At 68.1% G+C, this 56,335-nt stretch carries 49 protein-coding genes and 1 pseudogene (2 of these 50 only partly in view); 34 read left to right on the forward strand and 16 right to left on the reverse strand.

Features of this window, described 5'->3' with window-relative positions; translation table 11 throughout:
* Positions 1-233 carry the beginning of an L-threonate dehydrogenase gene (ltnD, locus tag WT60_RS24995; RefSeq protein ID WP_038753249.1) on the reverse strand. It extends 658 nt beyond the left edge of the window, so only the first 233 of its 891 coding nucleotides appear in the window; its start codon is at positions 231-233; the stop codon falls past the left edge of the window.
* Positions 234-312: 79 nt separating this feature from the next.
* Positions 313-1,017 carry an FCD domain-containing protein gene (locus WT60_RS25000; protein ID WP_059670684.1) on the reverse strand — a complete coding sequence of 235 codons (705 nt, stop codon included), beginning with the start codon at positions 1,015-1,017 and terminating at the stop codon, positions 313-315.
* A gap of 190 nt (positions 1,018-1,207) precedes the next feature.
* On the opposite strand from WT60_RS25000, the gene WT60_RS25005 reads away from it, so the two are divergent.
* The 8 genes and pseudogenes from WT60_RS25005 (at position 1,208) to WT60_RS25040 (ending at position 7,179) form a co-directional block, all read left to right on the forward strand.
* Entirely contained in the window at positions 1,208-1,822 is a 615-nt protein-coding gene (locus WT60_RS25005) for an HAD family phosphatase (RefSeq protein ID WP_060355962.1), read from the forward strand.
* Positions 1,823-2,012: 190 nt separating this feature from the next.
* A complete protein-coding gene (locus tag WT60_RS25010; protein WP_038753253.1) occupies positions 2,013-2,483 on the forward strand; it encodes a cupin domain-containing protein in 471 nt (156 codons plus the stop codon).
* Between the two features lie 335 nt (positions 2,484-2,818).
* Positions 2,819-3,388 carry a TetR/AcrR family transcriptional regulator gene (locus WT60_RS25015; RefSeq protein WP_038753255.1) on the forward strand — a complete coding sequence of 190 codons (570 nt, stop codon included), beginning with the start codon at positions 2,819-2,821 and terminating at the stop codon, positions 3,386-3,388.
* 56 nt (positions 3,389-3,444) lie between these two features.
* Entirely contained in the window at positions 3,445-4,290 is an 846-nt protein-coding gene (locus WT60_RS25020) for an SDR family NAD(P)-dependent oxidoreductase (RefSeq protein WP_038753257.1), read from the forward strand.
* Positions 4,291-4,451: 161 nt separating this feature from the next.
* A complete protein-coding gene (locus WT60_RS25025; protein WP_060355961.1) occupies positions 4,452-5,309 on the forward strand; it encodes an SDR family NAD(P)-dependent oxidoreductase in 858 nt (285 codons plus the stop codon).
* 125 nt (positions 5,310-5,434) lie between these two features.
* Positions 5,435-5,992, forward strand: coding sequence for a semialdehyde dehydrogenase (locus tag WT60_RS25030; protein WP_236860922.1), 558 nt, complete (start codon positions 5,435-5,437; stop codon positions 5,990-5,992).
* 105 nt (positions 5,993-6,097) lie between these two features.
* Positions 6,098-6,247, forward strand: a pseudogene (locus WT60_RS25035) (MFS transporter); the annotation flags it as partial.
* A 203-nt stretch (positions 6,248-6,450) separates the two neighbouring features.
* On the forward strand, positions 6,451-7,179 hold the full coding sequence (locus WT60_RS25040) for a glutathione S-transferase (RefSeq protein ID WP_059670670.1): 729 nt from the start codon (positions 6,451-6,453) through the stop codon (positions 7,177-7,179).
* Positions 7,180-7,412: 233 nt separating this feature from the next.
* Here WT60_RS25040 and WT60_RS25045 read toward each other — a convergent pair whose 3' ends face one another.
* Together WT60_RS25045 and WT60_RS33955 are read right to left on the reverse strand one after the other, a co-directional pair.
* Positions 7,413-8,600 carry a hypothetical protein gene (locus tag WT60_RS25045; protein ID WP_082759391.1) on the reverse strand — a complete coding sequence of 396 codons (1,188 nt, stop codon included), beginning with the start codon at positions 8,598-8,600 and terminating at the stop codon, positions 7,413-7,415.
* The gene (locus WT60_RS33955) at positions 8,597-9,028 is read right to left on the reverse strand and encodes a hypothetical protein (protein WP_145986869.1); all 432 of its coding nucleotides are present in this window, start codon (positions 9,026-9,028) and stop codon (positions 8,597-8,599) included. The genes WT60_RS25045 and WT60_RS33955 overlap by 4 nt, the downstream gene beginning before the upstream one ends.
* Between WT60_RS33955 and WT60_RS25050 the strand changes: the two genes are divergently transcribed.
* Both WT60_RS25050 and WT60_RS25055 read left to right on the forward strand, forming a co-directional pair.
* A complete protein-coding gene (locus WT60_RS25050; RefSeq protein WP_038752892.1) occupies positions 9,018-9,722 on the forward strand; it encodes a YceH family protein in 705 nt (234 codons plus the stop codon). The genes WT60_RS33955 and WT60_RS25050 overlap by 11 nt on opposite strands.
* Before the next feature lie 251 nt (positions 9,723-9,973).
* Positions 9,974-10,237, forward strand: coding sequence for a hypothetical protein (locus WT60_RS25055; RefSeq protein WP_038752890.1), 264 nt, complete (start codon positions 9,974-9,976; stop codon positions 10,235-10,237).
* Between the two features lie 91 nt (positions 10,238-10,328).
* On the opposite strand, the gene WT60_RS25065 is transcribed toward WT60_RS25055, so the two are convergent.
* Positions 10,329-11,438, reverse strand: coding sequence for a GlxA family transcriptional regulator (locus WT60_RS25065; protein ID WP_060355959.1), 1,110 nt, complete (start codon positions 11,436-11,438; stop codon positions 10,329-10,331).
* Positions 11,439-11,727: 289 nt separating this feature from the next.
* On the opposite strand from WT60_RS25065, the gene WT60_RS25070 reads away from it, so the two are divergent.
* From WT60_RS25070 to WT60_RS25095, 6 genes are all read left to right on the forward strand, one after another.
* On the forward strand, positions 11,728-13,113 hold the full coding sequence (locus WT60_RS25070) for an L-serine ammonia-lyase (RefSeq protein WP_038752888.1): 1,386 nt from the start codon (positions 11,728-11,730) through the stop codon (positions 13,111-13,113).
* 16 nt (positions 13,114-13,129) lie between these two features.
* A complete protein-coding gene (locus WT60_RS25075; protein ID WP_038752886.1) occupies positions 13,130-14,374 on the forward strand; it encodes a sarcosine oxidase subunit beta family protein in 1,245 nt (414 codons plus the stop codon).
* Between the two features lie 177 nt (positions 14,375-14,551).
* Complete coding sequence (locus WT60_RS25080; RefSeq protein WP_038752884.1) at positions 14,552-14,845, forward strand: sarcosine oxidase subunit delta; 294 nt, start codon at positions 14,552-14,554, stop codon at positions 14,843-14,845.
* Entirely contained in the window at positions 14,842-17,850 is a 3,009-nt protein-coding gene (locus WT60_RS25085; protein WP_060355958.1) for a sarcosine oxidase subunit alpha family protein, read from the forward strand. The genes WT60_RS25080 and WT60_RS25085 overlap by 4 nt, the downstream gene beginning before the upstream one ends.
* Positions 17,840-18,475: a sarcosine oxidase subunit gamma gene (locus WT60_RS25090; RefSeq protein WP_038752880.1), complete on the forward strand. Its 636-nt coding sequence runs from the start codon at positions 17,840-17,842 to the stop codon at positions 18,473-18,475. Before WT60_RS25085 ends, WT60_RS25090 begins: the two co-directional genes overlap by 11 nt.
* Positions 18,475-18,933, forward strand: coding sequence for a dihydroneopterin aldolase (locus tag WT60_RS25095; RefSeq protein ID WP_060355957.1), 459 nt, complete (start codon positions 18,475-18,477; stop codon positions 18,931-18,933). Before WT60_RS25090 ends, WT60_RS25095 begins: the two co-directional genes overlap by 1 nt.
* 290 nt (positions 18,934-19,223) lie before the next feature.
* Here the strand turns inward: WT60_RS25095 and WT60_RS25105 are convergent, their stop codons facing one another.
* Positions 19,224-19,691: a DUF3761 domain-containing protein gene (locus WT60_RS25105; RefSeq protein ID WP_060355955.1), complete on the reverse strand. Its 468-nt coding sequence runs from the start codon at positions 19,689-19,691 to the stop codon at positions 19,224-19,226.
* Between the two features lie 283 nt (positions 19,692-19,974).
* Between WT60_RS25105 and WT60_RS25115 the strand changes: the two genes are divergently transcribed.
* Positions 19,975-20,235, forward strand: a complete 261-nt coding sequence (locus WT60_RS25115; RefSeq protein WP_038752873.1) for a hypothetical protein — start codon at positions 19,975-19,977, stop codon at positions 20,233-20,235.
* 28 nt (positions 20,236-20,263) lie between these two features.
* On the opposite strand, the gene WT60_RS25120 is transcribed toward WT60_RS25115, so the two are convergent.
* Positions 20,264-20,614 (reverse strand): cupin domain-containing protein, encoded by a 351-nt coding sequence (locus tag WT60_RS25120; protein WP_038752871.1) that lies wholly within the window; start codon positions 20,612-20,614, stop codon positions 20,264-20,266.
* A gap of 63 nt (positions 20,615-20,677) precedes the next feature.
* The gene (locus WT60_RS25125; protein ID WP_038752869.1) at positions 20,678-21,376 is read right to left on the reverse strand and encodes an HAD-IA family hydrolase; all 699 of its coding nucleotides are present in this window, start codon (positions 21,374-21,376) and stop codon (positions 20,678-20,680) included.
* A gap of 628 nt (positions 21,377-22,004) precedes the next feature.
* Between WT60_RS25125 and WT60_RS25135 the strand changes: the two genes are divergently transcribed.
* Both WT60_RS25135 and WT60_RS25140 read left to right on the forward strand, forming a co-directional pair.
* Positions 22,005-22,937 carry a 2-hydroxyacid dehydrogenase gene (locus WT60_RS25135; RefSeq protein ID WP_038752867.1) on the forward strand — a complete coding sequence of 311 codons (933 nt, stop codon included), beginning with the start codon at positions 22,005-22,007 and terminating at the stop codon, positions 22,935-22,937.
* 38 nt (positions 22,938-22,975) lie between these two features.
* Positions 22,976-23,461 (forward strand): OsmC family protein, encoded by a 486-nt coding sequence (locus WT60_RS25140; protein WP_059583874.1) that lies wholly within the window; start codon positions 22,976-22,978, stop codon positions 23,459-23,461.
* Between the two features lie 154 nt (positions 23,462-23,615).
* On the opposite strand, the gene WT60_RS34725 is transcribed toward WT60_RS25140, so the two are convergent.
* Positions 23,616-23,987 (reverse strand): hypothetical protein, encoded by a 372-nt coding sequence (locus WT60_RS34725; RefSeq protein ID WP_162483271.1) that lies wholly within the window; start codon positions 23,985-23,987, stop codon positions 23,616-23,618.
* Between WT60_RS34725 and WT60_RS25150 the strand changes: the two genes are divergently transcribed.
* Genes WT60_RS25150 through WT60_RS25160 form a run of 3 tightly spaced genes read left to right on the forward strand, consistent with a single transcriptional unit; the run spans position 23,890 to position 28,010 of the window.
* On the forward strand, positions 23,890-26,046 hold the full coding sequence (locus tag WT60_RS25150) for a PAS domain S-box protein (RefSeq protein WP_038752861.1): 2,157 nt from the start codon (positions 23,890-23,892) through the stop codon (positions 26,044-26,046). The two genes, WT60_RS34725 and WT60_RS25150, sit on opposite strands and share 98 nt — an antisense overlap.
* Before the next feature lie 36 nt (positions 26,047-26,082).
* Positions 26,083-26,535 carry a response regulator gene (locus WT60_RS25155; protein ID WP_038752859.1) on the forward strand — a complete coding sequence of 151 codons (453 nt, stop codon included), beginning with the start codon at positions 26,083-26,085 and terminating at the stop codon, positions 26,533-26,535.
* Complete coding sequence (locus WT60_RS25160; protein WP_060355954.1) at positions 26,532-28,010, forward strand: PAS domain-containing protein; 1,479 nt, start codon at positions 26,532-26,534, stop codon at positions 28,008-28,010. The genes WT60_RS25155 and WT60_RS25160 overlap by 4 nt, the downstream gene beginning before the upstream one ends.
* A 375-nt stretch (positions 28,011-28,385) precedes the next feature.
* On the opposite strand, the gene WT60_RS25165 is transcribed toward WT60_RS25160, so the two are convergent.
* From WT60_RS25165 to betI, 5 genes are all read right to left on the reverse strand, one after another.
* A complete protein-coding gene (locus WT60_RS25165) occupies positions 28,386-29,822 on the reverse strand; it encodes an MFS transporter (RefSeq protein ID WP_060355953.1) in 1,437 nt (478 codons plus the stop codon).
* Positions 29,823-29,977: 155 nt separating this feature from the next.
* Positions 29,978-33,355, reverse strand: coding sequence for a 3-keto-5-aminohexanoate cleavage protein (locus WT60_RS25170; protein WP_060355952.1), 3,378 nt, complete (start codon positions 33,353-33,355; stop codon positions 29,978-29,980).
* Positions 33,356-34,590: 1,235 nt separating this feature from the next.
* The gene (betA, locus tag WT60_RS25175) at positions 34,591-36,288 is read right to left on the reverse strand and encodes a choline dehydrogenase (RefSeq protein ID WP_059646972.1); all 1,698 of its coding nucleotides are present in this window, start codon (positions 36,286-36,288) and stop codon (positions 34,591-34,593) included.
* 20 nt (positions 36,289-36,308) lie between these two features.
* On the reverse strand, positions 36,309-37,778 hold the full coding sequence (gene betB / locus WT60_RS25180; protein WP_038752850.1) for a betaine-aldehyde dehydrogenase: 1,470 nt from the start codon (positions 37,776-37,778) through the stop codon (positions 36,309-36,311).
* Positions 37,779-37,814: 36 nt separating this feature from the next.
* Entirely contained in the window at positions 37,815-38,405 is a 591-nt protein-coding gene (betI, locus tag WT60_RS25185; protein WP_038752849.1) for a transcriptional regulator BetI, read from the reverse strand.
* A 981-nt stretch (positions 38,406-39,386) separates the two neighbouring features.
* Here betI and WT60_RS25190 point away from each other — a divergent pair.
* The 7 genes from WT60_RS25190 (at position 39,387) to WT60_RS25220 (ending at position 48,485) form a co-directional block, all read left to right on the forward strand.
* Complete coding sequence (locus WT60_RS25190; protein WP_038744245.1) at positions 39,387-40,286, forward strand: alpha/beta hydrolase; 900 nt, start codon at positions 39,387-39,389, stop codon at positions 40,284-40,286.
* 249 nt (positions 40,287-40,535) lie between these two features.
* The gene (locus tag WT60_RS25195; RefSeq protein WP_038744242.1) at positions 40,536-41,855 is read left to right on the forward strand and encodes a nucleotide disphospho-sugar-binding domain-containing protein; all 1,320 of its coding nucleotides are present in this window, start codon (positions 40,536-40,538) and stop codon (positions 41,853-41,855) included.
* A complete protein-coding gene (locus tag WT60_RS25200; protein ID WP_038744240.1) occupies positions 41,852-43,429 on the forward strand; it encodes a DHA2 family efflux MFS transporter permease subunit in 1,578 nt (525 codons plus the stop codon). Before WT60_RS25195 ends, WT60_RS25200 begins: the two co-directional genes overlap by 4 nt.
* Before the next feature lie 107 nt (positions 43,430-43,536).
* Positions 43,537-44,496: a glycosyltransferase family 2 protein gene (locus WT60_RS25205; RefSeq protein ID WP_059648296.1), complete on the forward strand. Its 960-nt coding sequence runs from the start codon at positions 43,537-43,539 to the stop codon at positions 44,494-44,496.
* A gap of 352 nt (positions 44,497-44,848) precedes the next feature.
* Positions 44,849-46,411: an efflux transporter outer membrane subunit gene (locus WT60_RS25210; protein ID WP_060822979.1), complete on the forward strand. Its 1,563-nt coding sequence runs from the start codon at positions 44,849-44,851 to the stop codon at positions 46,409-46,411.
* Between the two features lie 352 nt (positions 46,412-46,763).
* Positions 46,764-48,017 carry an HlyD family efflux transporter periplasmic adaptor subunit gene (locus WT60_RS25215; protein WP_059582761.1) on the forward strand — a complete coding sequence of 418 codons (1,254 nt, stop codon included), beginning with the start codon at positions 46,764-46,766 and terminating at the stop codon, positions 48,015-48,017.
* A 120-nt stretch (positions 48,018-48,137) separates the two neighbouring features.
* Positions 48,138-48,485 (forward strand): hypothetical protein, encoded by a 348-nt coding sequence (locus WT60_RS25220; RefSeq protein ID WP_145986871.1) that lies wholly within the window; start codon positions 48,138-48,140, stop codon positions 48,483-48,485.
* Positions 48,486-48,574: 89 nt separating this feature from the next.
* Here the strand turns inward: WT60_RS25220 and WT60_RS25225 are convergent, their stop codons facing one another.
* Entirely contained in the window at positions 48,575-50,671 is a 2,097-nt protein-coding gene (locus WT60_RS25225) for a prolyl oligopeptidase family serine peptidase (RefSeq protein ID WP_060356084.1), read from the reverse strand.
* A 384-nt stretch (positions 50,672-51,055) separates the two neighbouring features.
* Here WT60_RS25225 and WT60_RS25230 point away from each other — a divergent pair, with 384 nt between their 5' ends.
* The 5 genes from WT60_RS25230 to WT60_RS25250 all read left to right on the forward strand — a co-directional run bounded on the left by WT60_RS25230 (position 51,056) and on the right by WT60_RS25250 (position 55,978).
* On the forward strand, positions 51,056-51,523 hold the full coding sequence (locus WT60_RS25230) for a rhodanese-like domain-containing protein (protein ID WP_059579115.1): 468 nt from the start codon (positions 51,056-51,058) through the stop codon (positions 51,521-51,523).
* Positions 51,524-51,630: 107 nt separating this feature from the next.
* Positions 51,631-52,638 carry a serine O-acetyltransferase EpsC gene (gene epsC, locus WT60_RS25235; protein ID WP_059579111.1) on the forward strand — a complete coding sequence of 336 codons (1,008 nt, stop codon included), beginning with the start codon at positions 51,631-51,633 and terminating at the stop codon, positions 52,636-52,638.
* Positions 52,638-52,925, forward strand: a complete 288-nt coding sequence (locus WT60_RS25240) for a helix-turn-helix transcriptional regulator (RefSeq protein ID WP_038755520.1) — start codon at positions 52,638-52,640, stop codon at positions 52,923-52,925. The genes epsC and WT60_RS25240 overlap by 1 nt, the downstream gene beginning before the upstream one ends.
* A gap of 121 nt (positions 52,926-53,046) precedes the next feature.
* Positions 53,047-53,979, forward strand: a complete 933-nt coding sequence (locus WT60_RS25245) for a family 2A encapsulin nanocompartment shell protein (protein ID WP_038755522.1) — start codon at positions 53,047-53,049, stop codon at positions 53,977-53,979.
* Positions 53,954-55,978, forward strand: a complete 2,025-nt coding sequence (locus tag WT60_RS25250; protein ID WP_052145230.1) for a family 2A encapsulin nanocompartment cargo protein cysteine desulfurase — start codon at positions 53,954-53,956, stop codon at positions 55,976-55,978. Before WT60_RS25245 ends, WT60_RS25250 begins: the two co-directional genes overlap by 26 nt.
* A gap of 278 nt (positions 55,979-56,256) precedes the next feature.
* On the opposite strand, the gene WT60_RS25255 is transcribed toward WT60_RS25250, so the two are convergent.
* On the reverse strand, positions 56,257-56,335 hold the end of the coding sequence (locus WT60_RS25255) for a cytochrome b/b6 domain-containing protein (protein ID WP_038755526.1). It continues 455 nt past the right edge of the window; only the last 79 of its 534 coding nucleotides appear in the window; the start codon falls outside the window, past its right edge — the gene reads right to left on this strand; it ends in the stop codon at positions 56,257-56,259.

Consider the following 56,335-nt stretch of genomic DNA (forward strand, 5'->3'; position numbering starts at 1 on the left):
CCGAACAGCACGGCGTCGGTTTGCTCCGCGTTGACGACGAGGGTGATCACGACGTCGCACCGCGCGCCGAGCTCGGCGGGCGTCGCGCAGCGCAAGCCGCCTTCGGCGGCGAACGCGGCGAGCACGTTCTCGCGCACGTCGCACGCATGCACCCGAAAGCCCGCGCGCAACAGCGAGCGCGCGACACCCAGGCCCATCGCGCCCAATCCGATGACTCCAACATTCCGTGACATGGTCAAACTTCTTCCTGATTCGATTAGATTCGTTCGTGGGCGCTCCGCGCGCGCCGTGCGGCCGCTCGCGAAGCGCGGCTCAGCAAATGCCGGCTTGCTCGAGACGGCGAGCCGCGTTGTACATGTGCGCGCGGGCCGCGTTGCGGGCCGCGGACGGATCGCGCGCGCGGATCGCGTCGGCGATCGCCGCGTGCTCCTCGCGCACCTGCCGCGAGAAGTCCTCGCGGGTGGCCTCGTTGCCGCGCGTGACCTTCACGCCCGCTTCGAGGTACTGATTCAGGAAGCTCAGCGTCTTCAGGAAGTACGGATTGCCGGTGACGCTCGCGATCGTCCGGTGGAACGCGACGTCCTCCGCGACGCCGTCGCGGCCTTCGGCGACCGCATCGTCGATCTTCGCGAGCGCGGCGTCGATGTCGTCCATGTCCTCGTCGGTGCGGCAGAGCGCGGCTTCGGCGGCGACCTCGGCCTCGATCGCGCGACGCACCGCGAGCAGATGCGGCAGCGAGCTCGCCTCGACCGCCTCCGCGTAATCGATCCGCAGCGGGCGGATCGCCGCGTGCCGCGCGATGTAGACGCCGCTGCCCTGACGCGGCTCGACGACGCCCTCGTTCTTCAGGCGCGAGATCGCCTCGCGAATCACCGTGCGGCTCACGCCGAATTCCTGCGCGAGCACGGCTTCGGTCGGCAGCTTGCCGGTGCCGGCGAAGCTGCCGATCTCGATCTGCTTCAGAAGCTGCTGGGCGACCGTGTCGCTCATCGCCCGGGTCGGAATTTTCTCGAACATGGCGTTCATTTTGTAAGGTGATGTGGTCATCATACAACTTTGATTTGACGTGGGCATTCGGGATAACCCTTGGGAGATGGGTTTTGGCGAAACCGCGCCGGGGCGACCAGAATAGAAGTTTTCCGCTGCCCGGAACCCGCCGCCCGCCGGCGGCGCGGCGCTTCCGGGCGCTCCACGCGAGGCCGACCGCATGACGCCGCCGATCAAGCTGGTCCTGTTCGATATGGAGGGCGTATTGTCGGACTACGACCGCGCCGCACGCACCGCGCGCCTGGCCGACCTGACGGGGCGGCCGCCCGACGCGGTGCGCCATGCGATCTGGGAGTCGGGGCTCGAAGCGCGCGCCGACGCGGGGCTCATCGGCGTCGACCGATACCTGAGCGAGCTGGCCGAGCTGCTCGGCGCGCCGGTGAGTCGCGACGACTGGCTGATCGCGCGCAAGGCGTCGATCACGCCGAACCTGGAGGTCGTCGCGCTCGCCGAGCGCGTCGCGCAGCGCAGCCGGATCGCGGTGCTGACGAACAACTGCCGGCTCGTGACCGATTACATCGATTATCTGAATCCGCCCGTTGCGCGCGTGTTCGGCGCGGACGTCTATCCGTCGGCGACGTTCGGCGCGGCGAAGCCGGATGCGCAGGCTTACCTGGGATGCGTCGGATGGCTCGGCGCGACGGCGCAAGAGACGCTGTTCATCGACGATGCGGATTCGAACGTCGAGGGCGCGGTGAAGGCGGGGTTGCTGGGATGCAAGTTCGTGAGCGCCCAGGCGCTGGCGGACGAACTGGAGCGGCGGCGGTTGATCTAGGTGCGGCGCGGCCGGCGGGCGCGGTTTGGGCGAGTCGAATCGAATCGTGCTTTCGCTTGCGTTCGAGATCGCGCCCGTGCTTGGCTTGGCTTGGCTTGGCGCTCGCGCTTCATTGCGTTGCGTCGCGCGGTGCCCTGGTTGCGATTGTTTTACTCACATCAAACTTGTCCCCATTGGAGCGAGCTCAATCATGCCGAACACCCCTCCGGAATTGCTGAAAGCCGCCGATATCGAAGCGATGGACGTAGTGCGTTCGGTCCATACGCTGAACGAGAACGCGGTGCGCTTGAAGAAGCCGCTGAGCGACAAGACCGGGATCACGCAGTTCGGGTTTCTGATCATCACGATCATGCCGGGGCACGAATCGTCCGAGTACCACCGGCATCTTTACGAAGAGGAGTGCGTGTACATCCTGTCCGGGTACGGCGAGGCGACGATCGGCGAACGGACGTTTCCGGTCGGGCCGGGCGATTTTCTGGGGTTCGCGCAGCGCGGGCCGGCGCATGTGCTGAAGAACTCGGGGGATGTACCCCTCGTATTCATCGCGGCGGGGCAGCGGTTGGAGCAGGATGTCTGTGATTATCCGCGGTTGGGGAAGCGGTTGTTTGTGGCGGGGGAGGTGGAGGGGTATGTGGAGTTGGAGGGCGACGGTGCGGTGTGAATTCGACGGAGGCTACGTACGGCAACGGCGGATTTTGGGCGCTTTGGGAATTGGCATGCCGTTGTCGCGTCGATTGATTGGCGGTTGCGATTGATTCCTTGGCATCTGGCTGTCATGGGGGGCTATCCGCCATTTTCCGGCTCCGGCGGCATTCGGCCGGCAGCGGAGGTAGTGTCCCCAGTTCCCAGTTCCCAGTTCCCAGTCCCCAGTCCCCAGTCCCCGGTGCGCGGCGCGGGCGTCTAAAGCCTTCGCCACGGCAATCTGGGCAGTTTGCCTCGATCTCGAATGTCGTCTATAATTGAGCGCGTACTCACTCTTGTTCGATTCGAACCACGATGGCGCGCCCTCTGAGCCCGGAAAAACGCAATGCCCTTTTGTTGTCGGCGACGCAGGCCGTTGCCGACCAAGGCGTGCTGGCGAGCACGGCGAGCATCGCCCGCGGCGCGGGAGTCGCGGAAGGAACGCTGTTCACCTACTTCGAGAACAAGGAAGTCCTGTTCCAGGAACTGTACCTGCACCTCAAAAACGAGCTGGCCGATTATGTCATGCCAGACTATCCGGATAACGCGAGCTACCGGCTTCGCATGGAACACATCTTCCAGCGTTACGTGGGCTGGGGGCTGGCCAATGCGGCCGGGCGCCTTGCGCTTTCGAAGCTGTCGGCTTCGGGAGTGCTGCAGGAAGGAACGCGGGCACGAGGCATGGAGCCGTTCCTGGCCGTGTCCCGGATGATGGAGGACGCGGTGCAGAACGGCGTGCTTGCCGATGCGCCGATTGCGTTTCTTTACGCCGTGATCGAGCGCATTGCCGACATCACGATCGAGTACGTCGACAGGGAACCCGAGGGTGCCGAACGTCATCGGCAACTGGGGTTTCGTGCCGCGTGGCGAGCTGTCACGGAGTAATTTTTTTGCATTTTAAGTGAGCGCGTACGCGCTCAATATTGGAGGGAGCAATCATCATGCGCAGTCAGAAGTGGTTCATTACCGGAGCATCCGGCGGGCTCGGTTTGGCCCTCACCGAAAAAGTGCTCGCCGACGGGCATCGTGTGGTTGCCGCGGTGCGACGAGTCGCAGCGCTGCAGGCGCTGAAGGAAGCCTGGCCCGATGCGCTCGAAGTGGAGTCGGTCGACGTGACCCGTCCTGAGCAGGTGCAGGCCGTCGCGGCGCGCCATCCCGATGTCGATGTGGTCGTCAACAACGCGGGTGGCGCCGTCATCGGCGCAATGGAGGAAATGACCGAAGCCGACATCGAGCAGCAGATCGCGCTCAATCTGCTCGCGCCCATCCACATCACGCGCGCCTTCCTCGGCGCGATGCGCGCGCGAAAGCACGGCACGTTCGTCCATGTCACCAGTGTCGGAGGACGCGCCGCCTTCCCGAGCGGCTCGCTCTATCACGCTGCGAAATACGGCCTCGAGGGTTTTGCGGAAGCGGTGAGCCAGGAAGTGGCCGAATTCGGCATCAAGACCCTCATCGTCGAACCGGGCTCCATCAAGACGGGCTTCGTGGCCAACATTCGCTGGACCGACGAACTCGCCTGCTACAAGGACGGCGTGGTCGGCAAGCTGCGCCAGCAGATCAAGGCGGTCGGCGATGAATACGCATCGGGCGATCCCGTGAAAATGGCCGGCGCCATCTATGCGATCAGCCAGTTGCCGGAGCCGCCGCTGCGCACCGTCCTCGGCGGGGACGCCTACGCGGTGCTCGAAGCCGCTTATAGCCGGAGCCTCGCCGCGCTGCAGGCCCAAAAGGACCTCGCCGGTTCGGTGATGTTCGAAGGCAAGGCGGGATTCAATCCCCAGTAACCATTGCCGCGGCCCGCCCGAAAGATCGCCGCACGCCACGAGCGCGGCAGCGGTCGGGCCCGGCAGACGCCTGATTGCATGGGCGAGGCACGGCGCTTCTCCATTCATGCCATTTCATTTTCATCGCGCGGATGTCGGCGCATAACGGAGGTTCTACGATCATGTCAAAAGTCTGGTTGATTACCGGCGCGTCCCGAGGGCTCGGCCGCGCCATTCTCGAGGCCGCCTTGCAGGACGACGGCATGGTTCTGGCCACCGCGCGCGACACTTCGCGGTTCGCCGATTTGCAGGCGCGTCACGGCGAGCGTCTGGCGACGTTCGAGCTGGACGTGACCAACGAGGAGCGGGCAAAGCGCGCCGTAGCCGAAGCGGTGCGCCGGTTCGGGCGTCTGGACGCACTCGTCAACAACGCCGGTTACGGCCATATCCAGCCGTTCGAGTACACGTCTTCGGACGATTTCCGCGCACAGTTCGAAACCAATCTTTTTGGAGTGGTCAACCTCACGCGCGCAGTCATTCCGGTGATGCGCTCGCAGGGCAGCGGCCACATCTTTCAGATTTCATCGGCGGGCGGCCGCATCAGCAGCCCGGGACTCTCCGCTTACCAGTCGGCGAAATGGGCCGTCGGCGGATTCAGCGATGTCGTCGGCAAGGAACTCGCACCGTTCGGCATCCGCGTCTGCACGCTGGAACCAGGCGGCATGCGCACCGAATGGGGATACGAGGCGCGTTCGACACTGCAAGACCTTCCCCGGGACTATCAGCAATCGATGGCCGGGTTCAAGGCGCTGATCGACGCGTACGTGGGCCATGAAGTGGGAGATCCCGAGCGCGTCGCTAAACTGATCGTCATGCTGGCTTCGCGTGAATTCGTGCCGGCGCGGCTGGTGCTTGGCTCGGATGCCTGGCAGGTCGTCGAAGCCGAGGAGGACGTCCGCCGCGAGACCGGGCAAAACTGGAAGGCCGTGACGCTTGCAGCCGATTTCGGCGCGGCACCGCTCGAATGGCCCGCGGAGTGAACGCATGCGCGTCGTACTGATCGGCGCGACCGGCATGGTCGGCCAGGGTGTATTGCGTGCCTGCCTCGCAGCGGAGGACATCGCCGAAATCATCGTCATCGGCCGGCGCGCGCTGGAGGGGGGGCGTGGACCCGCGGGTCAAGGTATTCACCTTGCCCGACCTCGCAAGTTTTCGGGCCATGGACGACACGTTCGCCGGTGTCGACGCCTGCTTTTTCTGCGCAGGGGTGTCGTCTTTCGGCTTGTCCGAGGCCGCCTATCGCGCGGTAACCTACGACCTCACGCTCAATGTCGCCCGGGAACTGCTTCGCGTGAGCCCTGCCATGACGATGGTTTATGTATCCGGCGCCGGCGCCGACAGCAGTGAACAAGGCCGAAGCATGTGGGCTCGCGTTCGCGGCCAAATCGAGAATGCGCTGCAGCGACTGCCATTCCGGCAAGTGGTCATTTTCCGCCCATCCGCGATCCTGCCTGAGAGCGGCATTCAGTCGCGCACGGCTTCGTATCGCTGGATGTACGTCGCACTCAAACCGCTGCTGCTGTTGCTTCGGCGAATTTCACCCGCCAGCGTCCTGACCACCCGGGCCGTTGGCGATGCGATGCTCAACGCGGCGCGCCACGGGGTGCCCCAGCGCGTTCTGACGCCGGCCGCGATCCATCGTCTGGCCAGCGCACGGGCGTAACGCGAACGGCCGGTGTGCTCGGGAAACAGCCATCGTCAGGATGCCATCCCGAAGGGTCGCTCAGGGTTGAATTGGTACATCGATTTCAACGACGAGCAGTGGCGCGGCTATGTGTCCGATGGCCAATTCCGGCGCGGCTGGAGCGCCGCCGCCGCACGCAAGACCTGCCTCGTCGTCGGCATGCTGCTGTCGCCGACGATCGCGCTGCCCGCGATCGTCGAGCGCGCGCGGGCATGCTTCGCGCTCGCGTATGCGGGCGCGGCGGCGGATCGCGGGTGCCGTTTGCCCGGGCCTTCCGAACGCCGCGGCCGGCGCGGCCGCCGCGTCATGACTACGTCGGCCGCGGTTTGCGCCTAGACTGTCGTTTTCCGTTTGCGGGGCGAGCCGCGATGCTCGGCCGCGAAATTCGAAGCCGAGTGCCGGTTCGAACGTCTTTCACGCAACGAAAGGGAGGCAGCATGCGCTACGAGCTTTACTACTGGCCGGACATCCAGGGGCGCGGCGAATTCGTGCGGCTCGCGCTCGAGGCGGCCGAAGCCGAATACGTGGACGTCGCGCGCGAATCGCCGCGCAAGGGCCTGGGCGTGTCGGCGATGATGGGGCTCCTGGAGAGCGATTCGCTGGAATGCCTGCCGTTCGCGCCGCCGTTCCTCAAGGCGGGCGAGCAGATCATCGGGCAAACGGCCAACATCCTGCTGTTCCTCGGCGCGCGGCATCACCTCGCGCCGCGCGACGACGCAGGGCGGCTGTGGACGCATCAATTGCAGCTGACGGTGTCCGATTTCGTCGTCGAGGTTCACGACAGTCACCATCCGATCGCAAGCGGCCTGTATTACGAGGACCAGAAAGCGCAAGCCGCGATGCGGGCGGAGGATTTCATCAAGCATCGGCTGCCGAAGTTCCTCGGCTATTTCGGCAAGGTGCTCGCGCGCAATCCGCACAAGAGCGGCTACATGGCGGGCGGCGGCCTGACGTATGTGGATCTGTCGATGTTCCAGCTGATCGAGGGTTTGCGCTACGCGTTTCCGAAGGCGATGGCGCGTATCGAGAAGAAGCATGCCGGGCTGGTCGAGCTGCACGACAGGATCGCGCAGCATCCGCCGATCGCGCGCTATCTGGCGTCCGGTCGGCGCATTCCGTTCAACGAGCAGGGGATCTTCCGGCATTACGCCGAGCTGGATCGATGAGCGGCGGCGCGTCGATCGGCATGCCGTGCTCGCCGATCGTCGGCGCGTGTCGGGCGGGGCGGCGCGAGCCATGACGAATTCCGCATCGCCGTTCGTCGCGCATCCGGAAGGAAGCGGCCGATTCGGCCGCGATGCATCGCCCGGATTCGGCGTTCGTCGTCCGACGCCGCGAGATCCGGGCCGCCGGCGCGAATCCTTGCCGCCGGCGGCCCGCTGCGGCCGAGCCTTCGGAATCAGTTGCCTTTGTCTTGACGCAGCGTCCAGACGGTCGCCGTGTTCGTGTTGTCGTCGACGGCCGCGAATTGCGGCTGCCCGCCGCCGCTCGCCCCGAACGCGAGTCCGAACGCCGCCCCCGGCACCGAGTCGACCTGCATTTGCGCGATGAAGCGCCCCTCGGGCGTGAACTCGACGATTTCGCTCGGCTGATTCGGATCGGCATTGACGGCGTCGCCGTTCGCGGTGACGAGGTGGCCGTTCGGCGCGAGCGCCAGCGCGAGCGGGCCGTGCAGGTGCATGTTGTCGAAATAGATCATGCGCCCGACGCCGTTGTTGCGCGTCGTCGACGCGGCGCCGTGAATCGCGAACACCGCGTTGTCGCCCGTCGACGCGACGTACAGCACGTCGCGGGTCGAATCGTATGCGAGGCCCGTCGGCCCGACGACGAGCGTCGCCGGATCGCTTCGATGCAGATAGCCCGACGCGATGACGAGCGAGCTCGGCAGCACCGTGACGCCGTTCTCGCCGATCGTCATGTCGAGCCGCGCCACCGTGCCGTTCAGCACGTTCGACACGAACGCCGTGATGCGTTGCCCCCGGTCGATCACCGCGAGATCCCACGGCCCGTCGAGCAGCGCGGGGCTGGTCAGTTCCTTGACGAGCGTGCCTTGCGGATTGACGACGAGCAGCGAGCCGGACGACGCGAGCGTCGTGCCGTCCTTCGTCGGCAGGTTGCCGACGAGCACGAAGCCGCTGTGGAGCACCGCGAGCGCGGTGGTGAGGCCGACGTTGCCGCCCTGGAAGAAGACCACGGGATCGCCGTTCGGCACGAGCTTCACGATCGTCGTGCCGGTGCCCTGCAGGTTCGCTGTGTTGTTGAAGTTCGAGACGACGACGTCGCCCGGCTTCAGCGTGCTCCATGAGGGCACGCCGCTCGGCACGAATGCGATGCCGTACGGATTGAGATCGCCGTTCGCGGGGACCGTCGACGCGGTCATCGCCGATGGCGGAAGAATCGTCTCGTTGCCGCTCGCCCACGCGAAGCCGGACGATAGCGCGACGATGCCGGCGCCGCAGACGGCGTTGCGCAGGCCGCGCGCGGCGGCGCGGCACGCGCGACGGGCGCGCGCGAGCGTTCGCAAGCGGGCGGCGGGAGTGACGCGGGCGGGCGGGTCGGGGGATGAAACATGACGTAGAGCTTTCATGGCTTGACTCCATTTTCGAAACGTCGAACAGCAGCCGATTGCCGGACGGCACAAATGAGACGGGCGCGCGGCCGCCCCGCGGCCAAACGCCGCGCGCGTGGCCGCTCGGCGTAAACGTGCGGCGTCGCGCCGTTATTCCATGCCGATGCGAGCGGATGCGCGCGCGTGCCGGGCGCGGCGCCGCATTGCTGTGTTGCGGCCGACGAGCCACGTATCCGCTTAACGCGTTCGCGGGCGGCTGCCGCCGCGGCGGCCATGATCGCGCCTCGTCGCGATCGCGCGGCGCGCAAGCGGGTATTACCCGAAGCGTCGAGCCCGGCTATCATTTGATTCGGTTCGCCTGCCGGGATCGTCCTGCAGCCGAAAGATCCTGTTTGATCCTGTTTCAACACCAGCACAGCCCGCAGCGACGTCACTATGAATTCCACTCCCGATGCATCCCAACGCCCCGCCATTCGCGCCCTCACGCCGCTCGAAGCGCGCGTGCTCGGCGTATTGATCGAGAAGCAGCACACGGTTCCGGATACCTATCCGCTGTCGCTCAACGCGCTGACGGCCGGCTGCAATCAGAAGACCGCCCGATCGCCGGTGATGAACGTGTCGGAGGCCGAGGTGCTCACGGCGATCGACGGCCTGAAGCGTCTGAGCCTCGCGTCGGAGGGCAGCAGCAGCCGCGTGCCGCGCTTCGAGCACAACATGAACCGCGTGCTCGGCATTCCGAGCCAGGCGGCCGCGTTGCTGACGATGCTGCTGCTGCGCGGTCCGCAGACGGGCGCGGAGCTGCGCCTGAACACCGCGCGCCTGCACGGCTTCGCCGACATCTCGTCGGTCGAGGCGTTCCTCGACGAGCTCGCCGCGCGCACGCCGCCGCTCGTCGTCAAGCTCGCGCGCGCGCCGGGCGAGCGCGAGAGCCGGTGGATGCATCTGCTGTGCGGCGACATCGCGCCGGACGAAGCGCCCGCGCGCGGCGCGCAGGACGACGCGGTGCCGCCGTCGGAGTTCGAAGCGCTGAAGGCCGAGCAGAAGGCGCTGACGGCGGAGCTCGCGCAACTGCGCGCGTTCGTCGAGCACATGGCGAACGAGCTCGGCATCGACGTCGGCAAGTTTTCGCGCGGGGGCTGATCTTCGCGCGCGAGCGGTCGTGGCTTGCGGCATGCGCGCCGGCGTCAGCCTTGTTCGACGCGTCTGAGTCCGATGCCGCGCGGCCTGCTCGCCCGACGCCGACGCCGACGCGTGCGCCGAAGCGGCATGCGCCGCGCGAATCCCGGCGCCCGCCATGGCGCAAACGGCGTATCGATTGGCTTTGATGCCGCAGTCTCGCCGCGCCGGGCCATCTACAGTGGAGCTTCGTCACCACCACACCGGAGTCCGCGATGAAAGCAGAAGGCATCCTTCCCGATCACGTCAACCGCGTCGAGATCGACGGCGTATCGATTCGCAAAGGGACGGTCGCCGCGTTTCTCGCCAACGCGCGCGTCTGGAGCGACGCGCACGCGTCGGCGCAGGCGCACGCGCAGGCCGAGCGCGACTTGCTCGACACGCTACCGTCGCTGCGCGCGCTCGGATTGTTCGACGTGCTGGAGATTCGCGACGCGCGGCTGCGGGCGTTCGTCGGCGCGCGTTCCGCTGCCGGTTGAATCGGCATCGGCATCAGCATCGGCATCAGCATCAGCATCGGCATCGGCATCGGCATCGGCATCGGCATCGGCAGCGCTAGCGACGTCGGCGTCATGCCCCCAATTCGCTGTTCCAATCCGCGTCCGGATCGGCCGGCGCATCGCCCGCCGCGCCCGCGATCGCCGCCGCCTCCCCCGCGCCGCCCGCCGCGCCGCCTTTCTCGCGGTAAGCCGCGGGCGGCGCGCCGAACTGCTTGCGGAACTCGCGCCCGAGGTGCGACGCGTCCGCGAACCCGCAGCTCGATGCGATGTCGGCGACGGTGCGGTCCGAGCTCGTCAGGAGCCACGCGGCCGTGCGCAGCCGCACCTGCTTCGCGAACGCCTGCGGGCTCCTGCCGGTCTGCGCCTTGAACAGCCGCTCGAGCTGCCGCGTCGACAGATCGAGCTTGCACGCGAGCTCGTCGAGCGGCAGCGCGCGCCCGACATGCTGCTCCATCAGCAGGATCGCGCGCTTGACCTTCGGATGCGTCGCGGGCTCGAGCCCCGGCGGGTGCGGCTGCGGCGCGTTGCCCTTCTGCATCTCGCCGACGAGCAGGATTCGGAGCGCCTTCTGCACCGTTGCGTGATCGAAGTGGCGCAGCAGGATCGCCGCGGCGACGTCGATCGACGCGCGCCCGCCCGAGCACGTGATCCGCCGCCGGTCGATCACGAACAGGCGATCGGCGATCAGCAGATCCGGATCGGCGTTCGGGAAGCGCTCGACGAAATCCCAATAATGGAACCAGCTCACGCACACGCGGTGCCCGTCGAGCACGCCCGCGCGCATCAGCGCGAACGCGCCCGTGCAGATCCCGACGAGGTTCGCGCCCGCCGCCGCCGCGCGGCGGACGAACTGCAGCGTCTGCGGCCCCGCCTGCGGCCCCGAATGCAGCAGGCCGCCCACGACGACCACGTAGTCGAACGCGTCGGCGTCGTCGAACGTCTGCCACGGCGTCACCTGAATCCCGCAGCTCGCGCGCACGGGTGCGAGCGTGTCGCCGATCACGGTCCACGAGCAGCGCACGGGCTTGCTGTGGTCGCCGTCGTCGGCGGACAGCCGCAGCATGTCGACGAACCCCGAGAACGCGGTCAGCGTGAAATTCGGCAGCAGCACGATTGCGAAGCGCAGGCGCGGCTGGGCGGAATCGGCGGCAACGGGCGAAGCGGGTACGTCGGCGGTCATGTCTGCAAAATCTTCGGTTGGCCGGGGCGCGGCCCGGCGTGTCTCCAGTCTACGGGCGCCCGACGCCCGGGCAGCCGCGCAGACCGTACTGCGAGCGTCGCCGATCGGGCCGCGCGGGACTTGTGTTTTTTCGCCGCGAACCATCGCCGAAACGCACGGAATGCCTGTCACGCGCGGCGGTTGGCGGCGGCGTCCCACGCCGATGCCGTTTTTGTTCTATCGGCGGATTTTACGCTTTGATGTACTGACGCCCAACGTCAACCAAGCATCGTTACGCAAGGGCAGCCAGATGAACGTCAGCGTTTTCGATCTGTTCAAGATCGGCATCGGTCCGTCGAGCTCGCACACCGTCGGGCCGATGATCGCCGCGTGCCGGTTCGCGTCGCACGTCGAGGATGCGAACCTGCTCGGCTTCGTGCGCCGCGTGCGGATCGGGCTGTACGGCTCGCTCGGCGCGACGGGCAAGGGCCACGGCACCGACAAGGCGGTGCTGCTCGGCCTCGAGGGCCATCTGCCGGACGCGATCGATCCCGACCTGATCGAGCCCCGCTTGAACGCGATTCGCGCGGAAAAGTCGCTCGCGCTGCTCGGCAAGCGCGGCATCCGCTTCGACGAGAAGGAGGACATCGGCTTCTACCGCAAGCTGATGAGCGGCACGAGCGTCGTGCATCCGAACGGCATGCGTTTCCAGGCGTTCGACGAGCACGGCCAGCTGCTCGTCGAGAAGGAATATTACTCGGTGGGCGGCGGCTTCGTCGTCAATCGCGACGGAGACCGCGTGAACGGCGTGCGCGCGGCGGCGGACGTGCCGCATCCGTTCCGCACCGGCGACGACCTGATGCGCGCGTGCCGCGCGAGCGGCCTGTCGATCGCCGAGCTCACGTTTCGCAACGAATGCGCGCTGCGCCCCGCCGACGAAGTGCGCGCGGGCCTCGTCGCGATCTGGAAGACGATGGCCGCATGCGTCGAGCGCGGCTGCAAGGTCGACGGCGAGCTGCCCGGCCCGATGCGCGTGAAGCGCCGCGCGGCCGAGCTCCACACGCGGCTGCGCAATCGATCGGAGGAATCGCTGCGCGATCCGCTGTCGATGCTCGACTGGGTGAACCTCTACGCGATGGCGGTCAACGAGGAGAACGCGGCGGGCGGGCGCGTCGTCACCGCGCCGACGAACGGCGCGGCGGGCGTGATCCCGGCCGTCCTCCATTACTACGTGAAATTCGTACCGGGCTCGAACGAGCAGGGCATCGTCGATTTTCTGCTCACCGCCGCGGCGATCGGGATCATCTACAAGGAAACCGCGTCGATCTCCGGCGCGGAGGTCGGCTGCCAGGGCGAGGTCGGCGTCGCGTGCTCGATGGCCGCCGCCGCGCTCGCGGCGGTGATGGGCGGCACGCCCGGGCAGGTCGAAAACGCGGCCGAGATCGGTATGGAGCACAACCTCGGGATGACGTGCGATCCCGTCGGCGGCCTCGTGCAGATTCCGTGCATCGAGCGCAACGCGATGGGCGCGATCAAGGCGCTCAACGCGTCGCGGATCGCGCTGAAGGGCGACGGCCAGCACTACGTGTCGCTCGATTCCGTCATCAAGACGATGCGCGAGACGGGCGCCGACATGAAGACGAAATACAAGGAAACGTCGCGCGGCGGCCTCGCCGTGAACGTCATCGAATGCTAACGAAGGGTCCATCAACATGAGCCGCTACTCGATATTCAGCCTGTTTCGCAACGGCCTGTCGTATCACGAGAACTGGGAAAAGCAGTGGAAGAGCCCGGAGCCGAAGCGCGAGTACGACGTCGTGATCGTCGGCGGCGGCGGGCACGGCCTCGCGACCGCGTACTACCTCGCGAAGGAGCACGGCGTGACCAACGTCGCGGTGCTCGAGAAGGGCTGGATCGGCGGCGGCAACACCGCGCGCAACACGACGATCGTGCGCTCGAACTACCTGTGGGACGAATCCGCCGCGCTCTACGAGAAGGCGATGAAGCTGTGGGAAGGGCTCGCGCAGGACCTGAATTACAACGTGATGTTCAGCCAGCGCGGCGTGATGAACCTCGCGCACACGCTGCAGGACGTGCGCGACACCGAGCGGCGCGTGAACGCGAACCGCCTGAACGGCGTCGATGCCGAGTTCCTGACGCCCGCGCAGATCAAGGAGATCGAGCCGACGATCAACCTGAACAGCCGCTATCCGGTGCTCGGCGCGTCGATCCAGCGGCGCGGCGGCGTCGCGCGGCACGACGCGGTGGCCTGGGGCTTCGCGCGCGGCGCGGACCGCGCGGGCGTCGACATCATCCAGAACTGCCAGGTGACGGGCATCCGCCGCGAAGGCGGCGCGGTGGTCGGCGTCGACACGGTGAAGGGCTTCATCAAGGCGAAGAAGGTCGCGGTGGTCGCGGCCGGCAACACGACGACGCTCGCCGACATGGCCGGCGTGCGGCTGCCGCTCGAAAGCCATCCGCTGCAGGCGCTCGTGTCGGAGCCGATCAAGCCCGTCGTGAACACGGTCGTGATGTCGAACGCGGTGCATGCGTACATCAGCCAGTCCGACAAGGGCGATCTCGTGATCGGCGCGGGCATCGATCAATACGCGGGCTTCGGCCAGCGCGGCAGCTTCCAGATCATCGAAGGCACGCTGCAGGCGATCGTCGAGATGTTCCCGGTGTTCTCTCGCGTGCGGATGAACCGCCAGTGGGGCGGTATCGTCGACGTGTCGCCGGACGCGTGCCCGATCATCAGCAAGACTGACGTGAAGGGCCTGTACTTCAACTGCGGCTGGGGCACGGGCGGCTTCAAGGCGACGCCGGGCTCGGGCTGGGTGTTCGCGCACACGATCGCGCGCGACGAGCCGCATCCGCTCAATGCGCCGTTCGCGCTCGAGCGCTTCTACAACGGCCACCTGATCGACGAGCACGGCGCGGCCGCCGTCGCGCACTGACCGAACCACCGCGCACTACGTGCATGGGACCAGAGTAAGCGCTAAAGCGCTAACTCTGGTCGACTGCGATGCATGGGATCGGGGTAAGCGCTAAAGCGCCAACTCTGGTCGACTGCGATGCATGGGACCAGAGTAAGCGCTAAAGCGCTAACTCTGGTCGACAGAGGAGAACGAAACATGTTGCTGATCGAATGTCCGTGGTGCGGCCCGCGCGCCGAATCCGAATTCAGTTGCGGCGGCGAAGCCGATATCGCGCGCCCGCTCGACACGGACAAGCTGTCCGACCGCGAATGGGGCGACTACCTGTTCATGCGCAAGAATCCGCGCGGCGCGCACCGCGAGCAATGGCTGCATGCGCAGGGCTGCCGCCGCTGGTTCGTCGCGCAGCGCGATACCGTCACTTACGAGTTTCAGGGCTACGAAACGTTCGGCGCAGCCGCCGCCAACGCAGCAGAGGACACGAGCAAATGAGCCAGAAAGACCGACTCGGCGCAGGCGGGCGCATCAACCGCGCACAGCCGCTCACCTTCACGTTCAACGGCCGCACGTATCAGGGCTTCCAGGGCGACACGCTCGCGTCCGCGCTGCTCGCGAACGGCGTACACTTCGTCGCGCGCAGCTTCAAGTATCACCGGCCGCGCGGGATCGTGACGGCGGGCGTCGACGAGCCGAACGCCGTCGTGCAGCTCGAAACCGGCGCGTACACTGTGCCGAACGCGCGCGCGACCGAGATCGAGCTGTACCAGGGGCTCGTCGCGACGAGCGTGAACGCGAAGCCGTCCATCGAGCACGACCGGATGGCCGTGATGCAGAAGTTCTCGCGCTTCCTGCCGGCGGGCTTCTACTACAAGACGTTCATGTGGCCGCGCAACCTGTGGCCGAAGTACGAAGAGAAGATCCGCGAAGCGGCGGGCCTCGGCAAGGCGCCCGATACGCTCGACGCCGACCGCTACGACAAGCGCTACGCGCACTGCGACGTGCTCGTCGTCGGCGGCGGCCCGACGGGGCTCGCGGCCGCGCACGCGGCGGCCGTGAACGGTGCGCGCGTGATGCTCGTCGACGATCAGCGCGAGCTCGGCGGCAGCCTGCTCGCGAGCCGCGCGGAGATCGACGGCAAGCCCGCGCTGCAATGGGTCGAGAAGATCGAAGCGGAGCTCGCGAAGCTGCCCGACGTGACGATCCTCGCGCGCAGCACCGCGTTCGGCTATCAGGATCACAACCTCGTGACCGTCGTGCAGCGGCTCACCGACCATCTTCCGGTGTCGATGCGCAAGGGCACGCGCGAGCTGATCTGGAAGGTGCGCGCGAAGCGCGTGATCCTTGCCGCGGGCGCGCACGAGCGGCCGCTCGTGTTCGGCAACAACGACCTGCCGGGCGTGATGACCGCGTCGGCCGTGTCGACGTACATTCATCGCTACGGCGTGCTGCCGGGGCGCGTCGCGGTCGTCGCGACGAACAACGATCGCGGCTATCAGTGCGCGCTCGATCTCAAGGCGTGCGGCGCGAAAGTGACGGTCGTCGATGCGCGCTCGTCGACGCGCGGCGCGTTGCCCGCGGTCGCGAAGCGCAACGGCATCGCCGTGATGAGCGGCGCGGTCGTGTCGAGCGCGGCGGGCAAGCTGCGCGTCGCGTCGGTGGACGTCGCGTCGTACGCGAATGGCCGCTCGGGCGGCAAGATCGCGACGCTGCCGTGCGAGCTCGTCGCGATGTCGGGCGGCTTCAGCCCGGTGCTGCACCTGTTCGCGCAATCGGGCGGCAAGGCGCACTGGAACGACGACAAGACCTGCTTCGTGCCCGGCAAGCCGATGCAGGCGGAAGCGAGCGTCGGCGCGGCGGCGGGCGAGTTCGAGTTGTCGCGCGCGCTGCGGCTCGCGGTCGACGCGGGCGTGGCCGCGGCGAGGTCGACGGGTCTTGCCGCCGAGCGGCCGCCCGTGCCGAAGGTCGCCGAAGCTGTGGAGGACGCGCTGCTGCCGTTATGGCTCGCGAGCGGCGCGGACGCGGCGGTTCGCGGTCCGAAGCAGTTCGTCGATTTCCAGAACGACGTCGGCGCGGCCGACATCCTGCTCGCCGCGCGCGAAGGCTTCGAATCGGTCGAGCACGTGAAGCGCTACACGGCGATGGGCTTCGGCACCGATCAGGGCAAGCTCGGCAACATCAACGGGATGGCGATTCTCGCGCAGGCGCTCGGCAAGTCGATTCCGGAGACGGGCACGACGACGTTTCGCCCGAACTACACGCCGGTGTCGTTCGGCGCGTTCGCGGGCCGCGAGCTCGGCGATTTCCTCGATCCGGTACGCAAGACCTGCATCCACGAATGGCACGTCGAGCACGGCGCGCTGTTTGAGGACGTCGGCAACTGGAAGCGGCCGTGGTATTTCCCGAAGAGCGGCGAGGATCTGCACGCCGCCGTGAAGCGCGAATGCCTTGCGGTGCGCAACGGCGTCGGCATGCTCGACGCATCGACGCTCGGCAAGATCGACATCCAGGGGCCGGACGCGGTGAAGCTCCTGAACTGGATGTACACGAACCCGTGGAACAAGCTCGAAGTCGGCAAGTGCCGCTACGGGCTGATGCTCGACGAGAACGGCATGGTGTTCGACGACGGCGTGACCGTGCGTCTCGGCGAACAGCATTTCATGATGACGACGACGACGGGCGGCGCGGCGCGCGTGCTCACGTGGCTCGAACGCTGGCTGCAGACGGAATGGCCGGACATGAAAGTGCGGCTCGCGTCCGTCACCGATCACTGGGCGACGTTCGCGGTGGTCGGGCCGAAGAGCCGCAAGGTCGTGCAGAAGGTGTGCAAGGACATCGATTTCGCGAACGATGCGTTCCCGTTCATGAGCTATCGCGACGGCACAGTCGCGGGCGCGAAGGCGCGCGTGATGCGCATCAGCTTCTCGGGCGAGCTCGCGTACGAAGTGAACGTGCCGGCGAACGCGGGCCGCGCGGTGTGGGAAGCGCTGATGGAAGCGGGCGCGGAATTCGACATCACGCCGTACGGCACCGAGACGATGCACGTGCTGCGCGCGGAGAAGGGTTACATCATCGTCGGTCAGGACACCGACGGATCGATCACGCCGTTCGATCTCGGGATGGGCGGGCTCGTCGCGAAGTCGAAGGATTTTCTCGGCCGCCGCTCGCTCACGCGCGCCGATACCGCGAAGAGCGGCCGCAAGCAGTTCGTCGGCCTGCTGACCGAGGACGCGCAGTACGTGCTGCCGGAAGGCGGCCAGATCGTCGAGGCAGACGCGGCCGCGCGCGCCGACGGCACGATCGAGATGCTCGGCCACGTCACGTCGAGCTATTACAGCCCGATTCTGAAGCGCTCGATCGCGCTCGCGGTGGTGAAGGGCGGCCTGAGCAGGATGGGCGAGCGCGTCGCGGTTTCGCTCGCCAACGGCCGGCGCGTGGTCGCGACGATCTCGAGCCCGGTTTTCTACGACACCGAAGGGGTACGTCAGCATGTGGAATGAAACGAGAAACGAGGCTTCGGCGGCGGCGCACGCGCAGGGCGGCGTGCGGCTCGAATCGCCGTTCGTCGGCGCGGGCGACGCGTTGAAGGCGTACGACGCGCGCGCGTCGAAGAAATTCCTGTTCCGCGAACGGCCGTTCCTCGACCTCGTCAACGTGCGCGGCGAGCCGGGCGATCCCGCCTTCGTGCGCGCGTTCGAGCAGGCCGTCGGCTGCCGGCCGCCCGTGAAGCCGAACACGGTCGCGCGCAGCGCCGACTATGACGTGCTGTGGCTCGGCCCCGACGAATGGCTCGTGCGCTCGAACGGCGCGGTCGCGGCGGGCGCGCTCGCCGCGACGCTCGCGGAGGCGATGCAGGGGCTCTATGCGGCGGCCGTCGACGTCGGCAGCGGCTACACGATCGTCGAAGTGAGCGGCGCGCGCGCGCGCGACGTGCTCGCGCGCGGCTGCCCGCTCGATCTGCATCCGCGCGCGTTCGGCGTCGGGCAGTGTGCGCAGAGCCATTACTTCAAGGCGTCGATCACGCTCGTGCCGACCGGCGACGATTCGTTCGACATCGTCGTGCGGCGCAGTTTCGCCGATTACTTCTGCCGCATCATGCTCGACGCGGCGACGCCGCTCGCCTGATGAAACCCGTCGAGGCGCCGTTCGCGACGCTCGATCTGGCGTGCGCGCGCGGGCGCGGCTGGAGCGTGTTCGTCGACGCGCTGAAGGTGCCGGCGCGCATCGGCATTCATCCGCACGAGCACGCGGCGCCGCAGCCCGTCGTGCTCGACGCGCGGCTGGCCTATCGCCGCGAGCCGTCGGAGGCGAGCGGCGACGGCTGGATCGACTACGACGCGTATTGCGCGCGGATCGCGTCGTTCCTCGCGCACAAGCCGCACACGCGGTTGCTCGAGACGCTCGCGCTCGAGATCGCCGTGCTGTCGTTCGACGAATGGCCGGCGCTCGACGCGCTGACGCTCGCGCTGCACAAGCCGAAGATCCGGCCGGGGACGAAGCGGGTCGGCGTCGAGCTAGACTGGACGCGCGCGGACCATGCGGCGTGGCGCGCGGCCGCGCGCGAGGCAGCCGCGCGCGGCTGAGCGAACCGGCGCGCGCGGCCGGGTTGTCGCTTCGCGCGGCTTCGTGGTGTCGTGGCGGCGTGGCAGCGCAGCGCCGTCATCGCGCCGCTTCGTCATCGCGCATGTCGCGCGCATCGTCGTCGTGACGTGCAATGCGCGCCACGCTGCGTTGTGCGCCCGATGCGCCCGATGCGCCCGATGCGCCCGATGCGCCCGATGCGCCCGATGCGCCCGATGCGCCCGATGCGCCCGATGCGCCCGGCGAGGCCGGCGCGCGCTGCGCACGCGCGCCGGCCTCGCCGGGCCGTGCATCACGAGCAGGCCTTGCCGTGCGACGCGTGGAAGCCCTTCGCTTTCGCGGCCGCTTCCGACAGGTATTCGCCGTGCTTGGTCTTGCCGTAGTACTTGTCGGTCGCGCAGTGGTACACGTTCGTGTCGGTGTTCACCCACACCTGACCGGGCGCGCCGGCGCTCGCCGCGCTCTTCGTCGCGGCGGTCGCGCCCGGCGTGCCCGAGGCGGCGGCCGGAGCCGACGCCGCGGCGGCCGGCGCCGTCGCGGCCGATGCGCCGCTCGCCGCCGCGGCCTTCGATGCGCCGTACCACGTCTTCAAGCCCTTATGGCCCGAGCATGCGCCTTTCTTCGACGCGCCGGAGTAGAGCGTGCCGTCCTTGCAAAGGCCGGTCGTGCCGGCGGGCGCGCTTGCCGGAGCTTGCGCGAAGCTGCTGATCGAGATGCACAGGCCGGCGGCGAGTGCCGAGAGAAGGGCGGTCTTTTTCATTTCTACTCCTGACGATGTGGGGTTGGCGCGCGTCCACTTGCGTGAGCGTGTGTGCGCACGTTGCGACACGCGCGCAGCCCTGACGCAAAAGCATGCGCCAGTACCGACATTAACTCCCGGGTTCCGCGCCCGGTTGACACGCGAGCGCGCGAACGGCCCGGCAAAAGTGCAACCATGCGTGACAGGGTGTAACAGGCCGGCGCACGCGCGACAGGGCGGGCGGCGCGATCGTGAGATACTCGCCACCCTGCCGCGCTGCGGCCGTACATCGACGGGAGTCGCCGTGTTTGCGAGTTTTGAACCGACCCACACCGGATTTGTCGCGGAGATCGACGGCTGCCGATGCAGCATCGAGGGCGCGCCGTCGCCGATCGCCGATCGGATCGACTGGCGCTGGACCATCGCGCAGCCGGAGCCGGACAATCTCGACGGCTCCGATCCTTTCAAATACGAAGTGCTGGCGACGGGCGAAACCGTGACGCCGCTGCAGGCCGAGCAGCAGATCGTCGCGTGGCTCGAAGCGCATCCGCCCGAGGACGCGTGATCCGGCGCGCGGCCGCGCGCGTCGGCGCTCAGGCCATCACGACATAGACCTTGCGCAGCGTCTCGCTGATTTCCCAGACGCCGGCGGTATCGGCCGGAAAGAACAGCGTGTCGCCCGCGCGGATCTCCACCGGCTCGCCGCCCGCCGGCGTGAACGTGCAGACGCCCGACAGGACGTGCATCACCTCGGCGTTCGCGAGCTGCCGCTCGAAGCGGCCCGGCGAGCATTCCCACAGCCCGGTCTGATTGTCGCCCGCGCCTTCGAGCGGAATATCGAGGCAGCGGGTGCGCGCGACGGTCGCGCCGAGCGGGCGCGCGACCGCGCCGGCATCGTCGAGCCCGGCGGCGCGAGCCGATTGCGATATGACGGTGATGGGCATCTGGCGAATTCCGTGTGGTTCGTGTCGACGGGGAATTGAAAGGATTGCGCGGCGGCGCGCCGGTCAGCGGCCGGCATCGACCGCGTCCGCGAGCTCGGCGAGCGAGCGGAAGTGATAGTCGGGGCGGGTGATTTCGGATTCGATCGTGCCGCCCGAGCCCTGCTGAGCGTGCCGGCGCTCGATCCAGCACGTCGCGATGCCGAGCCGCATCGACACGCCGATGTCGTGATACTGGCTCTGCGCGACGTGCAGGTTGTCCTCCTGCCGATAGCCCCACGCGCCCTCGAAGCGGCCGCGCGCATACGCGAAGTAGCGCGGATCGGGCTTCTCGCAGAGCGCGTCGTCGCAGCTCAGCTCGAGATCGAACGGATGATCGAGCGTCGCCGCGAAATGTTCGAGCGCCCATCGCTGCGCATTCGTCATCGTCACCAGCTTGAAGTGCCGGCGCAGCCGCTTCAGCGCGTCGACCGAATCGGCGAACGCGGGCCAGCGCGCGACCGAGTCGCGAAAACCGCGAGCGGCCGCGTCGCCGTCGGGCAGGCCGAGCGCGGGCGCGACCGCGTGCCAGCAGCGGACGAGATCGTCGGGATACCACGTCGCGTTCGCGTGCTTGCGGGCGGCGCGGTAGGCGCGCAGGAAATCCTCGTCGGCGACGCGTGCGCCGGGCGCGACGTCGCGCACGTAGTCGAGCATGCCGCGCTCGAAATCGATCAACGTGCCGACGACGTCGAAGGTCAGGACTCTGAATCGGGTGAGGCTCATGGTGGATGGTGCTCGCTGGTTCGGGACGATGGGAAGCGTGACGTGGCCGGCGCGGCGATCGCACCGCGCGCGCCGACGTCCGATGCCGGCGATGGCGACGCGGCCCGCATCGCGTATCGCGTATCACGGATTCGCGGATTCGCGCGTGGCGGCGGGCTTGCCGCATGTCGCGCCGGACATCGTTCGACGTGCGATCAGCTTAAGCGCTGACCCCGTCGCGGCGATGCTGAAATGGCCGGGCCGGACCGCAGCGAATGCCGAATTGCGGAGCGCGACCGGGGAAATGTGCCGAGCGGAAGGTTTCGTCGCGTCGGCGGAGCAGTGTGACGGAAAATCGGCGCTGCGACCTGCGACCTGCGACCTGCGACCTGCGACCTGCGACCCTCAACCCGCGACCTGCAACCCACGATCCACGATCCACGACCCGCGACCCGCAACCCGCAACCCGCAACCCGCAACCCGCAACCCGCAACCCGCAACCCGCAACCCGTGACGCACGATGCCGCTGATCCGCGCCGGCCGCGCATCCGTTCGGGCCGGTCGAGCCCGCTTGCCGAATAGGGCTTCCCGCCGTCACGGCGCGCTCCATTGTTACACTTGCGTCAACTTTCCTCTGCTGAAGCCCGCCATGAAGCCCCAGCTTCTCGTGCTGATCCCGCTGCGCGACCACGCGCGCGCGCAAGTCGCCGACGCCTTCGACATCATCTACGCCCCCACGCCCGACGAGCGTCGCGACGCGATCGCCGAGCGCGGCGCCGCCGTGCGGGCCGTGCTGACGAACGGCACGGCCGGCCTGCTTGCCGACGAGATCGCGCGCCTGCCGAACCTCGAGTTCGTCGGCGCGCTGGGCGCCGGTTACGAAAACGTCGCGGTGGCCGACGCGCGCTCGCGCGGGATCGTCGTCGTCAACGGCGCGGGCACGAACGACGACTGCGTCGCCGATCACGCGTTCGCGCTGCTGCTCGCGGCGGTGCGCGAGGTCGCGAAGCTCGATGCGGCGTGCCGCGCGGGCGTGTGGCGCGACGCGCTGCCGATGCCGCCGAACGTCTGCGGCAAGCGGCTCGGAATCGTCGGGCTCGGCAACATCGGCGAGAAGATCGCCCGCCGCGCGGCGGGCTTCGATCTCGAGATCGGCTACCACAACCGCAAGCCGCGCGAAGGCGCCGCATTCCGCTATTTCGCGGCGCTCGACGCGCTCGCTCGCTGGGCGGATTTTCTGGTCGTCGCGACGCCGGGCGGCGCGGCGACGCGGCATCTGATCGACGCGCGCATCCTCGATGCGCTCGGCGAGCACGGGTTTCTCGTCAACGTGTCGCGCGGCAGCGTCGTCGACACGGCGGCGCTCGCCGACGCATTGCGCGAAGGCCGCGTCGCGGGTGCGGGGCTCGACGTCTACGAAGGGGAGCCGGAGCCGCCGCGCGCGCTGACGGCGCTCGACAACGTCGTGCTGACGCCGCACATGGGCGGCTGGTCGCCGGAGGCGCTCGACCGCTCGGTGCGGCAGTTCCTCGAGAACGCGGCGCGCCATTTCTCGGGGCGGCCGGTGCTGACGCCGATCTGACGAACGACCGTCCCGGCACGAACACACAAGGAGAAACGATGTCGACCTACACGGCCGAAGTGACGTGGCAGAAGCAGGAAAGCGAAGCGTTCACCGACAATCGCTACAGCCGCAAGCACGAATGGCGCTTCGACGGCGGCGTTCGCGTGCCGGCGTCGAGCTCGCCGCACGTGGTGCGCGTGCCGTTTTCCGATCCGGCGGCGGTCGATCCGGAAGAGGCGTTCGTCGCGGCGCTGTCGAGCTGCCACATGCTGTGGTTCCTGTCGCTCGCCGCGCAGAGGAAATTCGTCGTCACGGGCTATCGCGACGTGGCCGAAGGCACGATGGAAAAGAACGCCGACGGCAAGGAAGTGATGACGCGCATCGTGTTGAAGCCGCATGTGACGTTCGGCGGCGAGCGGGCGCCGACGCGCGAGGACGTCGACGCGCTGCACCACGCGGCGCATGAAGCGTGCTATCTCGCGAACTCGGTGAAGAGCGAGATCGGCGTCGAGGGGAGCTGGGCGCACGAGCACGCGCGCTGAGCGGCGCGCGGTTTCGGCGACGTTGCCGCGGCCTCCCGGGCGGCGCAACGGCGGGCGGCGACGCCGCGCGGCACGGCTCGCCGCCGCCCGCCGAACGGCGCATCCGCACCGCCGAAGGTTGCGGCCGTTGTGTCTGTCGCCTAATCTCCAGACATCATTTGCCTGCCGCGCCGGCGCGCGCCGGCATGGTCGACGCCGCCGGCGTCTTCATCCGGGCGGGCGGTGCGCCGCGGCCGGCATCGGCGAACGCGGCGGCCACGACAGACTGCTTCCGCCCGCGCGACGGGCGGCGCGCCGCCGCTCGCGCCCGGAACGCTTCGGAGCGCTCCGGAACGCGGCGGCGCGGTGCAGCAAGCTCGGCCTGCGGCCGCATTCTGCGATCGAGCTTATGAACGGCTTTCTGGCAACGACACCTCGGGGGAGTCGAGATGGCCTCGGGCATCAGGCGATTGGGGGAAAAAGCGTCGCGCTGGATCGACCTCGGCTTGTGGAGCGCCGCCGTGCTGCTGCTGTTGACGGCGGGCATCGGCGCGCTCGGCACGACGAACCTGTTCGACAGCGAGGCGGACGTCCACCGCGCCAACGAAGTGATTTCGGGGCTCGAACGGCTGCTGTCGCTCGCCCGCGACATGGAAACCGGGCAGCGCGGATACATCATCACCGGCAAGCCGGAATACCTGCAGCCTTACGAAGCGGCGCTGCCCGACATTCGCAAGCAGTTCGATTTCCTCGCGCCGCTCGTGCAGGACGAAGCGGTCCAGCGGCAGCGGCTCGCCGCGCTGCACACGCTGCTCGACAAGAAGCAGGATGAGCTCGCCTCGACGATCGCGCTTCGCAAGACCGTGGGTTTCGATGCGGCGCGCGCGGTCGTTTCGAACGATTCCGGCAAGATCTTCATGGATCAGGCGCGCGCGCTCGCCAACGACATGGAGGCGAGCGTCGAGCAACGATTGGTCGCCCTGCGCGAGCGCGCGAGAACGACACGCGACGTCGCCATCGCGGTGGGGCTCGCGTCCGGCCTGCTGACGCTCGCGGTGTGCCTGTCGTTCGGCTACATGATGCGCCGCCTGCTGCTCGTCGAGGCGAGCGCGGCCGACGATCTCTTCGAGCAGCGGGAATTGCTTCACGTCACGCTCGCGAGCATCGGCGACGGCGTCGTGGCGACCGACGTCGACGGCCGCGTCACGTTCTTCAACCGGGCCGCCGAGGAGATGACCGCGCTCGCCGGCGACGCCGTCGTCGGCCGGCCGATCGCCGAGGCGCTGACCTTCCGGCACGCATCGGCGCGACGCGCGATCGACAATCCGGCGCGCGTCGCGGTCGAGCGGCAACGCACCGCGACCCTGCCGGCTCACGCGCGGCTCGTCGGCCGCAACGGCGGCGAGCTGCCGGTCGACGGCAATGCCGCGCCCACTTTCGACGCGAACGGCAGGCTGATCGGCGCGGTGCTCGTCGTGCGCGACGTGTCGGAGCGTGAGCGGGCCGAGGAGCGATTCCGGCTCGCCGTCGAGGCCGCGCCGAACGCGATGATCATGGTGGGGCGCGAAGGCCGGATCGTGCTCGTCAATTCGCAAGCCGAAAGATTGTTCGGCTACGTGCGCGACGACATGATCGGACAGAACGTCGACATGCTGGTGCCGGAGCGTTTTCGTTCCGGGCATGCCGCCCATCGGAGCGCATTCTTCGGCAAGCCGGGCGCGCGGCCGATGGGCGCCGGGCGCGACCTGTACGGCCTGCGGCGCGACGGCGCCGAGTTCCCGGTCGAAATCGGGCTCAACCCGATCACGACGTCGGAAGGCACGTTCGTGCTCAGCTCGATCGCCGACATCACCGAGCGCAAGCGCTCGGAGCTCGAGCTGCGCCGCCGAAGCGAGGAGCTCGCGCGCTCGAATCAGGATCTCGAACAGTTTGCGTACGTGGCGTCACACGATCTCCAGGAGCCGTTGCGCGCGGTCGCGGGGCCGTTGCAGTTGCTGCAGCGCCGATATCAGGGGCAACTCGACGCGCGGGCCGACGAGTTCATCGGCCACGCGGTCGACGGCGCGACCCGAATGCAGGCGCTCATCGACGACCTGCTGAGCTATTCGCGCGTCGGGCGCCTGGAGGACGCGCGCCAGTCCGTCGACTGCGAGCGCGCGCTCGACGAGGCGCTCCGGAACCTGAGCGCCGCCGTCCGCGACGCCGGCGCGCGCATCAGTCACGACCGGCTGCCGGTCGTCCACGGCATCCCCGCGCAGGTCGTCCTTCTGTTCCAGAATCTGCTCGGAAACGCGATCAAGTTCCGCCGCAAGGATCGCACCGCGCATATCCATCTGGCGTCGGAAACGCGCGACGACGCGTGGGCGTTCCGGATCAGCGACAACGGCATCGGAATCGATCCTCAGTATTTCGAGCGCATCTTCCTGATCTTCCAGCGCCTGCATACGCGGCGCGAATATCCGGGAACGGGGCTCGGGCTCGCGCTTTGCAAGCGCATCGTCGAACACCATGGCGGCCGCATCTGGGTCGAGTCCGCGCCGGGGCAGGGAACGACGTTTTCGTTCACGCTGTCGCGGCCGGCCGCGGATGAAACGGGACGTCGATGAAACGCGATGAAACGCGCAATCCGAAGGAGGTGAGCGATGATGGCCGATGACGGAGGAAATCTCGTCGAGATCCTGCTGGTCGAGGACTCTCCGACCGACGTGATGATGACGAAGGAGGCGCTCGACTACTACAAGGTGCTCAATCCGCTGCAGGTCGTCGAGGACGGCGTCGAGGCGATGGCGTACCTGAGGCGCGAGGGGCGCTACGCGTCGGCGCGACGGCCGGGCCTCATCATTCTCGATCTCAATTTGCCGAAAATGAGCGGCCGCGAGGTTCTTCAGGAACTGAAGCGCGATCCGCGGCTCAGCACGATTCCGGTCGTGATCCTGACGACGTCGAAATCGGAAGAGGACATCGCGAGATCGTACGGACTGCATGCGAACTGCTACATCAGCAAGCCCGTCGATTTCGGCAAATTCACGGACGTCGTGCACAGCATCAACGAGTTCTGGCTCGGCGTGGTCACACTGCCGCCCGCGAAGCCATGAACGCATCGTCCAGAAACGTCGACATCCTGCTGGTGGAGGACAGCGAGACCGATGCGCTGCTGATCGGCGAAGCGCTGACCGACGTGACCGATTTCGAGCCGCGCGTGTCGAGCGCCGAGCTGCTGTCGACGGCGCTCGCGTCCGCGAAGCGCATGCATTACGACGTCGTCCTGCTCGATCTCGGCTTGCCCGACGCGCATGGGCTCGACACGTTCCGCCAATTTCACCGGCAGGTGCCCGACGTTCCCGTGCTCGTGCTGACGGGCCTCGACGATCTGTCGGTCGGGCTGCAGGCCATACAGGAGGGCGCGCAGGACTATCTGCTCAAGAAGCGGGTCGAGACGTCGCTGCTGAGCCGGGCGATACGCTATGCGATGGAGCGGCACCGTGTCGCCGCGGCGCTGTCGGCGAGCGAGGAGCGGTTTCAGCTCGCGGTCAGCGGCGCCAGCGCCGGGCTGTGGGACTGGAATCCGCAGACGGGCGCGATGTACGTGTCGCCGCACTTCAAGAAGATCATGGGCTACGACGACCACGAACTGCCCGACGAGATTACGGGGCACCGCGACGCGATTCACGCCGCCGACCTGAAGCGCGTGACCGACGCGCTGAAGGCGCACCTCGAGCATCGCGACACGTACGACGTCGAATACCGGGTGCGCACGCGCTGCGGCGATTTCCGATGGATTCAGTCGCGCGGGCAGGCGTTGTGGAACGGCGCGGGCGAGCCGTATCGGATGGTCGGCTGGATCATGGACGTCACCGACCGCAAGCGCGACGAAGACGCGCTGCGTGTGTCGCGCGAGGAGCTGCAACGCCTGTCGGCGCATATCCAGGGCATTCGCGAGGAAGAGAAAACGCGCATTGCGCGGGAATTGCACGACGATCTCGGGCAGCAGCTGACGGCGCTGAAGATGGCGGTCACTCAGGTCGAGGGCGAGTTGACGGACGCGGGCTGGTCGTCGCGCGCGAGCCGCTTGCCGAACGTGTATGCGTTGATCAGCCAACTGCTGGATTCGGTGCGGCGGATCGCGGCGGACCTGCGCCCCGTGATGCTGGACGATCTCGGGCTGACTCCGGCGATCGAATGGCTGACACACGAGTTCGGCGTGCGGTATCGCATCCGGGTGGTGAGCCGCATCGAGGCCGACGACATCGCGTTCAGTCGCGACAGCGCGACCGAGGTGTTCCGCATCGTTCAGGAGGCGCTCACCAACGTCGCGCGACATTCGGAAGCGACCGAAGTCGAGCTCGACATCGTGCGCGACGAGCCGCACTGCATCGTGCGGATCGCCGACAACGGCCACGGCACGGCTCGCGAAACGCGTCCCAATCGTCATTCCCTCGGTCTGCTCGGCATGCGCGAGCGCGCCGCGCGGCTCGGCGGCGAAATCCGGATCGATACAGCGCCCGGCCGTGGATTCGCGTTGACGGCCACGCTGCCGCTGGCGGTGATCGAGGCGGCCGATCCGGGCTGAGCGGCGGCGTTTCTCGCGTTCATCAAGCGCATCGCGTGGCGCAGTGCGTCGCGCTGCGGACATGGAGCGCGTCGACGCGCGGTTTCCCGTCGACGATGTCGCCGCTTTTTTTGCGTTGCCGGACGGCGCGACCTGCAGGCTGGCGCATGATGCCCGCGTAGCAGCCCTGAACGAAGTGTCTTTGGCTTGCCGCGCGCGCGGCGCATCCGCGCAAGGGCGGCCGTGTGACGGCTTCGCATCCGGCGTCGACGTCGATCGCTGCTGCGCGGGCCGAAGGCTGCGCATGTGCGTTCCCGCCGGAAAACGAAGCGCGCCGTCTCGCAACGGCCGGCGGCGACGCGCGTGCCGGCGTCGTCGCGCGAACGGGGCGGCCCATCAGTTCGCTGCCGCGCCGGCCGCGTCGCGCGCGGCGGCGCGCGCGTCGTCCGTCGACGCGAGCGCCTCGAGCGCCAAGCCTTTCGTCTCGATCCCCAGCGCGCCGACCGCCAGCGCGGCGACGACGAACGACAGCGCGCCGAGCGTGAACACGCCGCCTTGGCCGAAGAGCGGCAGCACGATGCCGACCACATACGGCCCGATCAGCGAGCCGACCCGGCCGATCGCCGACGCGAAGCCCGAACCCGTCGCGCGCGCGCCCGTGCCGTACAGCTCCGGCGTGTACGTGTAGAGCACCGCCCACATGCCGAACAGGAAGAACTGCATCGCGAGCCCGGTGCCGACGAGCAGCGTCACGCTGCTGCCGAACAGTGCGCTCTGTCCGTACACGTAAGCCATCGCGGCGCCGCCGACGAGCGACGCGATGCAGGTCGGCTTGCGTCCCCAGCGCTCGACGAGCCACGCCGCGCACAGGAAGCCGGGAATGCCGCCGAGCGAGATCAGCGCCGTATAGAACACCGATTGCGTGACGGCGAAGCCCGCCTGCTGCAGCAGCGCGCCGAGCCACGAGGTGAGGCCGTAGAAGCCGAGCAGCGCGAAGAACCACAGCAGCCAGACCATCGTCGTGCGACGGCGGTAGGCGGCGCTCCAGATCTCTCGCAACGCGCCGCGGCCACGCGCGGCGGCGGGCTCCGCGAGCCGCGACGGCGCAGGCAGGCTCGACACGCGCGCGGACTTCATCACCTTCGCCTCGACGCGCGCGAGCACGCGCTCGGCCTCGGCGAGCCGGCCGCGGTGCTCGAGCCAGCGCGGCGATTCCGGCACGAGCCGGCGCACGACGAGCACGAACACGGCGGGCAGCGCGAGCAGCGCGAACACGGTGCGCCAGCCGAACAGCGGGAGCACGAAGTACGACACGATGCCGGCGGTGATGAAGCCGAGCGGCCAGAAGCCGTCCATCAGCGCGATCAACCGGCCGCGCTTCGCGGCGGGAACGAATTCGGACAAGAGCGTTTGCGCGACCGGAAACTCCATGCCCATGCCGATTCCGAGCAGCACGCGATAGACGATCAGCGCGTCGACGTTCTGCGCGGTCGAGCAGAGGTACGACGCCGCGCCCCACAGCACCATGCTCCACTGGAACACGGGGCGCCGGCCGAAGCGGTCGGCGAGCAGGCCCGCGATTGCCGCACCGAGCACCATCCCGAAGAAGCTCGCGCTCGCGACGAGGCCGGCCGTCGCCGTCGATAGGCCGAACTCCTTCTTGATCGAGCCGAGCACGAAGGTCATCGTACCGAGGTCCACCGAGTCGAAGAAAAACGCGATCGCGATGATCACGAAGATGAGCTTGTGATAGCCGGAAAACGGCAATCGTTCGAGGCGGGCGGCGGCGCTGGCGCGCGTGGCGCTTGAAGGGGCGGCGAGGGCGGCTGGCATGGCGGTCTCTGGTGGTAACGCGGCCCCGGCGCGGGATGCGCGGGGCGCGCGGTTCGTTCAGTAGACTTGGCCATTATTCGCCGCCATAGAAGGAAAGCGGCATGCGGGTGGAACGGGCGCGCCGGCGCGTGACGCCGCCGGCGCGCCGCGCGGGCTTACGCGAGCGCTCGCCGCATCATGTGGTTCGCGCTCGACCGGTAGTCGGTCATCGACGACTGCAACTCGCGCAGGATCGCGTGCGCGCCGGCGTCGGCGGGCGCGTCGTGAAAGCGCGCGATCCACTGGCGAAGCCACAGCGGGCTCGCGGCCAGGTAGCGGCGAATCGAGTGGCCGTCGTCGAGCCGAGCATGGTCGTCGAGCAGGAACACGCCCGTCAGCCGCGCGACGATCTTGTCGTGCCGGCCTTCTTGCCAGACCGGCGTCGCGTGATCGTAGCGATAGTCGGCGGGCTGCGTGTGGACGAGACAATGCTGCAGCACGTCCGCATGCTCGCCCGGCTCGATCACGTAATGACGGCTCGTCGTGCCGGCGAGGCTGCGCACGTCGTTGAACGCGGTCACGTCGACGACCGACGTGCCGAGCCAGTCGAGGTGGATATCCGCGGCGGAGCCGAACGACACGAGCAGCGCGCGATCGAAGAACGCACGGAGCTCGTCGCCCGTGAGGCCGAGGCGCTCGCCGTCGTGGCACGCCTGCACGTCGAGCTGCTGCGCGGTCGCGATCCCCGAGCTGTGCGCGAAGCACTTGAGGAACGGCAACTGCTCGATCTGCTCCGCCTTGACGCGTCGCGCGCGCGAGCCGTCCTGATATAGCGGGAATCCCGCCGCGTCGCGGCGTACGAGCTGCTGCTCGGTGTACGCGAGCTTGGCAGGCTTGTCGACGAGGCGCGGCAAAATCAGGCGCTCGTAGATCAGTTGCGATTCCTGACTGAAGTAGATGCCCGCCGGGTCCGCGTTCAGCGCGAAGCGGTTGTGCAGCATGCTGGCTTCGATCACCGTTTCGCCGTCGTCGCGACGTCCCGAATGCGTGATCGCGAGCAGGCGCAGCGGCGTGTCGCGGCGCGCATGCTGCGAAGCATGCAATGTCGGATCGGCGGCGATCTGCGCGACGAAGCCATGGAACAGCTGAGCCATTCCGTTCGATAGCTTGAGGCCGAGCGGATAGTTGGTGGTCGGCGTGCTCGGCAACACGATCCAGTCGACGCTGTCGATCGCGGCCGGCAACTCGCCCGGCGCGATGTCGCGGCGCACGGGCGGCTCGCCCGCCGCGGCCGACGTTTCGAGCACGGTCCAGACCGGTCCGCACGCCTTGTGCGACGCGTTCGAGCGATCGCGCAACTCGAGCGTGAGCTCGCGCAACGCGTGGTAGAGCAGCGCCATCGTCGCGCTGTAGCGCGGGCTCTGGCGCAAGCCGAGATTCACGACGTTGCTGTAGTCGCTGTTGTATCGGCAAGGAATCCCGACCAGATATTCGAGGCAGCGCAGCGGCAGCGGCTTGAACTGGTCGACTCGCACGCTGTAACTCGCATCGTCGCGCGTCACGGTCTTGCCTGGGCGGGCGTAATCTTCGAGCGCGCGGTCGTACGCGTCGATCGAATAGCCGCGCGGCACGAGCAGCTCGCGCGCGAAATTCAGCGCTTGCGGGATCTGGATGTAGCGGGCGAGCAGATACTCGTGGTCCTCGTAGCGATCGAGCTCCTCGACGAACGAGCGAATCGTGACGCCGAAGCTGCGCGCGGCCGTCAGCACGTGTTCGGCGAGCGCGGCGGGATCGGTCGGCAGGGCTTGCGCGCTCGCAAGGTGCGACGCGAGCCGGTCTTCGATCTTGCGATACGTGTCGACGATCGGCCGCAGCGCATCGAGAATCGTATCGGCCGATACGAGACGCTCGTCCGCCGGATAGTGCGCGAGCGAGGCCTCCGCCTGGCGGAACAGCCCGACGTCGGGGCGCGACATGCCGAGCTCGTCGCGCAGCGTTTCGGCGTCGACGATGCCGATGCCGCGGCGCTCGAGCTCGAGCCGCAGCCAGCGGACCTGATCGCCCGTCCCGCATGCCTTGCGCACGCCGCCCGGCACGCGCGCGTCGAAGACGTTCAGCGCATCCTCGAGGCCGACGCGGATGCCGTCGAGATCGAGTGCGATCGCCACGTCGACGAGCAACGCCTGGAACGGGCCAGGCAGCAGCAGCGAGATCTTGCACGACGGAAAGTTGTCGCGAAGCTTGTCGACGCTCGGGCGCAGTTGCGTGGCGGCGAGCTCGACGGCCTTCTCGTGCGCATCGTCGGTGCCCGCTTGCAGCAGCTTCGCGATCGCCTTGCGCGTGGGCACGTCGATCAGCGAATCGTCGCTCGTGTCGCCGCTGACGGGGTCGCGATGGTATTGGTCCACGGCGGCGACGAGCATGAACAGCACCGGAACGCCGGCCTTGACGAGCGGCGACTGATAGAGCGTGATCGAATTCTCGACGATCGTGTGGTTGAACACTTCGATCTCGGGCCGCACGCCGACGTCCGCGAAGTGGGCGAGCTGATCCGCGAGGAACGCGTTCGGATTGTCATAGCCGCCACCTGCCTGGAACACGACAGGCCCGGGGCTGAACGACGCGACGTCGGGCGCGAGCTGCGCGTGGCCGTAGCGCTTCAGGTGCGCGCGCCGCAGCGGGCTTTGCGACGCGCGGCGGTCGCCGCGCGCGCTCGTCGACAGATTCAGGATCGCGGACGGCTCCAGGTCGAGCAGCGAGGGCACGATGCGATCGTAGTCCTCGAGCACGATGTGATTGCGCTGAGAGCCGACGCCGATCGGCGCGTTCAGCCCGGGAATCGCGAGCGTCGCCTGGTCGTCGGTCGCGCGCGTGTGCAGATGGACCACCGCCGCGCCTTCGCGGAGGGCCTCGCGCGATGCGTCGACGATGCCTTCCGCCGTGATCGGCAGAAAGGGCGAGCGCGCCTTGCCCGGCTGCCAGTAGCCGGCGTCGCATGTGCGCCAGCCGTGTTCGAACAGCGATTCGAGCACGGCCGCATTGTCGGCGCGAATCCGCTCGACGAAGTCCGGCGACAGATACGTGTGGATTCGATCGTGCGTCCAGGTCAGGCTGCCGTCTTCGGTGGCGGTCCAGCCGAACGTCGTGAGCTGCAGGACGATCTGCCGGGCCAGTTCGATCGACGACAGGCGCTCGAGCGTCGTGCGCGTGATCAACGGCGGCTGGGCGAGCGACGGCGAAGTCAGCGTGCGATGCCATACGTTGCCGTCCGGCGTCCAGCCGTTCCGGCGCAGTGCGTCCGGCGCGGTGGCCGATTCTTGCGCGCCTTCGTATTCGGTCAGATCGATCGGCGCATCGAAGCCGAATTCGCGCACGATGCCGCCCGCGGGCACGGCCTCCCATCCGTTGGCCTCGAGAGCCTTGGTCGTGGTCTCGCGCGTATCGGCGGGCAGCAGCTCGAGCAACGCATGCGGGATGAACTTCGGCTCCAGCGGATCGAGGAACTTCGGGACAGCGCCGACAGGGGCTGCAGTGATGTAGAAGGTCTTGACCATGATCGTCCTGAAATACGTTAGAAAGTGATCCTAAATAATTGAGATCGGATGCGACATTTCATGGTGCCGCTGAATCGCCGGGCCGGGTTGTGCCGCGTTTTGCCTCGGTCCGGGTCGTGAACGGCTCGTCCGCCTAAATGCGGAAGGCACCTCGCCGGTATGGCTGTAAGGTGCCTTGCAGACATCTTACAATAAAATTACGCTGATTTATAAAAATAATTATGAGTTGAATTTTTTGAAATTTAAATGAGCTTAATTTCGTTGATGTTAATTTATTCGATTCGTTTGTTTCGATTGGGGAGAATCGTGCGGCGCGCTTGATGTCATGGCTTGATGGGGCGGGCGGGCGCTGGGGCTCCGTGGGCATTGGGCGCGGATTGCGCCGTTTCCTGATTCCGATATGGCGATAAAGCGGGGTTCGATATTTTTGTGAGCAATGTGAATCGATGGATGACTGAATTTGAATATTCAATGGATTCGATATCGATCGACAAACCATTTGGGCGGATGGATTCGGAGAATTTCTGTTTTTGTGAAATCGATATTTCAGTAAATTGCGTGCCGATTGCTTAATCGTTGCATCGAACGAACTGCAGTGCGGTGCAGTGCAGTGCTGCGCTTGATCGTCGAGATGAGCCGGCAATCGATCGGCGCGGGCACAACGCTTGGACGGGCGCGCCGGCGGTCGCGGATTGCGTTTCGGGCAGGGGGCTTGATCGGCGCATTGCGCGGCAAGCGGTAATCGATCCGCGCCGCGCTGCTTTGTCGACCTAGCCGCCGGTGCGTGCGCTCAGCCCGCACTGATTGCGATCGCGCAGGGATGGATTCGAACGTGCGCGGCATGCGGGGCGGCCGGCGCGTCATCGATGCGCTCCTTGCCGATTCGAGGCGAGCGGCATGCGTCGCTCAGGCTATCGTGGGATTGGCGTCGGGAGGTCGCCCGTATCGACCGAAATCATGCGACATCGCACGGGTGATCCTCGAGAAGCGCCGGTTCCTCATTGTCGGCGCAGTATCGTTGTGGCCGGTGCGCGCATGGCACCGAACATGCGCGACGCAGGGCGGGCGCAGGATTTGCCTGTCGGGTGCGCGTGCGTCGATCGAGCGAGCGGACAGTCGGTCGACCGGTCGTTTATTCGAGGCACGTGCGACATGCGGCACCGGTGGCCGCATCGAACGCGCTCGAAGCGTTCTCGCGCGTCGATGGCCATCGGTGCGGCATCCGCCGAACGAGCCTACGCGGTGGCGGGCGCTCGGGCAGGCTTGCCGCCGCGCGCAGGCGCGCCGTTCGCGACGTAGTACCGCACGTTCGCGCGTTCGAGCGGCTCGCGCTTGCGGATCTTGTCGGCGATCTTCTCGGCGATCATGATCGTCGGCGCGTTCAGGTTGCCGGTCGTGATGATCGGCATGATCGAAGCATCGACGACGCGCAGCCCCTCGAGCCCATGCACGCGGCCTTCGTCGTCGACGACGGCCGTGTCGTCGAAGCCCATCTTGCACGAGCAGGACGGATGGAACGCCGTTTCCGCGCGGGCGCGCACGAATGCATCGAGGTCGTTGTCGCTCTTCAGATCGATGCCCGGATTCAGCTCGCGGCCGCGGAAGCGGTCGAGTGCCGGCTGGCGCATGATCTCGCGCGTCGCGCGGATCGCATCGCGGAATTCGCGCCAGTCGAGCGCTTCCGACATGTAGTTGAACAGAATGCTCGGATGCGCGTTCGGATCGCGCGAGCGCAGCTTCACGCGGCCGCGGCTCGGCGAACGCATCGAGCCGACGTGCGCCTGGAAGCCGTGCATCTCGATCGCGTTCGAGCCGTTGTAATTGATCGCGACGGGTAGGAAGTGATACTGGATGTTCGGCCACCGGTCGTCGTCGCGCGTGCGGATGAAGCCGCCCGCTTCGAAGTGGTTGCTCGCGCCGAGGCCCGTGCCGTTGATCATCCACTCAAGGCCGATCTTCGGCTGGTTCCACCACTTGAGCGCCGGATATAGCGACACCGGCTCCTTGCATTCGTACTGGATGTACATCTCCAGGTGATCCTGCAGATTGCGGCCGACGCCGGGCAGATCGAGCACGATGGGAATGTCGAGCTCACGCAGCCATTCGCCGGGGCCGACGCCCGAGCGCTGCAGCAGTTGCGGCGACGCGATCGCGCCGCTGCACACGAGCACTTCGCGGCGCGCATGCGCGGTGACGCGCTCGTTGCCGTGCAGGAACGCGACGCCCGTCGCGCGCTTGCCGGAGAACAGAATGCGATCGGCAAGCGCATGCGTGACGATCTCGAGATTCGAGCGTGGGCGCGCCTGGTCGAGATAGCCGCGCGCGGTCGATGCGCGGCGGCCTCGCGGCGTGACCGTGCGGTCCATCGGGCCGAAGCCTTCCTGCTGATAGCCGTTGAGGTCGTCGGTGCGCGGATAGCCGGCCTGGACGCCGGCCTCGACCATCGCCTCGAAAAGCGGATTCACGCCGGGCTTGCTCGTCGTCACGGACACCGGGCCGTCGCCGCCGTGATAGTCGTTCGGGCCGACGTCGCGCGTCTCGGCCTTCCTGAAGTACGGTAGGCAGTCGAGGTACGACCAGTCTTCGAGGCCCTTGTGGGTCGACCAGTTGTCGTAGTCGAGCGCGTTGCCGCGGATGTAGCACATTCCGTTGATCAGCGACGAGCCGCCGAGGCCCTTGCCGCGGCCGCACTCCATCCGCCGATGATTCATGTGCGGCTCGGGATCGGTTTCGTATGCCCAGTTGTAGCGGCGGCCCTGCAGCGGGTAGGCGAGCGCCGCCGGCATCTGCGTGCGGAAGTCGAGCCGGTAGTCGGGGCCGCCCGCCTCGAGGAGCAGCACGGTGACGTCCGGGTCCTCGGTGAGGCGCGTCGCGAGCACGTTGCCCGCTGAGCCCGCGCCGCAGATGATGTAATCGAATTCGCGCGTCGTCATCGTTGCGTTCTCCTCAATGCTTAGAACACCGGTTGATAGCGGCCGAGCTCGACCTGCACCGATTTGATTCGAGTGTAGTGCTCGAGCGTCGTGATGCCGTTCTCGCGTCCGACACCGGATTGCTTGTAGCCGCCAACGGGCATCTCGGCGGGCGATTCGCCCCACGTGTTGATCCAGCAGATGCCGGCTTCGAGGCGATGGATCGCGCGGTGCGCGCGAGACAGGTTCTCGGTGACGACGCCCGCCGCGAGGCCGTATTCGGTCGCGTTCGCGCGCGCGATCGCCTCGTCTTCCGTCTCGAACGACAGAATGCTCATCACCGGGCCGAAGATTTCTTCGCGAACGATCTTCATGTCGTCGCGGCAATCGCCGAACACGGTCGGCGCGACGTACTGGCCGCTCGCGAAGTGGTCGTGCGCGAGGCGCGCGCCGCCCGCGAGCAGCTTCGCGCCTTCGGTTTTGCCGCTCTCGATGTAGCCGAGCACCTTGTCGAGTTGCGCGGCGCTCGCGAGCGGGCCGAAATTCGTGTCGGGGTCCGAAGGTTTGCCGACGCGGATTCGCGCGACGCGTTCGAGCACGCGCTGCACGAACGCCTCTTTCACCGCTTGCTGCACGAACACGCGCGTGCCGTTCGTGCACACCTGCCCCGCACTGAAGAAGTTCGCGGTGACGGCGATGTCGGCCGCGCGGTCGAGCTCGGCGTCGTCGAACACGATGAGCGGCGACTTGCCGCCCAGCTCCATCGTCACCTCCTTCAGCGACGAAGCGCCTGCGAGCGACATCACTTTCTTGCCGGTCTCGACGCCGCCCGTGAACGACACCTTCGCGATCCCCGGATGCGCGGTAAGCAGCGCGCCGACCGAGCCGTCGCCCTGCACGACGTTGAACACGCCGGCGGGCACGCCCGCTTCGGTATAGATCTCGGCGAGCTTGAGCGCGGACAGCGGCGTGACTTCGCTCGGCTTGAAGATCATCGCGTTGCCGGCGGCGAGCGCGGGCGCGCTCTTCCAGCACGCGATCTGGATCGGATAGTTCCACGCGCCGATGCCCGCGCATACGCCGAGCGGCTCGCGCCGCGTGTAGACGAACGATTCCGGACGCAGCGGCACTTGCAGGCCTTCGATCGCGGTCGCGAGGCCCGCGTAGTACTCGATCACGTCGGCGCCCGTGACGATGTCGACGGCGCGCGTTTCGGCGATCGGCTTGCCGGTGTCGCGCATTTCGAGCTCGGCGAGTTCGTCGTTGTGCTCGCGCAGCAGTTCGACCGCGCGGCGCAGGATGCGCGAGCGCTGCATCGCGGTCATCGCCGCCCATTCGCGCTGGCCTTCGCGCGCGGACGCGACCGCGCGCTCGACGTCGTCGGCGCTCGCTTGCTGAACGCTTGCTAGCAGTTCGCCCGTCGCCGGATCGAACGTGTCGAACGTCTTGCCGCTCGTGGCGTCGGCGTAGGCGCCGGCGATGTAAAGGCGTTGCAGGCCGTATACGGACATAAGGATCTCCTTGAGTGGGCGAGGGTGCGTGGCGCGTCAGGCGCGCGGCGCGAGCAACAGGTCGATGTAATCGTTGGCGAGCTTCAGGGCTGCCTCGGTGTCGAACGGTTCGCCCGCGAGCGCGCCGCGCAGCCACAGGCCGTCGATCAGCGCGGCGAGGCCGCTTGCGGCCTCGCGGGCTCGCGCGCGGGGCCGCGTCTTTGCGAACTCCGCGCACAGATTCGAATAGAGCCGCCGCGTGTTGACGCGCTGCAGGCGTTTCAACGTCGGCTCGTGCATGCTCTGCGACCAGAACGCGAGCCAGGTCTTCATCACGGGCGCGCTGATTTGCGTGCCGTCGAAGTTGGCCGCGACGACGGCACGCAGCCGCGCGCGCGGCTCACCACCGGAGGCCGCGGCGCGATGGCGCGCGGTCGCGGCCCACAGGTCGCGCAGCACGTGGCGCATCGTTGCTTCGAGCAGGCCGTCCTTGTCGCCGAAGTAATGGCTGACGATGCCCGTCGAGATGTTCGCGCGCTGAGCGACGGATGCGAGCGTCGTGCCGGGTAGGCCGGCCTCGTCGATGGAGCGGAGCGTCGCGTCGATCAATTGGGCGCGACGGATCTCGCGCATTCCGAGTTTGGGCATCGCGGGGCCTTTGTGCGCGAGGCGGGTGAGCGAAGCCGAAAGGATAGCGGTTTTTTATTGAACGTTCAATCAATAAAAATATGTGGGGATCGACCGATGCGGTGGAACGCTCGAGGTGGGTGGGGGCTTTTTGCTCGCGTCGGCCGCCGGCGTGCGCGTGCCGCATCGGTGCGCAGTTAATCCGCGCATTGGTGAAAGTGAATTGGAAGATTGATGAGAATGTTTAAAACGTTTCAATCGGCAATTCGTGTATTACGGGTTCGTGTTATAGGCGGGGCGTTAATGCCAATAAGTATGAAGTTAAATATCCGTTTTGGTGCGCGACTGTCATCGGATAGGTATTGCGAAAGCGGAAGGGTGATGCGATCGCGATGTCGGGATTGGAGATTTCGCGCTTCGGCGGGTATTGATTCGGATGGGTGGGGTATCCGGGGCGGGCGCGCGAGGATCGGTTCTGGAGGGTTGTGTGACGGGCGTCTCGGTCGATGCCGTCGTGATGCGTTCTATATCACAGAAAATATTTCGGGGCGATGAAGGGGTTAATCGGATCAGGGATTTTAGAATGATTTGTTAAATGTACGGAAGGATACATTGATGAGTTTTTTGAGGCAAAACATTAAAAGTAGTTGAGGAGGTTGTATTCAGCGTATTAGTATTAACACCGCAAAAGCGCAAGCCGCCGCGCGACGGTTGAGAAAGCGGAATGGCGATGGGAAGCGGTAATCCTCAAGAGGCGTCATGCGAGATAGAGGCGCTGGAGACCACGGGCTAAAGGGAGCGGGGGAACCGCGACAGGCCCGGGGAGGCGTATTGCCTGTTGCGAATGCGGCATGGCGATGCGCGGCTCCGGCGAGTGGGTAGTCGTCACGGCGCGCGCGAGGCAGGGCGGGCAGATCGCGCGGGAGGGCGGGCGGCTACGTGGAGGCGTCCGAGAAGGGCGCGGGATCAGCTCATTTGCCGAGCAGATGCGGGAGAAACGCCATGCCTATCGAGAAACAGGTCGTTGCGCTGCCGAGCGGACTGAAGGTCCACGTCGAGCGTCACGTGTTCGATCCGGCCTTCGAGACGGCCATCCTCGTGAACGGCGCGCTGGCGACGACGGCGTCGTTCGGCCAGACGATTCGCTACCTGGGCGAGCGCCTGAACGCGGTGTGCTTCGATTTGCCGTACGCGGGTCAGTCGCGCCAGCACAATCCGGGCGAGTACATTCTGACGAAGGACGACGAGGTCGAGATTCTGCTGCACCTGGCCGAGCGGTTCGAGCCGAGCTACCTGCTGTCGGTGTCGTGGGGCGGGGTGGCGTCGCTGTTCGCGCTGTCGCGGGGCTGCGCGAGCGTGCGGCGTGCGGTGGTCGCGTCGTTCTCGCCGTTCCTGAACGACGCGATGACGGACTACGTGACGCGCGCGCGCGATCACATCGCGGCGGGCGAGAACCTGAAGGCGGCGCAGTTGCTGAACGACACGGTGGGCCGCTACCTGCCGCGGATCATGAAGCTGTACAACTACCGCTACCTGACGAAGCTGCCGCGCAAGGAGCAGGACCAGGTGGCGTTCCACGTCGACCAGATTCTGTCGATGCAGCCGGAGCAGTACCTGCCGGAATTCCGCAACATCGGCTGCGACGTGAAGTTCATCAACGGGGAGCTGGACGAGTATACGACGTCGTCGGACGTGCGTCGGCTGGCGGCGTACGTGCGCCGGGCGGAGTTCGCGACGATCCGGCAGGCGGGGCACTTCCTGGACCTCGAGGGGCGTCAGCAGCAGGAGCAGGTTCGCACGGCGATCCTGGGGTTCTTCGGCGAGGAGCGGGCGAGCGCGGCGCGGGACGAGGCGCAGGGCGAGGCGCTCGCGCCGCTGGGGCAGATGCCGGCGCTGTCGTAACGGCGTGCGTGGGCCGAGGCCGGCGGGCGTTCGCGCGCGGCCGGTGTCGCGGCTCGTTCAAATCAGGCAGGCAGGCGTGGCGCGCGCCGCGTGACGCGGCGACGGCAAGGCGCGTTCGTGTCACGGAACGGTTCGTTCAACGGAAGATCCCGACGGCAGGCGGCCGAACCCCGGCCGGCGACGGACGATCCGGTTCGAACGTTTCGCGGTCGCGCCGACGGCTGCCGCGCGCAATCGAGTGACGAAGCGATGTCGAAAGTAATCGTGACGGCGATCGGGTCGGCGGGGGACGTGCACCCGCTGCTCGGGGTGGGCCGGGCGCTGTCGGCGCGCGGCCACGAGGTGGTGTTCTGCACGCATCCGCCGTTCGAGGCGGCGGTGCGCGCGAGCGGCTTCGCGTTCGTGCCGGTGGGCACGGCGCGGGAGTACGCGCAGGCGATGGCGGACCCGGCGCTGTGGGACCCGCGCACGTCGTTCAAGACGCTGTGGCGGGTGATCGCGCCGGTGGTGCGGCCGCACTTCGACGCGCTGCGCGCGCTGAGCGACGCGGACACGGTGCTGGTGGGCACGCTGTGGGCGTTCTCGGCGCGGCTGATGCAGGAGCGCTACGGGACGCGCTACGTGTCGGTGCAGGTGTCGCCGTCGACGCTGCTGTCGGCGCACGCGCCGCCGACGCACAAGCGGCTGACGATCCCGGCGGGGCTGCCGCTGGCGGTGAAGGCGGGGCTGATGACGCTGATCGAGCGGCAGGTGCTGGACCGGGTGTGCGGGCCGGAGCTGAACGCGGTGCGGCAGGCGCTGGATCTCGCGCCGGCGAGGCGGATTCTGGGGCGGTGGCTGCATTCGACGGACGGGGTGCTGTGCCTGTTTCCGTCGTGGTTCGCGCCGGCGCAGCGGGATTGGCCGGCGAATCACCTGCAAAGCGGGTTTCCGCTGTTCAACGACGCGGGGCCGCACGAGGCGGACCCGGAGCTGGACGCGTTCGTCGCGTCGGGCGACGCGCCGGTGGTGTTCACGGCGGGCTCGACGCTGGTGGACGGGCGGACCTACGAGCGGGCGGTGACGCAGGTGCTGCAAGCGACGGGCGTGCGGGGCATCCTGCTCGCGCCGGACGCGCCGGCGGCATCGGACGGGACGACGGGGCCAACGGGAACGAGGGCGCACGATGATGCGCCACGCAACGGCGTGACGCTGCTCAAGCGGCGCTACGTGCCGCTGGCGGCGCTGCTGCCGCGCTGCCGGGCGCTGGTGCATCACGGCGGGATCGGGACGGCGTCGCTGGCGTACGCGGCGGGGGTGCCGCAGGTGGTGACGCCGTTCGCGCACGACCAGTTCGACAACGCGCAGCGGGTGGCGGCGAGCGGCTGCGGGGTGCGGCTGGACGCGCCGGTGCGGGGCGAGCCGCTTGCGCGCTCGCTGCTGCGGGTGCTGGGCGACGAGGCGATGGCGGCGCGCTGCGGTGAGGTGCGGGCGCGGATGGCGGCGCAGCCGAACGGCTGCGACGAGGCTGCGCGCTTCATCGAGCGCTTCGCGCCGGGGGTGGCGGCGCGGCAGGCGCAGCCGGCATGAGCGCGCAAGCGTTGCCGGCGGATCGGGCCGCGAGCGCGCCGCCGGCGCCGGCCGCACCGGCGCTGCGCGGCGCGAGGCTCGCGCTGCTGACGTTCGCGCTGTCGCTCGCGACGTTCATCGAGGTGCTGGATTCGACGGTGGCGAACGTCGCGGTGCCGGCGATCTCGGGCAGCCTCGGGGTGTCGAACAGCCAGGGGACGTGGGTGATCAGCTCGTACTCGGTGGCCGCGGCGATCGCGGTGCCGCTGACGGGGTGGCTCGCGCGGCGGGTGGGGGAGCTGAGGCTGTTCGTCGCGTCGGTGATCCTGTTCACGCTGACGTCGCTGCTGTGCGGGCTCGCGCGGGACCTGGAGGTGCTGGTGGCGTGCCGGGCGCTGCAGGGGCTGTTCTCGGGGCCGATGGTGCCGCTGTCGCAGACGATTCTGCTGCGCGCGTTCCCGCCGGCCAGGCGCACGCTGGCGCTGGCGCTGTGGGGGATGACGGTGCTGCTCGCGCCGATCTTGGGGCCGGTGGTGGGCGGCTGGCTGATCGACAACTTCTCGTGGCCGTGGATCTTCCTGATCAACCTGCCGATCGGGCTGTTCTCGTTCGCGGTGTGCACGCTGATGCTGCACCCGCAGGAGCAGCGGGGCGAGGCGAGCCCGATCGACGTGACGGGGATCGTGCTGCTGGTGATCGGGGTGGGGGCGCTGCAGGCGGTGCTGGATCTGGGCCACGACCGGGGCTGGTTCGATTCGTCGCTGATCACGACGCTCGCGATCGTGGCGGGGGTGTCGCTCGTGTCGCTGCTGATCTGGGAGCTGGGGGAGGCGCATCCGGTGGTGGAGCTGAGCCTGTTCCGGGAGCGGACCTTCACGTTCTGCGTGGTGATCATCTCGCTGGGGATGATGAGCTTCTCGGTGGTGGGGGTGGTGTTTCCGCTGTGGCTGCAGTCGGTGATGGGCTACACGGCGTACCAGGCGGGGCTGGCGACGGCGTCGATGGGGGTGCTGGCGCTGGTGTTCTCGATCCTGGTGGGGCTGTACGCGAGCCGGGTGGACGCGCGGGTGCTGGTGACGTTCGGATTCCTGGTGTTCGCGGGGGTGATGTGGTGGAGCACGCACTTCACGCTGACGATGACGTTCGCGCAGGTGGTGACGCCGCGGCTGATCCAGGGGATGGGGCTGCCGTGCTTCTTCATTCCGCTGACGGCGGCGACGCTGTCGCGGGTGTCGGACGACAAGCTGGCGGCGGCGTCGAGCCTGTCGAACTTCTTGAGGACGCTGTCGGCGGCGTTCGGCACGGCGCTGAGCGTGACGTGGTGGGACAACCGGGCGACGTATCACTACGCGGTGGTGTCGCAGTCGGTGACGCGAGCGTCGGAGAACACGCAGCGGTACGTGGACGCGCTGCACGCGATGGGTCTGCACGGGACGCGGGAGCTGAGCTCGCTGCACCAGGTGGTGCGGCAGCAGGCGTACATGATGGCGACGAACGACATGTTCTACATGGCGAGCGGGACGTGCGTGTTGCTGGCGGGGCTGATGTGGCTGACGCGGCCGAAGCGGGGCGCGGCGGCGACGATGGGGCATTGAGGCGCCATGCTCCGGGTGTGAGGGCGAAGGGCGATGCGTCGAAGTCCTGACGACTTGGCGCAGCGATAGGGTGCGCGGCGAGCACCCGAACCACCGAGGGAAGAGCGATGACGAGCTTGGGCGCGCTGGTGATTCTGTATTACCCGACGGACGAGCAGTTGTCGGGCCTGGAGGCGCTCGCGCGCGACAGCGACGCGCTCGTGGTCGTCGACAACACGCCGCACGAGCACGCGGCGGCGCGCGAGCGGGTGGGGGCGCTGTCGTCGCGGGGGAATATCGTATGGCGGCATCAGGGCAACCGCGGCGGGGTGGCGGGCGCGTACAACGCGGGGCTGTCGGCGCTGTTCGCGCAGGGCGTCGACGCGGTGGCGCTGTTCGACCAGGATTCGACGGTGCCGGCGGGGTACTTCGCGCAGATGCGCGACGCGTGCGCGCGGCTGGGCGAGGGGGCAGGCGCGGGCGCGTTCGTCGCGGGGCCGCGGATCTACGACGCGAACGAAGCGCGCTTCCTGCCGGAGCTGATGACGAGCGGCGTGACGGTGCGCCGGGTGCGGGTGGAAGGGGAGACGGCGCCGCAGCGCTGCGCGTTCCTGATCTCGTCGGGCAGCGTGATCTCGCGGGCGGCGTACGCGCGGCTCGGAAGGTTCGACGAGGCGCTGTTCATCGACCACGTCGACACCGAGTACTGCCTGCGCGCGCTCGCGCACAACGTGCCGCTGTACGTGGTGCCGTCGCTGGTGCTGACGCACCGGATCGGGGCGCGGCGGCGGCACAAGGTGGGGCCGTTCGAGCTGACCGCGATGCATCACTCGTGGCAGCGGCGGTATTACGGCGCGCGCAACGCGATGCAGCTGGGGCTGCAGTACGGGCTGCGGTTTCCGGTGGCGCTGGTGCCGAATCTGCTGACGGTGTGGCAGGTGATCCAGGTGGTGCTGTGCGAGCGGGAGAAGGGGGCGAAGCTGCGGGGGATCGCGCTGGGCGTGCTCGACGGCGTGTTCGGGCGGCTCGGATCGTTCGACGAGGCGCGCTCGGGCACGGCGGCTCGCGAGCCGGTGCGGCTGGGGTGAATGGAATGGATCGAACAACGGGCAGGACGCGGCGCGACGATAAAGATCGGATATCGAACGAAATCGTTGCGAAGACGAATCGAATGGACTCGGCGTGGAGATGCTGCGGCGGTCGACAGGTCGACAGGAGGCAGTGACGGACGAGCAGAACACGCGCGGAGTCCGCGCAACCAAGCGGTAAGCGCCGATCACGGCGGGCGCGCGGCAAGCATACCGGATGATCGATCGTGGAAGCACCGGCAACGCGCGCCGACAATCGGGCGGCACCGGCTAGCGAAGCACCGCGCGCGCAGCCGCATCGCAACGATCAGTCAAGCATGAATCGAGCACGAACGAAGGACGTACGACGCGGATGAATCAGGCGGCAACGAGAACGACAGGAGGACGCGCGGCGCGCTGGTTCGCGGCGGCGGCGCTCGCATGGACGCTGGCCGGCTGCGTGCCGTCGGGGTTCAAGCCGACGCTCGCGCCGCGCGAGCCCGGCGACGACGCGCTCGCGCAGACGACGGGCGGCGCCACGCACGGCGCATGGCCGAGCCCGGACTGGGTGCGGCAGCTCGGCGATCCGCAGCTCGACGCGCTGGTCGCCGAAGCGCTGCAGCAGAACCCGACGCTGCAGGCCGCGCAGGCGCGAATCGGCGTCGCGCAGTCGCAGTTGCAGCAGTTCGAATCGCTCACGGGGCTCACCGCGACGGCGGGCGCGTCGCTCAGCAAGGCGCACGTGCCGCGCTCGGGCGGCACCATCAATACGACGTTGAACGGCTTGCCGGTGTCGGTGCCGCTCGTGGGCGAGTCGGTGGTGTCGTCGTCGTCGCTGTTCGTCGGGCTGAACTACCAGCTGGATCTGTGGGGCAAGAACGCGGCGGCGACGCGCGGGCTGATGTCGATGCGCGACGCGGCGCGGGTCGAGGCGGAGCAGGCGCGGCTCACGCTGTCGGTGGCGATCGTGACGCTGTACGGCGAGCTGGACCGCGCGTACGCGCTGCGCGAGCTGCTGCTGCTCAAGCGCCGCTCGAGCGAGCAGGTCGAGACGGTGCTGCGCGAGCGCGCGGCGCGCGGGATCGACAACGGCTACGACGCGGACGATGCGGCGCTCAAGCGCAGCAAGCTGCTCGAGCAGATCGCGCTGCTCGACGAGCAGATCCAGCTGCAGAAGCTGCAGCTGGGGGTGCTGACGGGGCGCGGGCCGGAGCGGGGGCTGTCGCTCGCGCGGCCGAAGCTCGCGCCGCTCGCGGACGCGCCGCTGCCGGCGCGGCTGCCGGCGGGGCTCCTGGGTCGGCGGCCGGACATCGTCGCGGCGCGGCTGCGGGTGGAGGCGGCGTATGCGTCGATCGACGGCACGCGCGCGTCGTTCTACCCGGACGTGAACCTGGCGGCGCTGGGCGGGCTGTTCGCGCTGGCGCCGGCGTCGCTGTTCAAGCACGATGCGCTGGGCGGCTCGATCGGGCCGGCGCTGTCGCTGCCGATCTTCGATCGCGGCCGGCTGAAGGCGAAGCTGGGCGGCGACGTGGCGAACGCGGACGTGGCGCTCGCGCTGTACAACCAGACGGTGGATGGGGCGCTGGGCGAGGTGGCGCGGCAGCTGACGTCGCTGTCGACGGTCGATGCGCTGCTCAAGGAGCAGCAGCAGGCGGTGCGCTCGGCGCAGCGGATGGTGGCGCTGGCGGAGGACCGGCACCGTCGCGGGATGGGGATGCGGAAGGACGTGAACCTGGCGAAGCTGACGCTGCTGGACGAGCGCTCGCACGCGATCGAGCTGCAAGCGCGGCGTCGGACGTTGCGGGTGGGGCTGATCGGGGCGCTGGGCGGCGGGTTCGACGCGCGGCAGGCGAGCGGCGGGCCGCTCGCGCAGGCGGGCAAGCCGTTCGCGGCGGCGTCGCGGCCGGCCGAGGCGAACGAGCCGCAGCGCGACTGACCGGTGCGGTCGCGGGATTCGGCGGACGGTCGAAGCGACGGGCGAACGCGCGGCGGCGCTCGAATGGCGGTCGACGCGATGCATGCTTCGGCGGGCGATGCAATGCTATTCGGGAGCGTCGAGCGCGCATGCATCAGGCACGAACGCATCGAGCGCGGGCGCATCGGGCATCAACGCATCGAGCACCATCAAGTAGGAAGACATCACCACGAGCGCCACCTCCATTGTGAATACGAGAGATTCAACCGACACTGCAACCGAACATCGAAGCCCTCCGGAGCGATCCGCGACGCCGCCCGGGCATGCCCGGCCAACGCACGATAGCGCCACCGACATCACGCACGCGAAGACCTTGAACGACACCGCCACTCACACCCGGCGCGCCAAGGCGCCGAACGATACGACGACCGCGGACGGCGCGCACGCGACGCCGGCGTCCGAGCACGCGCATCCCGACGCCGCCGCGTCGCTCGCCGCGCGCCGCGCGACGCGCCGCCGCCGCTTCACGCTGTTCTTCGGACTGCTGGCGATCGTCGCGCTCGCGGCGGCGCTCTACTGGTTCCTCGTCGGCCGCTTTAGCGAGGAGACCGACGACGCGTACGTGGCGGGCAACGTCGTGCAGATCGCCGCGCAGATTCAGGGGACGGTGACCGACATCCTGGTGACGGACACGCAGCGGGTGAAGGCGGGGCAGGTGCTGGTGAAGCTCGACGACGCGGACGCGTCGGCGGCGTACGCGCAGGCGCGGGCGCAGCTCGCGCAGGCGGTGCGGCAGGTGGCGAACACGCGGCTGTCGATGGGGATGTACGAAGAGACGGTGAAGGCGCGGGAGGCGGACCTGAAGCTCGCGCAGCAGGCGTACCGGGCGCGGGTGGGGGCGTCGGTGGAGGTGGTGGCGCCGGAGGAGCTGGCGCGGGCGAAGTCGTCGCTGGCGAACGCGCAGGCGGCGCTGGCGGGCGCGCAGGCGCAGCTGGACGCGGCGCGCGCGCTGGGCAGCGAGCGGCCGGCCGGGCAGAACCCGGCGGTGCAGCAGGCGGGCGCGCAGTTCAAGCTCGCGTACCGGAACCTGAAGCGCACGACGATCGTGTCGCCGGTGGACGGGACGGTCGGGCAGCGGTCGGTGCAGATCGGGCAGCAGGTGGGGCCGGGGGTGCCGCTGATGTCGGTGGTGCAGTTGCGGCAGGTGTGGGTGGAGGCGAACTTCAAGGAAGGGCAGATCCGGCACATGCGGGTGGGGCAGCCGGTGCAGCTCGAGTCGGACCTGTACGGCGCGCGGGTGACGTATCGGGGCCGGGTGGAGGGGTTCTCGGCGGGGACGGGGAGCGCGTTCTCGATGCTGCCGCCGCAGAACGCGGCGGGGAACTGGATCAAGGTGGTGCAGCGGGTGCCGGTGGTGATCTCGCTGGAGCCGTCGGAGCTGGCGGCGCATCCGCTGCGGGTGGGGCTGTCGATGAAGGCGACGGTCCGCACGAAGGAGCGGGGCGGGCATCTGCTCGACGGCGAGGCGCCGCTGCCGGGCTTGCGCACGCAGGTGCACGACGGGTATGCGGGCGAGGCCGACGCGGCGGCGGAGGCGGTGATTCGGGAGAACGACGGCGGCCGGTGACGAGGCGCTTGCGGCATGTCGAACGACGGGACGCGGCGAATGTTCGTCGGGCGCGATCGCCGCATTGCCGGCGGCGATCGCGAGCCGCCCGCCGCGCGGTGACATCGCGATGCGGGTGCGATGCGCTTCAATCGTACGGATGACGAAGCATGTCGATGGTCGATTCGCGCTCGATTCGCGATTGCAGGCGACTTGTTCGTCGAGCGATGCGGCGCGGTTGCCTTCGTGACGGAGCGGGAACGACGTGAAGTCGTGAAGCGCAGCGCGAACAGGGCATGGCCGACGCGCGACGCGGAAGGCGAGCGCTCCAACGGTGCGCTCGCCCAAGGCGAACGAAGCCAATCGACTTCGTTCGTCTTGGCATCATCGGATACGCGCGCTTGGCAACACGGGAAATCCGGCGACGAATCCGCGATCCCCGCATATGCATCTCGCGACGAAGTCACGTTCGTCCCGGCAAGCTTCTGAAGCGAACGCGGTCGCCCGGAGCCGCGCCGCGAGCGCCGGGACGGCGGGACGGCGGGACGCCGAACGCCCGCCCGTCTTCTCATGGCGATTTACTCGCGCCGGTCCTTCGCGTCGCGGGACAAGTGGCCCCAGAGGAACTCATATCCGATCGCTTCGTGCTCGGCCGTGTCGATTGCGTCGGCGCTGCCGTGGCCGCCATCGGTTTTTTCGAGCAGCCATACGTTCCGGTGCCCTTGCGCATGCATGCGCGCGACCATCTTCCGAGCATGCGCGGGATGCACGCGATCGTCGCTCGTCGACGTCGTGAAGAGCGCCGGCGGATATGCAACGTCGTGCGCGACTCGATGATACGGCGAGTATGCCGCCAGCGTCGGCGCATGGCCGGGATCGTCAGGATCGCCAAATTCGTCGAGCCACGACGCGCCCGCATGCAAGTGCGGATAGCGCTGCATGTCGAGCAGCGGCACGTCGCTCACCACCGCGCCGAACAGGTCCGGGCGCTGGATCATGCATGCCGCCACCAGCAAGCCGCCGTTGCTGCCGCCGCGGATGCCGAGCTGCCCGGCCGTCGTCACGCCGTCCGCCACGAGCCTTTCGGCGACGGCGATGAAATCGTCGAACGAGCGCTGCCGCTCCGTTTGTCGCGCCGCTTCGTGCCATCGCGTGCCGAATTCGCCGCCGCCGCGAATATGCGCGAAGACAGCGATGCCGCCTTTTTCGAGCCAGCCGATGCCGAGCAGCGGATCGTAGTCCGGTGTGAGCGCAATCGCGAAGCCGCCGTAGCCGTACAGCAGGCACGGACGCGGTGCGCGACCCGCATCGTCCAATGCGTCGCGCGGGCCGACCAGCGTATACGGCACCAGCGTGCCGTCGCGCGAGCGCGCATGTTCGCGCCGCACCGTCAGCGTGGATGCATCGAATTGGGTCGGCCAGCGATCGAGCAGCGTCCATGCCGACAGGTCGTCGTCGGCGAGGTCGGCGAGCGAGTATTCGGGCGGCGTCAGGTAATCGCCGACGCTCACGTACACCTCGTCATCGAACGTCGGCTCGACGGGCGACACGTCGACCTGCGCGAGCCCGCGCGCCGGGAACGGGCGCGCGCGCCAGCGCCAGGCGCCGTCGTCCTGCTGCTCGGGCAGCCAGAGCAGCGTGCGCGTGAGCACGTCGTCGAGCCACGACACCAGCAGGTAGCGGCGAGTGTGCGTCCAGCCGCACGCCGACGTGCGATCGTTCGGCTCGAACAACGTAGCGAACGCGCGCTCGCCCGCGACGAACGCATCTTCCCGGATCGCGAGCAGGCTGCCGCCCGTGTAGCGCGCGCCGCCGCAGGTCCAGTCGAGCCTCGGCTGGAGCAGCAGCCAACCGTTCCAGTAGCCGACCTCGACGTGCGCCGGCGCGTCGTAGCGAATCCATGCGCCGTCGTCGCCGAGGCGATACGTATTCGCGTCGTAGAAGTTGATCGCCTGCTCGATCATGTGGTGCCGATCGACCGGATCGTATTGCGCGTCGACGGAGATGTCGCCGCGTGCGCCGCGAAACACGACGGGCGCGTCCGATAGCGGGGTGCCGCGCGTCCAGCGCCTGACTTCGCGCGGATAGCCGGAGCGCGTGACGCTCGGGCCGCCGTTGTCCCAGCCGACATAGACCGTGTCGCGATCGATCCATTCGATCGAATGTTTGCCGGCCGCCTCGATCGAGAAGCCGCCGTCGACGAACCGGCGCTGCTCGATATCGAACTCGCGCACGACGACCGCATCGGCGCCGCCGTCGGACAGCACGATCAGCGCGCGATCGCCGTCCGGCTCGAGGATGAGCTCGCCGTCGAACACCCATTGAACGTCTTCCGCCGCGCCGAGCGCGTCGAGATCGATCAGCGTCTGCCACTCGGCGCGGCCGCTGCGCCAGCTCGCCCACGGCGCGCGCCGCCACAGGCCTTTCGGATGGCGCTCGTCCTGCCATACGTCGTAGGCCCACGCTTGCCAGCGCTGCGGGATCACGGGCCGCTCGCGAGGCAGCAGCGCCTTCGTGAAGCGCTCGACGAGCGCGCGGTAGCGTGCGCCGTCGAGCCATGGCGCGCCGTGCGTGCGCGCATTCTGCGCGTCGACCCAGTCGACGCTCGCGGGGCTTTCCAGTTCTTCGAGGAAGCGGTACGGATCGGCCTGATCAGGCCAGGAAGCATGAGGCATGGCGTATTCACAATGAGCGTTGCGTGTAATGGTAGCGTAAGGCGTGATGCGCCTGCGCTTCGATTGCTGGGCCGACGGCCCGAGCGTCCTTCGCGCGAGCGCGTTGCCGCGGCGTGCGCGAGCGACGCGCGCACGCTTTCGTCGTACGTGAGAACGACGAGCGCCGCCGTCGCACGTGTCGCGCTTCCCGCCCGAATCAATCCGACATCGCGACTATCTCCCGCATGCCCGGCCTCATTTCGAAATGAAAAATAATTGGTTCGGCTTTTGCGGCGGCTCTTTCATAGTGGAGCCTTGATGGCTATAGACGGCGCTCGGACAGCGCTCGCCGTCGAGCCCGGCCCATGTCTCGTGCACGATGCGCGATACCCACAAGGAGACGCCATGACGGTTGAACTCGAAGAACGCTCCACACATGCGGTGCTCGAAGCCGCACGCGAAGCCGCGCGCGCGGCGGGCTTGCCGTATGCGGGCGGCATATCGCCTCGCGACGCATGGGCGCTCGTCACGGCCGGCGCCGCGCGGCTCGTCGACGTGCGCACCGCGGAGGAGCGCGCGTTCGTCGGCCACGTGCCGGACAGTCTGCACGTGCCCTGGGCGACCGGCACGAGCCTCACGCGCAACCCGCGCTTCGCGCGCGAGCTCGAAGCGAAGACGGGCAAGGACGCGGCCGTGCTGCTGCTGTGCCGCAGCGGCAACCGTTCGGCGCTCGCCGCGGAAGCGGCGGCGAAGGCGGGCTTCACGCAAGTCTTCAACGTGCTCGAAGGCTTCGAGGGCGAGCTCGACGATGCGGGCCATCGCGGCGCGATCAACGGCTGGCGGTTGCACGGGTTGCCGTGGCAGCAGAGTTGACCGATGCGGTCGGTTCCGGTGCGGCAACCGGCATCGACCGGCCGTGAGTAGCGAGCAGCAGTCAGCCAGCAACGAGAAACAACGAGAAGCAACAAGGAGCGGCAGCCGTGGCGGTATTCGACATCGACGACATCGTTCAATCGCTTCAAACCGTGCGCCAGCGCTGGCGCGAAGTGCAGCGCCGCTCGCTCGAGCCGGGCGGGCGCGAATTGCCGGCGCGAGAGGCGCTCGCGAGCATCGTCGAAACGCTGAAGGGCGTGCTGTTTCCGATGCGGCTCGGGCCGCCCGATCTTAGGCAGGAGAGCGAAAATTTCTACGTGAGCCATGCGCTCGACGACGCGCTGCACGCGCTCCTCGCGCAGGCGCGGCTCGAGCTGCGCTACAAGGGGCGGCACGACGCGAGCGCGCAGGCCGAGGCCGCGATCGAAGCGAAGACCGACGCCGCGGTGCGCGCGTTCGCCGCGCGCCTGCCCGCGATCCGCGCGCTGCTCGACAGCGACGTGCTCGCCGCGTTTCATGGCGATCCGGCCGCGGGCAGCGTCGACGAGGTGCTGCTCTGCTACCCGGGCGTCCTCGCGATGATTCACCACCGGCTCGCGCACGAGCTGTACCGCCTCGAATTGCCGCTCCTCGCGCGCATCGTCGCGGAGCATGCGCATGCGCAGACGGGGATCGACATTCACCCCGGCGCGCAGATCGGCGGCGGCTTCTTCATCGACCACGGCACGGGCGTCGTGATCGGCGAGACGGCGATCATCGGCGAGCGCGTGCGCGTCTATCAGGCGGTCACGCTGGGTGCGAAGCGCTTTCCGCGGGACGCATCCGGACATCTCGAAAAAGGCCTCGCGCGCCATCCGATCGTCGAAGACGACGTCGTCATCTACGCGGGCGCGACGATTCTCGGCCGCGTGACGATCGGTAAGGGCGCGGTGATCGGCGGCAACGTCTGGATCACGCAGGACGTCGCGCCGGGCAGCCATGTCACGCAGGCCGTCACGCGCAGCGATCCGGCGCGGCCGGCCGACGTGCAGGCCGACGCGCCGGCTGGCGTGCCGGGCGCGAATGGCGCGAACGGCGCAAGCGACACGGCGCTTTCCGCCGCGGGAGCGCTGTGATGACGGCGCTCGTCCAACGTTTCGGCGCGGCGATTCGCCAGTTGCGCGAGGCGCGCGCGTGGTCGCAGGAGCAACTCGCCGAGCATGCGGGCTTGAACCGCTCGTACGTCGGCGAGATCGAGCGCGGCACCGCGATCGCTTCGATCGTCACCGTCGAGAAGCTCGCGCGCGCGTTCGGCGTGCCGATCGCGCGGCTGTTGTCCTCCGGCGTCGACGTATCCGAGGCCGCGTCGCAAGGATTCGGCGTGTCGCCGGCATCGAACGCGTCGCTGTCGACCGCGCGCTGAATCCCTGTTCGATCTCCCCGAATTGGCGTCTATAGCATGTTGAGCCGCCCAAATGGCGTCTCGATAATGCGTTCTGCTGATAAGCATTCCAGATTTAGTTCTATAGCCCCCGGAGTCCTCTATGTCGACGATAGTGAGCGGCCAGACGGCGCTCGGCGACAACGCAGCACGGCAACTCGCCAATGCCACCAAGACTGTTCCGCAGCTTTCCACGATCACGCCGCGCTGGCTGACGCACCTGCTGCAATGGGTGCCCGTCGAGGCCGGCATCTATCGTCTGAATCAGGTGAAGAACCCGGAAGCGGTGCGGGCCGCCTGCACCGCGCGCGAGGACGAGGGCGCGCTGCCGAGCACCTTCGTGCCGTACGAGGAAGCGCCGCGCGAATACTTCCTGAACGCAGTGAGCACGGTGCTCGACGTTCACACGCGAATCTCCGATCTCTATAGCAGTCCGCACGATCAGATCAAGGAGCAACTGCGCCTGACGATCGAGACGATCAAGGAACTGCAGGAAAGCCAGCTGATCAACAACCCCGATTACGGGCTGCTCGCGAACGTCGCGGAAGAGCAGCGCGTGTTTCCGCTGACGGGCGCGCCGACGCCCGACGATCTTGACGAATTGCTGACGAAAGTGTGGAAGGAGCCTGCGTTCTTCCTCACGCACCCGCTCGCGGTCGCCGCGTTCGGCCGCGAATGCACGCGGCGCGGCGTGCCGCCGCCGACCACGAGCCTGTTCGGCTCGCAGTTCCTGACGTGGCGCGGCATTCCGCTGATTCCGTCGGACAAGGTGCCGGTTGCCGACGGCAAGACGAAAATCCTGCTGCTGCGCGTCGGCGACAAGCGGCAGGGCGTCGTCGGCCTCTATCAGCCGGGCGTCGCGGGCGAGCAGGGGCCGGGCCTGTCGGTTCGGTTCATGGGGATCAACAATCAGGCGATCGCGTCGTATCTGATTTCGCTGTACTGCTCGCTCGCCGTCCATTCGCCGGATGCGCTGGCTGTCCTCGATGACGTGGAGATCGGCAAGTACCATGACTATCCCGACACCTACCGTTAATCCTGCCGCGAGCGCCTCGAGCGTCGCGCCGCCGCACGCGCCGCTGCCTGCCGGATTGCCCGATCCGGCGACGCTCGCGCGCCTCGCGTCCGAGTTTCTCGCGGCGTTGCCGGGGCAATCCGCCGCGCCCGACGTCGGCGCGGGAAGCGGCGCGGTCGGCGGCGTGCCGTCGGCGCTGCCGGCCGCCGCGCCGCTTCTCGCGTCGGCGTCGAATCCCGCGCCGGCGGGCTCGCCGCTCGCCGGGCCCGGCGGCACCGGCACGGGCATGCCGGGCGTCGGTGCGCCGCCCGGCAAGGTGCCCGGCGCGAACCTCGCGCCCGCGCCGACGCACGTGCTGTCGCTCGGCAATCGCGCGCCCGCGCTCGCGCCGCACGCGGCGGCGCAAAACGGATTGCCGGACAACGTCGTAGCGATCGCGCCGGCGCTCGAGCCGCGCGCGGGCGGTGCCGCACTCGGCGTGCCGCCCGTGCAGGAGGCCGTCGCCACGCAATCGGCAACCGACGCGTCCGCGACGGCGATGCCGTCTGCGTTCGCATCGTCGTCTTCGCCGTATTACTTCGTCGACCGCGCATCGCACGGCTGGCAGCGCGACGCCGCGCAGATCGTCGTGCCGCAGGACGGCATCGCGTCGCCGCGCGCGTTCGGCCTGCCGGACGAGCAGGCGCTGCGCGACCTGCTGCCGATTCAGCGGCCGCAGGCCGATCGACACGGCGCGTCGCGCTACTTCATCGACGATGCGCGGCCCGCGGCTTCGCATTCGCCCGGAGCCGGCGCGCATCCGCCGTTCGACGTCAACGCGATTCGCCGCGACTTCCCGATCCTCTCCGAACGGGTGAACGGCAAACCGCTTGTCTGGTTCGACAACGCGGCGACGACGCACAAGCCGCAAGCGGTGATCGACCGTCTCGCCTACTTCTACGCGCACGAGAATTCGAACATCCACCGCGCCGCGCATACGCTCGCGGGGCGCGCGACCGACGCGTACGAGCATGCGCGCGCGACCGTGCAGCGCTTCATCGGCGCGGCGTCGCCGGACGAGATCGTGTTCGTGCGCGGCACGACGGAGGCGATCAACCTGATCGCGAAAACGTGGGGAGTCCGGAACGTCGGCGAAGGCGACGAGATCGTCGTGTCGCATCTCGAGCATCATGCGAACATCGTGCCGTGGCAGCAACTGGCCGCATCGAAGGGGGCGACGCTGCGCGTGATTCCCGTCGACGACACGGGGCAGGTATTGCTCGACGAGTACCGGAAGCTGCTCAACGACCGCACGAAGATCGTCTCCGTCACGCAGGTGTCGAATGCGCTCGGCACGGTCGTGCCGGTGAAGGAGATCGTCGAGCTCGCGCATCGCGCGGGAGCGAAGGCGCTCGTCGACGGCGCGCAGTCGATTTCGCACATGCGTGTCGACGTGCAGGCGCTCGATGCCGACTTCTTCGTGTTCTCCGGGCACAAGATCTACGGGCCGACCGGCATCGGCGTCGTGTACGGCAAGCGCGCGCTGCTCGACGACATGCCGCCGTGGCAGGGAGGCGGCAACATGATCGCGGACGTGACGTTCGAGCGCACCGTGTTCCAGCCGCCGCCGAACCGTTTCGAGGCGGGAACGGGCAACATCGCCGACGCGGTCGGGCTCGGTGCGGCGCTCGAATATGTGACGCGCGTCGGCATCGAGAACATCGCGCGCTACGAGCACGATCTGCTTGCCTATGCGACGGGCGTGCTCGCGCCGGTGCCGGGCGTGCGGCTGGTCGGCACCGCACGCGACAAGGCGAGCGTGCTGTCATTCGTGCTGAAGGGCTACGAGACGGAAGAAGTCGGGCGGGCGCTGAACGAGGAGGGCATCGCCGTGCGCTCCGGGCATCACTGCGCGCAGCCGATCCTGCGTCGCTTCGGACTCGAAGCGACGGTGCGTCCGTCGCTTGCTTTCTACAACACGTGCGACGAGGTCGATGCGATGGTCGATGTGGTGCGAGGGCTCGCGGCGCGACGCGGGTAGCCCCGCGCGCCACATCGTGACGATGCCGGCTCGGTCGATTCGCGCGAAACGACCGGGCCGGCTGCCGCATCGACGAACAACTCGAGGCCCGGCTTCCGGTTGATTCGACATACGAAAAAAAGACCCGGCGCGAGCCGGGTCGAAGAGAGCGATGCAGGCGGCGAGGGCCGCGCCGGCCACGAGCCTGCAGCCGGCCGATCCTCGCCGCCACGACATCACTCCGCGTGGTCGTTGCGCACGCGGCGGCTCGACGCTTGATCGACCGCCGCGCGTCGCGATCAGATCATCCGTTCGAACGCGCCATCCTTCATCACGAAGCGATGAACGAGCGCCGCGAGCGCATGCATGCCGATCAGC

It is taken from the genome of Burkholderia sp. MSMB617WGS (assembly GCF_001532025.2).
Classification (GTDB): domain Bacteria; phylum Pseudomonadota; class Gammaproteobacteria; order Burkholderiales; family Burkholderiaceae; genus Burkholderia; species Burkholderia savannae.

Bases quoted from the DNA above. Each gene is read 5' to 3' on its own strand.
- WT60_RS25150 (WP_038752861.1), top strand. From the start codon at position 23,890: ATGGCCTCGGGCATCAGGCGATTGGGGGAAAAAGCGTCGCGCTGGATC.
- WT60_RS25200 (WP_038744240.1), top strand. From the start codon at position 41,852: ATGAGCGCGCAAGCGTTGCCGGCGGATCGGGCCGCGAGCGCGCCGCCG.
- WT60_RS25140 (WP_059583874.1), top strand. From the start codon at position 22,976: ATGTCGACCTACACGGCCGAAGTGACGTGGCAGAAGCAGGAAAGCGAA.
- WT60_RS25210 (WP_060822979.1), top strand. From the start codon at position 44,849: ATGAATCAGGCGGCAACGAGAACGACAGGAGGACGCGCGGCGCGCTGG.
- betA (WP_059646972.1), bottom strand. From the start codon at position 36,288: ATGACGACGCGCGAATTCGATTACATCATCTGCGGCGCGGGCTCAGCG.
- WT60_RS25165 (WP_060355953.1), bottom strand. From the start codon at position 29,822: ATGCCAGCCGCCCTCGCCGCCCCTTCAAGCGCCACGCGCGCCAGCGCC.
- WT60_RS25055 (WP_038752890.1), top strand. From the start codon at position 9,974: ATGAAAGCAGAAGGCATCCTTCCCGATCACGTCAACCGCGTCGAGATC.
- WT60_RS25220 (WP_145986871.1), top strand. From the start codon at position 48,138: ATGCGCTTCAATCGTACGGATGACGAAGCATGTCGATGGTCGATTCGC.
- WT60_RS25025 (WP_060355961.1), top strand. From the start codon at position 4,452: ATGTCAAAAGTCTGGTTGATTACCGGCGCGTCCCGAGGGCTCGGCCGC.
- betI (WP_038752849.1), bottom strand. From the start codon at position 38,405: ATGCCCAAACTCGGAATGCGCGAGATCCGTCGCGCCCAATTGATCGAC.
- WT60_RS25190 (WP_038744245.1), top strand. From the start codon at position 39,387: ATGCCTATCGAGAAACAGGTCGTTGCGCTGCCGAGCGGACTGAAGGTC.
- WT60_RS25135 (WP_038752867.1), top strand. From the start codon at position 22,005: ATGAAGCCCCAGCTTCTCGTGCTGATCCCGCTGCGCGACCACGCGCGC.
- WT60_RS25230 (WP_059579115.1), top strand. From the start codon at position 51,056: ATGACGGTTGAACTCGAAGAACGCTCCACACATGCGGTGCTCGAAGCC.
- WT60_RS25240 (WP_038755520.1), top strand. From the start codon at position 52,638: ATGACGGCGCTCGTCCAACGTTTCGGCGCGGCGATTCGCCAGTTGCGC.
- WT60_RS25050 (WP_038752892.1), top strand. From the start codon at position 9,018: ATGAATTCCACTCCCGATGCATCCCAACGCCCCGCCATTCGCGCCCTC.
- WT60_RS25095 (WP_060355957.1), top strand. From the start codon at position 18,475: ATGAAACCCGTCGAGGCGCCGTTCGCGACGCTCGATCTGGCGTGCGCG.
- WT60_RS25170 (WP_060355952.1), bottom strand. From the start codon at position 33,355: ATGGTCAAGACCTTCTACATCACTGCAGCCCCTGTCGGCGCTGTCCCG.
- WT60_RS25195 (WP_038744242.1), top strand. From the start codon at position 40,536: ATGTCGAAAGTAATCGTGACGGCGATCGGGTCGGCGGGGGACGTGCAC.
- WT60_RS25005 (WP_060355962.1), top strand. From the start codon at position 1,208: ATGACGCCGCCGATCAAGCTGGTCCTGTTCGATATGGAGGGCGTATTG.
- WT60_RS25080 (WP_038752884.1), top strand. From the start codon at position 14,552: ATGTTGCTGATCGAATGTCCGTGGTGCGGCCCGCGCGCCGAATCCGAA.
- WT60_RS25160 (WP_060355954.1), top strand. From the start codon at position 26,532: ATGAACGCATCGTCCAGAAACGTCGACATCCTGCTGGTGGAGGACAGC.
- WT60_RS25040 (WP_059670670.1), top strand. From the start codon at position 6,451: ATGCGCTACGAGCTTTACTACTGGCCGGACATCCAGGGGCGCGGCGAA.
- WT60_RS25075 (WP_038752886.1), top strand. From the start codon at position 13,130: ATGAGCCGCTACTCGATATTCAGCCTGTTTCGCAACGGCCTGTCGTAT.
- WT60_RS25155 (WP_038752859.1), top strand. From the start codon at position 26,083: ATGATGGCCGATGACGGAGGAAATCTCGTCGAGATCCTGCTGGTCGAG.
- WT60_RS25125 (WP_038752869.1), bottom strand. From the start codon at position 21,376: ATGAGCCTCACCCGATTCAGAGTCCTGACCTTCGACGTCGTCGGCACG.
- WT60_RS25225 (WP_060356084.1), bottom strand. From the start codon at position 50,671: ATGCCTCATGCTTCCTGGCCTGATCAGGCCGATCCGTACCGCTTCCTC.
- WT60_RS25250 (WP_052145230.1), top strand. From the start codon at position 53,954: ATGACTATCCCGACACCTACCGTTAATCCTGCCGCGAGCGCCTCGAGC.
- betB (WP_038752850.1), bottom strand. From the start codon at position 37,778: ATGTCCGTATACGGCCTGCAACGCCTTTACATCGCCGGCGCCTACGCC.
- WT60_RS25090 (WP_038752880.1), top strand. From the start codon at position 17,840: ATGTGGAATGAAACGAGAAACGAGGCTTCGGCGGCGGCGCACGCGCAG.
- WT60_RS25065 (WP_060355959.1), bottom strand. From the start codon at position 11,438: ATGACCGCCGACGTACCCGCTTCGCCCGTTGCCGCCGATTCCGCCCAG.
- WT60_RS25015 (WP_038753255.1), top strand. From the start codon at position 2,819: ATGGCGCGCCCTCTGAGCCCGGAAAAACGCAATGCCCTTTTGTTGTCG.
- WT60_RS25020 (WP_038753257.1), top strand. From the start codon at position 3,445: ATGCGCAGTCAGAAGTGGTTCATTACCGGAGCATCCGGCGGGCTCGGT.
- WT60_RS25010 (WP_038753253.1), top strand. From the start codon at position 2,013: ATGCCGAACACCCCTCCGGAATTGCTGAAAGCCGCCGATATCGAAGCG.
- WT60_RS25245 (WP_038755522.1), top strand. From the start codon at position 53,047: ATGTCGACGATAGTGAGCGGCCAGACGGCGCTCGGCGACAACGCAGCA.
- WT60_RS25105 (WP_060355955.1), bottom strand. From the start codon at position 19,691: ATGAAAAAGACCGCCCTTCTCTCGGCACTCGCCGCCGGCCTGTGCATC.
- WT60_RS25205 (WP_059648296.1), top strand. From the start codon at position 43,537: ATGACGAGCTTGGGCGCGCTGGTGATTCTGTATTACCCGACGGACGAG.
- WT60_RS25120 (WP_038752871.1), bottom strand. From the start codon at position 20,614: ATGCCCATCACCGTCATATCGCAATCGGCTCGCGCCGCCGGGCTCGAC.
- WT60_RS25045 (WP_082759391.1), bottom strand. From the start codon at position 8,600: ATGAAAGCTCTACGTCATGTTTCATCCCCCGACCCGCCCGCCCGCGTC.
- WT60_RS25070 (WP_038752888.1), top strand. From the start codon at position 11,728: ATGAACGTCAGCGTTTTCGATCTGTTCAAGATCGGCATCGGTCCGTCG.
- WT60_RS34725 (WP_162483271.1), bottom strand. From the start codon at position 23,987: ATGCCCGCCGTCAACAGCAGCAGCACGGCGGCGCTCCACAAGCCGAGG.
- WT60_RS25000 (WP_059670684.1), bottom strand. From the start codon at position 1,017: ATGTTCGAGAAAATTCCGACCCGGGCGATGAGCGACACGGTCGCCCAG.
- WT60_RS25085 (WP_060355958.1), top strand. From the start codon at position 14,842: ATGAGCCAGAAAGACCGACTCGGCGCAGGCGGGCGCATCAACCGCGCA.